53 protein-coding genes (1 of these 53 running past the window's edge) are annotated in these 57,671 nt (G+C 39.9%); 14 read left to right on the top strand and 39 right to left on the bottom strand.

Annotated features, from left to right (window positions below):
• Positions 1-66: 66 nt before the first annotated feature.
• From nrdI to malQ, 5 genes are all read right to left on the bottom strand, one after another.
• Positions 67-522, bottom strand: coding sequence for a class Ib ribonucleoside-diphosphate reductase assembly flavoprotein NrdI (gene nrdI, locus ADH92_RS00055; protein WP_049495685.1), 456 nt, complete (start codon positions 520-522; stop codon positions 67-69).
• Positions 523-583: 61 nt separating this feature from the next.
• On the bottom strand, positions 584-1,099 hold the full coding sequence (locus ADH92_RS00060; protein WP_049495688.1) for an ABC transporter permease: 516 nt from the start codon (positions 1,097-1,099) through the stop codon (positions 584-586).
• A 425-nt stretch (positions 1,100-1,524) separates the two neighbouring features.
• Positions 1,525-4,317: a GbpC/Spa domain-containing protein gene (locus tag ADH92_RS00065; protein ID WP_049495690.1), complete on the bottom strand. Its 2,793-nt coding sequence runs from the start codon at positions 4,315-4,317 to the stop codon at positions 1,525-1,527.
• A gap of 692 nt (positions 4,318-5,009) precedes the next feature.
• Complete coding sequence (glgP, locus tag ADH92_RS00070) at positions 5,010-7,268, bottom strand: glycogen/starch/alpha-glucan family phosphorylase (RefSeq protein WP_049495693.1); 2,259 nt, start codon at positions 7,266-7,268, stop codon at positions 5,010-5,012.
• A gap of 74 nt (positions 7,269-7,342) precedes the next feature.
• A complete protein-coding gene (gene malQ, locus ADH92_RS00075; RefSeq protein WP_049495695.1) occupies positions 7,343-8,872 on the bottom strand; it encodes a 4-alpha-glucanotransferase in 1,530 nt (509 codons plus the stop codon).
• Positions 8,873-9,321: 449 nt separating this feature from the next.
• On the opposite strand from malQ, the gene ADH92_RS00080 reads away from it, so the two are divergent.
• The 6 genes from ADH92_RS00080 (at position 9,322) to pulA (ending at position 16,872) form a co-directional block, all read left to right on the top strand.
• A complete protein-coding gene (locus ADH92_RS00080; protein WP_049495697.1) occupies positions 9,322-10,578 on the top strand; it encodes an extracellular solute-binding protein in 1,257 nt (418 codons plus the stop codon).
• A gap of 127 nt (positions 10,579-10,705) precedes the next feature.
• Positions 10,706-12,001, top strand: a complete 1,296-nt coding sequence (locus ADH92_RS00085; RefSeq protein WP_049495699.1) for a sugar ABC transporter permease — start codon at positions 10,706-10,708, stop codon at positions 11,999-12,001.
• 1 nt (position 12,002) lies between these two features.
• Entirely contained in the window at positions 12,003-12,845 is an 843-nt protein-coding gene (locus ADH92_RS00090; protein WP_021154117.1) for a sugar ABC transporter permease, read from the top strand.
• A gap of 144 nt (positions 12,846-12,989) precedes the next feature.
• A complete protein-coding gene (locus ADH92_RS00095) occupies positions 12,990-13,802 on the top strand; it encodes a DUF1189 family protein (RefSeq protein ID WP_021154118.1) in 813 nt (270 codons plus the stop codon).
• Positions 13,803-13,813: 11 nt separating this feature from the next.
• A complete protein-coding gene (locus tag ADH92_RS00100) occupies positions 13,814-14,797 on the top strand; it encodes a LacI family DNA-binding transcriptional regulator (RefSeq protein ID WP_013904333.1) in 984 nt (327 codons plus the stop codon).
• An 8-nt stretch (positions 14,798-14,805) separates the two neighbouring features.
• On the top strand, positions 14,806-16,872 hold the full coding sequence (gene pulA, locus ADH92_RS00105) for a type I pullulanase (protein WP_049495709.1): 2,067 nt from the start codon (positions 14,806-14,808) through the stop codon (positions 16,870-16,872).
• Positions 16,873-16,907: 35 nt separating this feature from the next.
• Here pulA and ADH92_RS00110 read toward each other — a convergent pair whose 3' ends face one another.
• The 11 genes from ADH92_RS00110 to ADH92_RS00160 all read right to left on the bottom strand — a co-directional run bounded on the left by ADH92_RS00110 (position 16,908) and on the right by ADH92_RS00160 (position 27,695).
• A complete protein-coding gene (locus ADH92_RS00110; RefSeq protein WP_003009152.1) occupies positions 16,908-17,849 on the bottom strand; it encodes a YitT family protein in 942 nt (313 codons plus the stop codon).
• Between the two features lie 75 nt (positions 17,850-17,924).
• On the bottom strand, positions 17,925-19,679 hold the full coding sequence (aspS, locus tag ADH92_RS00115; RefSeq protein ID WP_049495715.1) for an aspartate--tRNA ligase: 1,755 nt from the start codon (positions 19,677-19,679) through the stop codon (positions 17,925-17,927).
• Between the two features lie 97 nt (positions 19,680-19,776).
• The gene (locus ADH92_RS00120) at positions 19,777-20,001 is read right to left on the bottom strand and encodes a hypothetical protein (protein ID WP_021154124.1); all 225 of its coding nucleotides are present in this window, start codon (positions 19,999-20,001) and stop codon (positions 19,777-19,779) included.
• Positions 20,002-20,252: 251 nt separating this feature from the next.
• Positions 20,253-21,521, bottom strand: a complete 1,269-nt coding sequence (gene dltD, locus ADH92_RS00125; RefSeq protein ID WP_049495718.1) for a D-alanyl-lipoteichoic acid biosynthesis protein DltD — start codon at positions 21,519-21,521, stop codon at positions 20,253-20,255.
• Positions 21,514-21,753, bottom strand: coding sequence for a D-alanine--poly(phosphoribitol) ligase subunit DltC (gene dltC, locus ADH92_RS00130; protein ID WP_003002265.1), 240 nt, complete (start codon positions 21,751-21,753; stop codon positions 21,514-21,516). The genes dltD and dltC overlap by 8 nt, the downstream gene beginning before the upstream one ends.
• A 15-nt stretch (positions 21,754-21,768) precedes the next feature.
• Entirely contained in the window at positions 21,769-23,022 is a 1,254-nt protein-coding gene (dltB, locus tag ADH92_RS00135; protein WP_049492700.1) for a D-alanyl-lipoteichoic acid biosynthesis protein DltB, read from the bottom strand.
• Positions 23,019-24,569, bottom strand: coding sequence for a D-alanine--poly(phosphoribitol) ligase subunit DltA (gene dltA, locus ADH92_RS00140; RefSeq protein WP_049495721.1), 1,551 nt, complete (start codon positions 24,567-24,569; stop codon positions 23,019-23,021). The genes dltB and dltA overlap by 4 nt, the downstream gene beginning before the upstream one ends.
• An 18-nt stretch (positions 24,570-24,587) precedes the next feature.
• Positions 24,588-24,716: a teichoic acid D-Ala incorporation-associated protein DltX gene (locus ADH92_RS00145; protein ID WP_003002102.1), complete on the bottom strand. Its 129-nt coding sequence runs from the start codon at positions 24,714-24,716 to the stop codon at positions 24,588-24,590.
• Positions 24,717-24,887: 171 nt separating this feature from the next.
• Entirely contained in the window at positions 24,888-26,147 is a 1,260-nt protein-coding gene (locus tag ADH92_RS00150; protein WP_049495727.1) for a S41 family peptidase, read from the bottom strand.
• Positions 26,148-26,239: 92 nt separating this feature from the next.
• The gene (locus ADH92_RS00155; RefSeq protein WP_049495729.1) at positions 26,240-26,923 is read right to left on the bottom strand and encodes a DUF4956 domain-containing protein; all 684 of its coding nucleotides are present in this window, start codon (positions 26,921-26,923) and stop codon (positions 26,240-26,242) included.
• On the bottom strand, positions 26,916-27,695 hold the full coding sequence (locus ADH92_RS00160; protein WP_049495732.1) for a polyphosphate polymerase domain-containing protein: 780 nt from the start codon (positions 27,693-27,695) through the stop codon (positions 26,916-26,918). The genes ADH92_RS00155 and ADH92_RS00160 overlap by 8 nt, the downstream gene beginning before the upstream one ends.
• A 215-nt stretch (positions 27,696-27,910) precedes the next feature.
• Between ADH92_RS00160 and ADH92_RS00165 the strand changes: the two genes are divergently transcribed.
• Positions 27,911-29,158 (top strand): carbohydrate-binding domain-containing protein, encoded by a 1,248-nt coding sequence (locus ADH92_RS00165; RefSeq protein WP_049495735.1) that lies wholly within the window; start codon positions 27,911-27,913, stop codon positions 29,156-29,158.
• An 89-nt stretch (positions 29,159-29,247) separates the two neighbouring features.
• Complete coding sequence (locus tag ADH92_RS00170) at positions 29,248-29,931, top strand: DUF4947 domain-containing protein (protein WP_049495738.1); 684 nt, start codon at positions 29,248-29,250, stop codon at positions 29,929-29,931.
• An 86-nt stretch (positions 29,932-30,017) separates the two neighbouring features.
• On the opposite strand, the gene ADH92_RS00175 is transcribed toward ADH92_RS00170, so the two are convergent.
• Complete coding sequence (locus tag ADH92_RS00175) at positions 30,018-32,813, bottom strand: YhgE/Pip domain-containing protein (protein ID WP_049495740.1); 2,796 nt, start codon at positions 32,811-32,813, stop codon at positions 30,018-30,020.
• Between the two features lie 134 nt (positions 32,814-32,947).
• Here ADH92_RS00175 and ADH92_RS00180 point away from each other — a divergent pair, with 134 nt between their 5' ends.
• A complete protein-coding gene (locus tag ADH92_RS00180) occupies positions 32,948-33,481 on the top strand; it encodes a TetR/AcrR family transcriptional regulator (protein ID WP_003001962.1) in 534 nt (177 codons plus the stop codon).
• Between the two features lie 189 nt (positions 33,482-33,670).
• Here ADH92_RS00180 and rpsD read toward each other — a convergent pair whose 3' ends face one another.
• The 13 genes from rpsD to apf all read right to left on the bottom strand — a co-directional run bounded on the left by rpsD (position 33,671) and on the right by apf (position 46,349).
• A complete protein-coding gene (rpsD, locus tag ADH92_RS00185) occupies positions 33,671-34,282 on the bottom strand; it encodes a 30S ribosomal protein S4 (RefSeq protein WP_003002210.1) in 612 nt (203 codons plus the stop codon).
• Between the two features lie 205 nt (positions 34,283-34,487).
• A complete protein-coding gene (locus ADH92_RS00190; protein WP_049495744.1) occupies positions 34,488-35,219 on the bottom strand; it encodes an ABC transporter ATP-binding protein in 732 nt (243 codons plus the stop codon).
• A complete protein-coding gene (locus ADH92_RS00195) occupies positions 35,212-36,207 on the bottom strand; it encodes an ABC transporter substrate-binding protein (RefSeq protein ID WP_049495747.1) in 996 nt (331 codons plus the stop codon). The genes ADH92_RS00190 and ADH92_RS00195 overlap by 8 nt, the downstream gene beginning before the upstream one ends.
• A gap of 57 nt (positions 36,208-36,264) precedes the next feature.
• Positions 36,265-37,023, bottom strand: a complete 759-nt coding sequence (locus tag ADH92_RS00200) for an ABC transporter permease (RefSeq protein ID WP_049495750.1) — start codon at positions 37,021-37,023, stop codon at positions 36,265-36,267.
• A 210-nt stretch (positions 37,024-37,233) separates the two neighbouring features.
• Entirely contained in the window at positions 37,234-37,506 is a 273-nt protein-coding gene (locus ADH92_RS00205; RefSeq protein WP_003009183.1) for a Veg family protein, read from the bottom strand.
• Between the two features lies 1 nt (position 37,507).
• A complete protein-coding gene (gene dnaB / locus ADH92_RS00210) occupies positions 37,508-38,866 on the bottom strand; it encodes a replicative DNA helicase (RefSeq protein ID WP_014714093.1) in 1,359 nt (452 codons plus the stop codon).
• 25 nt (positions 38,867-38,891) lie between these two features.
• Positions 38,892-39,344 (bottom strand): 50S ribosomal protein L9, encoded by a 453-nt coding sequence (gene rplI, locus ADH92_RS00215; RefSeq protein WP_049495754.1) that lies wholly within the window; start codon positions 39,342-39,344, stop codon positions 38,892-38,894.
• Complete coding sequence (locus tag ADH92_RS00220) at positions 39,341-41,317, bottom strand: DHH family phosphoesterase (RefSeq protein WP_049495757.1); 1,977 nt, start codon at positions 41,315-41,317, stop codon at positions 39,341-39,343. Before ADH92_RS00220 ends, rplI begins: the two co-directional genes overlap by 4 nt.
• 198 nt (positions 41,318-41,515) lie before the next feature.
• Positions 41,516-43,426, bottom strand: a complete 1,911-nt coding sequence (mnmG, locus tag ADH92_RS00225; RefSeq protein WP_049495759.1) for a tRNA uridine-5-carboxymethylaminomethyl(34) synthesis enzyme MnmG — start codon at positions 43,424-43,426, stop codon at positions 41,516-41,518.
• An 8-nt stretch (positions 43,427-43,434) separates the two neighbouring features.
• Positions 43,435-43,890 (bottom strand): NUDIX hydrolase, encoded by a 456-nt coding sequence (locus ADH92_RS00230; RefSeq protein ID WP_049495763.1) that lies wholly within the window; start codon positions 43,888-43,890, stop codon positions 43,435-43,437.
• A gap of 146 nt (positions 43,891-44,036) precedes the next feature.
• Positions 44,037-44,459 (bottom strand): SseB family protein, encoded by a 423-nt coding sequence (locus ADH92_RS00235; protein WP_049471774.1) that lies wholly within the window; start codon positions 44,457-44,459, stop codon positions 44,037-44,039.
• A gap of 21 nt (positions 44,460-44,480) precedes the next feature.
• The gene (gene mnmA / locus ADH92_RS00240; RefSeq protein ID WP_049492732.1) at positions 44,481-45,602 is read right to left on the bottom strand and encodes a tRNA 2-thiouridine(34) synthase MnmA; all 1,122 of its coding nucleotides are present in this window, start codon (positions 45,600-45,602) and stop codon (positions 44,481-44,483) included.
• Positions 45,603-45,806: 204 nt separating this feature from the next.
• Positions 45,807-46,349: an aggregation-promoting factor gene (gene apf, locus ADH92_RS00245; protein WP_049495766.1), complete on the bottom strand. Its 543-nt coding sequence runs from the start codon at positions 46,347-46,349 to the stop codon at positions 45,807-45,809.
• Positions 46,350-46,577: 228 nt separating this feature from the next.
• Between apf and sdaAB the strand changes: the two genes are divergently transcribed.
• Genes sdaAB through ADH92_RS00260 form a run of 3 tightly spaced genes read left to right on the top strand, consistent with a single transcriptional unit; the run spans position 46,578 to position 48,762 of the window.
• Positions 46,578-47,249 (top strand): L-serine ammonia-lyase, iron-sulfur-dependent subunit beta, encoded by a 672-nt coding sequence (gene sdaAB / locus ADH92_RS00250; protein WP_023919982.1) that lies wholly within the window; start codon positions 46,578-46,580, stop codon positions 47,247-47,249.
• 9 nt (positions 47,250-47,258) lie between these two features.
• Positions 47,259-48,131 carry an L-serine ammonia-lyase, iron-sulfur-dependent, subunit alpha gene (sdaAA, locus tag ADH92_RS00255; protein WP_049495772.1) on the top strand — a complete coding sequence of 291 codons (873 nt, stop codon included), beginning with the start codon at positions 47,259-47,261 and terminating at the stop codon, positions 48,129-48,131.
• 1 nt (position 48,132) lies between these two features.
• Positions 48,133-48,762, top strand: a complete 630-nt coding sequence (locus tag ADH92_RS00260) for an HAD hydrolase-like protein (protein ID WP_049495773.1) — start codon at positions 48,133-48,135, stop codon at positions 48,760-48,762.
• Between the two features lie 24 nt (positions 48,763-48,786).
• Here the strand turns inward: ADH92_RS00260 and ADH92_RS00265 are convergent, their stop codons facing one another.
• The 8 genes from ADH92_RS00265 to yfmF all read right to left on the bottom strand — a co-directional run bounded on the left by ADH92_RS00265 (position 48,787) and on the right by yfmF (position 55,572).
• Entirely contained in the window at positions 48,787-49,437 is a 651-nt protein-coding gene (locus tag ADH92_RS00265) for a LysM peptidoglycan-binding domain-containing protein (protein ID WP_049495775.1), read from the bottom strand.
• A 157-nt stretch (positions 49,438-49,594) separates the two neighbouring features.
• Positions 49,595-50,392: an energy-coupling factor transporter transmembrane component T family protein gene (locus ADH92_RS00270; protein WP_049495779.1), complete on the bottom strand. Its 798-nt coding sequence runs from the start codon at positions 50,390-50,392 to the stop codon at positions 49,595-49,597.
• The gene (locus ADH92_RS00275) at positions 50,385-51,227 is read right to left on the bottom strand and encodes an energy-coupling factor transporter ATPase (RefSeq protein ID WP_049495781.1); all 843 of its coding nucleotides are present in this window, start codon (positions 51,225-51,227) and stop codon (positions 50,385-50,387) included. The genes ADH92_RS00270 and ADH92_RS00275 overlap by 8 nt, the downstream gene beginning before the upstream one ends.
• Positions 51,212-52,036, bottom strand: coding sequence for an energy-coupling factor ABC transporter ATP-binding protein (locus ADH92_RS00280; protein WP_003010767.1), 825 nt, complete (start codon positions 52,034-52,036; stop codon positions 51,212-51,214). The genes ADH92_RS00275 and ADH92_RS00280 overlap by 16 nt, the downstream gene beginning before the upstream one ends.
• The gene (pgsA, locus tag ADH92_RS00285) at positions 52,037-52,576 is read right to left on the bottom strand and encodes a CDP-diacylglycerol--glycerol-3-phosphate 3-phosphatidyltransferase (protein ID WP_003009208.1); all 540 of its coding nucleotides are present in this window, start codon (positions 52,574-52,576) and stop codon (positions 52,037-52,039) included.
• 31 nt (positions 52,577-52,607) lie between these two features.
• Positions 52,608-53,015, bottom strand: coding sequence for a helix-turn-helix domain-containing protein (locus tag ADH92_RS00290; protein ID WP_049495786.1), 408 nt, complete (start codon positions 53,013-53,015; stop codon positions 52,608-52,610).
• 26 nt (positions 53,016-53,041) lie between these two features.
• Positions 53,042-54,316, bottom strand: coding sequence for an EF-P 5-aminopentanol modification-associated protein YfmH (gene yfmH / locus ADH92_RS00295; RefSeq protein ID WP_049495790.1), 1,275 nt, complete (start codon positions 54,314-54,316; stop codon positions 53,042-53,044).
• Between the two features lie 8 nt (positions 54,317-54,324).
• Positions 54,325-55,572 carry an EF-P 5-aminopentanol modification-associated protein YfmF gene (yfmF, locus tag ADH92_RS00300; RefSeq protein ID WP_049475081.1) on the bottom strand — a complete coding sequence of 416 codons (1,248 nt, stop codon included), beginning with the start codon at positions 55,570-55,572 and terminating at the stop codon, positions 54,325-54,327.
• A 155-nt stretch (positions 55,573-55,727) separates the two neighbouring features.
• Here yfmF and yaaA point away from each other — a divergent pair, with 155 nt between their 5' ends.
• Together yaaA and recF are read left to right on the top strand one after the other, a co-directional pair.
• Positions 55,728-56,090, top strand: coding sequence for a S4 domain-containing protein YaaA (gene yaaA, locus ADH92_RS00305; protein WP_049475062.1), 363 nt, complete (start codon positions 55,728-55,730; stop codon positions 56,088-56,090).
• Positions 56,090-57,184, top strand: a complete 1,095-nt coding sequence (gene recF / locus ADH92_RS00310) for a DNA replication/repair protein RecF (RefSeq protein ID WP_049495794.1) — start codon at positions 56,090-56,092, stop codon at positions 57,182-57,184. The genes yaaA and recF overlap by 1 nt, the downstream gene beginning before the upstream one ends.
• Positions 57,185-57,229: 45 nt before the next feature.
• On the opposite strand, the gene guaB is transcribed toward recF, so the two are convergent.
• Positions 57,230-57,671 carry the 3' portion of an IMP dehydrogenase gene (gene guaB / locus ADH92_RS00315; protein WP_003009220.1) on the bottom strand. The gene runs 1,040 nt beyond the window's last position, so only the last 442 of its 1,482 coding nucleotides appear in the window; the start codon falls outside the window, past its right edge; its stop codon occupies positions 57,230-57,232.

Genomic DNA, 57,671 nt, shown 5'->3' on the forward strand with positions numbered 1-57,671 from the left:
GTGCGGAGGTGGGACGACGAAATCGAATTCTAACGAATTACCGATTTCTGTCCCACTCTCTTTATTTTAAAGATGATACAAATCTTCTACAATGGCGACTACTTTTTTAATATCTCCCAACATCCCCCGCATTTCAAAATCAGCTAACATAGGGAAACCAAAGCGTTGGCTGTATTGCTTAGCGGTTAAACAATATTGATTGTTAAAATTCCGATTGCCTGATCCAACCACTCCTAAGCACTTGCTGGCGTTGTCTCCATAAGCAATAAAATCCGCAACATCTGTCGTCAAAATTTCCACATCGCCATTGTCAACACCATTTCCACCCTCCAAATAGGTTGGCAAAAAAGTGATAAAAGGATTGGTCATTTCAAAGAAGGGCTGGCCCTCTTTGACCAGGTCTTTCACATGCACTTTCTCGATTTCAAGTCCGGGATGGGCTTCTAGCAAAAAGTCACTTAAACGGCGGACAAAACTCTCTGTGTTCCCACTCAGACTAATATAAACAAAGGATACTTTCATCTTTTTTCTCCAATCAAGAAGCTCTCTTATCCTCTAAGAGAGCTCCATTCACAATCATCTATTAAGCCGTAGCTTGAGCTTTTCTCAGATGCCAGGTTTTATATAAAATAATCCCAAAAAAGAGAAGGTTCAAAGCGGTCAAGAGTAACAAAGCAAGGAATGAAGATGCTAGATATCGTTGACGAAGCGCTGAGTTTGAAAAACTAGCTAATAGTGGACGTCCTGCAAGATAATTATAGCAAGAGAATACTTGGTTTAGCAAAATCTGCCCCAAATAAGTATAATGGGCTGTTAGCAGATCCTCCTTCATAAAGAGGAAATAGAAAGTTGCAAGCAAAGCGATAAGAATCAGGGAAACAAATAAAAAGGCAAGCGGAGACTGATTGGCTTGTACTGATTTGCCATAATATGCTAAGTAGTCCGCCTTATCTTGAGCTGTCGTTAAGCCAAGTTGTTTTGCAAAGTCATCTGTTAGTTCAAAACTCTTTGAAGCTCCAAAGGTTGAGACAGCTGAAGTCAGGGTTCCAACCGTTGAGAAAAATAACAGGATATACAGATAGATAGGTTTCTTTTTCATACAAACTCCTTTTCATTTCTTACACCCTATTATATCGCGATACAGATAGAAAGGCAAGCGCCTCAAAACCGTGGAAGCACTTGCCTGATCACTGATACGTTCAAATGAAATTCATTTGGAAAAGTAATGTGTGCAAAAGATGAAAAAGACATCGCAAATGTATCATTGGAAAGATTAGAGATATAACGGAGTCCTGTAAACTTTCATTCGAACACCACCAGTATATCTCATTTTCTTCTTGTGTCATCCATTTCTATTCTGCTTCATTTGGACACGATTTGGTCTAAAAAAGCCATTTCCCCTCCTTATCCAAAAACTATTCTGTCCTTTTTCACAACTATTTGGTCATCACTCCCATCAAAAAAGCCAGAAGGACTTGCCTTCTGACTTTCTTTATTTAGATGAATGAACGAAAGGGATAAGAATTAATCCTCTTTTTTCTTGCGAGCAAGACTCAATCCAAGTAATCCAGCCATCGCACCTGCAAGAACAGCTGCAGCTGAGCTTTCTGTACCTGTATTTGGAAGTGCAGGTTGTACAGGCTGTTCCGGAACTTCAGGAGTTGGTTCTTTTGGAACCTCTGGAGTCGGTGGAACGATTGGTGTTGGTGGGTTGTATGGTGTTGGTGGGGTTGGAGGGACTGGTGTCGGTGGAGTTGGAATGTCTGTTTCCGTTACCACTTTATTCTTATGCCATTTCACTTCAGCTTCCGGTTTCACCGGATTCGTATTTGGAACGACTTCAGGAGTCGGTGGGGTTGGCTCTGTTGGTGGAGTTGGAGCTTTTGGTTCCTTCACATCAACCGTAATCACAGTGTACTTAGGTGCTGTTGGCGGAGTTGGTGATTTAGGTTCTTCTGGTTTACTTGGCTCTGCAGGCACTTCCACAACTGTTGGGGTTGGTGGAGTTGGAGCCTTTGGTTCGGTTGGTTTTGTTGGCTCTTTCGGTTCTTCTCCTGGCTCTTTAGGAAGACTTACATTTGAGTTGATGGCAAACCAGTAAACCGTTGGTTGACCAGCCGCATTGGCACCATTAGCCGTAAAGACTAAGTGTCCATCTGACATCTTCAAGCCTGCTCCACCATAATAGAGGTATGGAGAAGATGGATTATCCCAACCTTCAAGAGTTGTTGAAGATTCACCGTTAAAGACAGATCCATGTTCAATATATTGGTTATCTTTAAAGGAAGTTACTTCTTTAGTAGCAGCATCATAAGAAACACTTGAGTTTGGAATTGGAATAAATTTATTATTTCCAACATTTACAGACTCTTGGTGTTCCACATTTTCAAATTTCTTCTTAGGTGTGAACGTAATTTGACCTGTAGTTGCATCTACTTTGTATGATCCGATAACATCATCCTTACCTTCAAAGGTAAATTCTTCTGTACCAATAGAATGAACACTTCCTGAACCCGAAGCATTTGCAGTTAACGCATCCGTTACTTCTTCCTTCTCAGGTGTCGTACCAGGAACCCATTTACCTGTGTCATCTTTAACATAACCATATTTCTGAGTCACAATTTTGAGAGGGTTGTCTGCTGAAATGGAAACAGTTGCAGTACCAAAGTCTGCTTTTCCTGTTTTAACCTTCACTTCATTGTTTTCAATGCTCATGGATGAACCATCTGCATATGGATCCCAAGTTCCACGAACAGTGTTGCCATCTTTATCTTTGGCTTCTACTGTAAGGGCACGAGGTTTATCTCCACTATCTACATAGGATGCACCTGTCCAGTGGTTGAGGGAGTTCAAAGCGACAATCGCATTGTGCTGTGTCAAATCAAACTTATTGCCATCACCATCATAGAATTCAACATCAACAGCAACTTTAACAGGTTTGTCTTTATCTGTTGAAGCACCCACTGTCATGGTTACCGTTGGATCTGCGTTGACTGCTGCAATTCCTTTGCCATCATTTGATGGAAGACTTAAAATCTCATAACGGTAAATCACACGTTTGATTGGATGCATATCCGTATTTTCACGCATGCTAGACTGATTCAAGTTATCATAAGTAACGACAAATTTATCGCCTTCCTTCACTTGAATGTACTCAGTTTCATTATTGGCCCAAGGACTAGTCGCTACAATATCTGAAGCTTCCAATTTATTGGAATCATATTGATGGACATTGCTTGTATTTAAACGAGCTTGAGCATCACGAGTAAGATAAGTGCTGATGCCGTCAATGGTGTGAGTTGCACCACCTTCACGTTGGAAGGTCAAATCTTGAACAGTTGAAACATTTTTAAGGTCAGCATACGCATTGTCTGTCATATATTTGTCGTATGCTTGTTTCGCGTCCGTATATTGTTTTTTGGCAATTTCGTATTCAGCTAATTTCTTTTGATAAGCAATATAATCATTTTCGTACTGTGCTTTTTCAACATTGTACTTTTTAAGATCAGCTTCGTATTGAGCCTTGGCAGCATCTTCTTCTGCTTTCTTCGCTACCAATTGATCATAAGCTTCTTTATCTTTATCGTATTGCGCTTTCTTAGTTTGGTATTCTTGTAAATCTTTATCGTATTGCGCTTTAGCTGTATTGTAAACAGCCATTTCTGCTTCATACTTAGCTTTTGCTTCTGCATTGGCCTTATCTGCTGCTGCTTTTTCTGCTAATTTGGCGTCATAAGCTGCCTTTTGCTGATTGTATGCTGCTAAGGCTGCTTTATAAGCTGCTTGTTGGGTATTGTAGTCCTCTACTTGTTTCTTGTAAGCCGCTTCTGCTTCTGCATTTCTCTTTTCAACCAATGTGATTTCTTGAGATTTTGCTTCATACTCAGCTTTGGCCTTTTTGTAGTTTTCAACGACTGTGTTGATTTCAGCTGTTTGAGCTTTATTATCTGCTTCTGCTGCTGCGATAGATGGTTGGACTTTTTCAGCTTCTTCTGTAACGGTCACACCTTCTGTAGCTGCATCAGCTTTTGCTTTTTCAAGTTCTGGTGATTCTACATAAGTAGTCGTAACTGTTTTATTTCCTTCTGTCACAGTTGTAGATGTCAACTTAGAACTTGTTGCAACAGCTGCATCGCTTGTTGCTGTATCCGTAGTAGTCGCTTCAGTTGCAGGCGCTGTTGCCTCATCTGCTTTCACTTCTGCTCCGTAGGTATTAACAGTAGCCAATCCAGCGATGGCTAATGAAACAACACCGACTGATAACTTACGAATTGAAAATTTTTCCTGCTTCGAAACATGTTCACGATAGCTTTTCATTTTCAAAACTCTCCTTTTTATGTTTAAAAAAATCTCACTGTAGAGGCAAAAATATGCTACTTTCAGTTGACTCTATTGTACCACAATCAACCATTATAAAATATGTGTTGATTTAATTTTTTATTTTATTTTACTTTAAATATATAACAACTTGAAACGCCAAACTTTCAAGTTCTTCTTCATCTTTTGGTTGAAAATATATGTAAACAGGCTTGAAAAAACCTTTATTTTCAAAGGTTTTTAAGCCGCTTCCTCTTTTTATAAATTTCACCAGAAGGCTTTTTAAGGGGAAGTATTTTTTTATACCAATAGATTAGATTTGACCTACAAAACAAAAAATTATGTAACATTCTCCCTTTTTAGGTCCGTAAAATTCAAAAAAACAATAAATTTTAAGGAATCAGCCATTGCTTGAAACCCCTTACCTAGACCTTAGTTAGAGCTATTTTTTGGGGGCGGTTATTCCCTTTTATTTCGAAAAACGAGCACATTGTTTTTTCTTTTTCGATGTCTCCTTCACTTTATTTCAGAAAGCAACATGAAAATCAAGGGCAAATTGAAAGAAAATCTCCTCCCACACTCATGCACCATCTGTAGCTACGCTCCTCCCAATCTCTAGTCCTTTCCAATTTCCTCCCCCAATTCTATAAAAAAGACCAGGGCTCTAAGAACCATGGTCTAATATCAGCTGATTAGTTTAAGTGCCAGATGTCTTCGTTGTACTGAGCGATCGTACGGTCAGACGAGAAGAATCCTGCTTTCGCAATGTTAACGATGACTTGATCCAACCATGCATCACGGTCTTCGTAGTCAGCCAACATGCGTTCTTTGGTTACAATGTAGTCTTCCAAATCAAGAAGAGTCATGAACCAGTCTTTGTTGATCAATTCATTGTGAAGGCGAGTCAAGCGTTCTTTGTTCCCAACTGCAAGAACGGCATCGCTGACGATGAAGTCTACCAATGGTTTGATGGCTTCACGTTCATAGAAGTCTGCTGATTTGTATGCTGATTTGGCATAAAGATCGATAACTGTTTCTGAATCTTCACCGAAGATGTAAATGTTGTCACGTCCAACCAATTCAGCGATTTCCACGTTGGCTCCATCCATCGTACCAAGTGTCAATGCACCATTCAACATGAATTTCATGTTACCAGTACCTGAAGCTTCTTTCGAAGCAAGAGAGATTTGCTCAGAAATATCGCTAGCTGGGATCAAGTAGCTTGCAGCAGTTACGTTGTAGTTTTCTACCATAACAACTTGCAAGTGTGGAGCTACTGCTGGATCGTTTGCAATCACTTCAGACAAGCAAAGGATCAAGTGGATGATATCTTGTGCAATGGTGTAAGCAGGAGCTGCTTTACCACCAAAGAGAACAGTGATTGGGCGAGCAGGGATATTTCCGGCTTTGATGTCCAAGTATTTGTGGATCACGTACAAAGCGTTCATTTGTTGACGTTTGTATTCGTGAAGACGTTTGATTTGGGTGTCAAAGATAGAATTTGGATTGATTTCCACACCTTGATGGTCTTTCAAGAAACGAGCCAATTTCCGTTTGTTGTGAGACTTGATGTTTTCCAATTTTGCTTTGACGGCATCTTTATCTTCATAAGAAAGAAGGTCTTCCAATTTAGATGCGTCATGGTGCCAGTCACGTCCGAGGATATCATCCAAGTAGTGTGACAAGGTTGGGGTGGCATGCATGAGCCAACGACGGAAGGTGATACCGTTTGTTTTGTTGTTGAATTTTTCAGGGTAAATATCGTAGAAGGCCTTCAACTCCGAATTCTTCAAGATTTCTGTATGGAGAGCTGCAACCCCGTTTACGCTAAATCCATAGTGGATATCCATGTGTGCCATGTGTACGCGATCATTCTCATCGATGATTTGAACAGCTGGATCTTTGTATTCAGCGCGAACACGGCGGTCCAATTCTTCAATGATTGGAACCAAGTGAGGAACCACTTCTTGCAAGAATTCAAGTGGCCATTTTTCAAGGGCTTCTGCAAGGATTGTGTGGTTAGTGTAAGCCGTCATGCTACGAACGATAGAGATGGCTTCATCCATTCCAATACCACGTTCTGTCAAAAGACGGATCAATTCAGGGATGACCATTGATGGGTGAGTATCGTTGATTTGGACAACAGCATAGTCAGCAAGGTCATGCAAGTTGCTTCCTTTTTCGATGGCTTCGTCGATGATCAATTGTGCACCGTTTGATACCATGAAGTATTGTTGGAAGATACGGAGCAATTCCCCTTGACGGTTACTATCATCTGGGTACAAGAAGAGGGTCAAGTTGCGAGCGATATCTGTCTTGTCAAAGTTAATACCATCTTCAATAATAGATGAATCAACTGAATCCAAGTCGAACAAACGCAAACGGTTCTTGGTATCAATCTTGTAACCAGGGACATCGATATCATAAAGGGTAGAAGTCAATGTGAAGTGTGCAAATGGCACTTGGTAGCTACGGCTTGAACGAACGAGCCAGCTTTGGTCAGTCAACCATGCATTTGGAATCGTTTCTTGTTGGTTGTTTTTAAATACTTGTTGGAACAAACCAAAGTGGTAGTTCAAACCAACCCCATCCCCTGTCAAACCAAGGCTTGAGATAGAGTCGATAAAGCAGGCTGCCAAGCGTCCCAAACCACCATTACCGAGTGATGGTTCCAATTCTACTTCTTCGACTTCGATCAAGTCTTTACCAGCGTCAGCCAATTCTTTTTTGACGTCATCGTAAAGACCCAAGTTGATCAAGTTATTAGACAAGAGTTTACCGATCAAGAACTCAGCTGAGATGTAGTATACTTTTTTCTTACCAGTATTTAATTTCTTTTGAGCACTTGCTTGCTTGGTGTAATTCAGCAAAGCAATGTACAATTCTTCATTTGAACATTCTGCAATTGTTTTTTGATGATGATCAATCACATATTTTTGTAATGATTCCATGTTTTAAAGTCTCCTTTGTTTCAACAATTTTAATAGGGGAAAGATTGCTGAAATCAGCAACCTTTCGAGAACGATTATTTTTCTGCTTTCTTAACTTCTTTTTTCAAGTCTTTGTTTTCACGACGATAGATCGTTGTGAAATCAAGCAATTCTTGCTCGACAGCTGGAGTCAATTGATCCGCTGTCATCCGCCATGACCAGTTACCACCAAGAGTTGATGGGAAGTTCATCCGAGCTGAGCCATCTAACTCAAGCAAGTCTTGCATCGTAGCAATCGCCATGAAGCTGACAGAAGCAAAGACTGTACGAAGCATCGCATGCGGTACAGATTCGTACTCTTTCCGGTTAGTATAACGAGCAAGGTACTCACGAGTTGGATCGTCGATTTCATTGCGGTACCATCCAAGAACTGTGTTGTTATCATGTGTTCCTGTATACATCACAGAATTGTTTGGTGCCAAGTGAGGGCTATCGATACTTTCATCGTCCGGATTGAAGGCAAATTGAAGAATCTTCATTCCTGGGAAGCCAGTGCTTTCACGAAGTTCGATGACTTCATCTGTCATAAAGCCAAGGTCCTCAGCGATGATGTTCAAATCACCGAGCTCTTCCTTCACAGCTGCAAAGAGTTTGTAGCCAGGACCTTTAACCCATTTACCTGGTGCTGCTGTATCTGATCCAGCAGGGATTTCCCAGTAAGACTCAAAACCACGGAAGTGGTCGATCCGCACGATGTCGTAGATCTTGAAGCTTTCACGCAAGCGTTCAATCCACCATTGGTAGCCATCTTTGTTCATTGCTTCCCAGTCATAGATTGGGTTCCCCCAAAGTTGACCAGTTGCTGAGAATTCATCTGGCGGGCATCCTGCGATGCAAGTCGCTTTCCCGTTTTTATCTGTTTTGAAGAGATGAGGGTTCGCCCACATGTCACTTGAATCTTCCGCTACATAGATTGGCATGTCTCCGACGATTTCAATGTGATGGTCATTGGCATAAGCTTTCAAGGCCAACCATTGTTGGAAGAAGAAGAATTGAGTCACACGATGGTAAGTCAATTGATCCGCCAATTCTTCACGGTATTGAGCCAAAGCTTTTGGTTCACGTGCACGAATAGCTGCATCTGGCCATTCTGTCCAGGCTTTTAAATCAAAGTGTTCTTTGATAGCCATGTATTCTGCAAATAGTTCCAACCAAGAAGCATTGGCTTCGCAAAAGGCTTGGAATTCTTTTTGATCACCTGATTTCAAGAAGTTCGCAACGGCTTTTTCAAGTAGCGGACGACGTTGTTCGAAAACCTTTGCATAATCCACTTGAGTAGGATCTTGACCAAAGTCCACTCCTTTAAGATCTGCTTCTGTCAACAAACCTCGTTCAATCAAAAGATCGAAATCAATAAAATGAGTGTTCCCAGCAAAAGCTGAGAAAGATTGGTATGGAGAATCTCCATAACTAGTTGTACCAAGCGGCAAGATTTGCCAGTAACGTTGCTTGGTCCGAACGAGGAAATCAACAAAATCATATGCTGATTGACCGAATGATCCGATCCCGTATTGTCCAGGAAGGGAAGAAATGTGCATCAAAACACCACTTTGACGTTTTTTCATGGGTTACCACCTTTTTTTATTTCTTTGAAGCCTGCGATTCGGTGCACGGTATGGGTATCGTTGCAGAGTCGTATCCAGCTCTCAAGCGGCTCTACTCTTTGTTAAAAATCGAACAGGCGCAACTCAGTTTACGCAATTTTTGCGAAAACGTTTGCGTACCATGTTATTATAAACTTTTTCCCTATTTTCTGCAAGGGATTTCTTAAAAACTTTTTTAACTTTTTTCAGAATGTCCTCACCCCCTTAGTGTATTCTTTCCTTTGGCTAATGTCAACAAATTTGATGCATTTTATAGAAGAAAGTTCGGAATTAAAATATTTTTAAAAAAATTGTTTAAAACTACTTGCAAACGTTTTCGCCTTGTGATATACTTAAGACGTTTTAGGAAAACGTTTGTCTAAAACGGTTTCTAATTATTATCTTTTTTTATTCTTTAGGAGGAATAAATCATGAAACGTACAATTTTACGTAGTGCTGCTGTACTTGGTACAGTTGGTTTTGCCGGCTTCTTACTTGCTGCTTGTAGCAATAACTCATCAGGTTCTTCTGAGGCAAGTAAAGAAATCAACGTCTATGTAGACAAAGGCTACAAATCTTATGTTGAAGAAGCTGCAAAAGCTTTTGAAAAAGAAAATGGCGTAAAAATTAACATCAAGACTGGTGATGCTCTTGGTGGATTGGATAACCTTTCTCTTGATAACCAATCTAAAAAAGCTCCAGACGTAATGATGGCTCCATACGACCGTGTAGGTGGTCTTGGTAGCGATGGTCAATTGGCTGAAGTGACATTAAACAAAGATAGCCATACAGATAAAACAACTGAAGCTCTTGTAACAAACGGTGGTAAAGTTTACGGTGCACCTGCTGTCATCGAAACATTGGTTCTCTACTATAACAAAGATCTTTTAAGCGAAGCTCCAAAAACATTTGGTGATCTTGAAAATCTTGCAAAAGATAGCAAGTACGACTTCGCTAGCGAACCTGGTAAAACAACTGCCTTCTTAGCTGACTGGACAAACTTCTACTACACTTACGGTTTACTTTCAGGTAACGGCGGTTATGTGTTTGGTAAAGACGGTACAGATCCTAAAGATATTGGATTGAACAACCAAGGTTCTATCGATGGTATCGAATATGCAAAAACTTGGTATGCTAAATGGCCAAAAGGTTTGCAAGATACAAAAGCTGCTGCTAACTTCATCCAAACACAATTCCAAGAAGGTAAAACAGCTGCTATCATCGATGGTCCTTGGAAAGCTGCTTCATTGAAAGAAGCTAAAGTAAACTACGGTGTCGCAACGATTCCAACTCTTCCAAACGGAAAACAATACTCTGCCTTTGGTGGTGGTAAAGCTTGGGTTATCCCTGCAGGTGCGAAAAACCTTGATGGCGCTCAAAAATTCATTGACTTCTTGACAAGTACTGACCAACAAAAAGCTTTGTTTGACAAGACCAATGAAGTTCCTGCCAACACAGAAGCTCGTAAATATGCGGTTAGCAAAAACGATGAATTGACAACTGCCGTTGTTGATCAATTCAAGAATGCTCAACCAATGCCAAATATCTCAGAAATGAGTGCTGTTTGGGATCCAGCTGCTACTATGCTTTTCGATGCTGTAAGTGGTAAAAAATCTGCAAAAGCATCTGCTGACGATGCAGTGAAATTGATTAAAGAAACCATCGAACAAAAATTCGGTAGCAAATAAGACAGTTTTTAGGTGTGAGTAAGAGGTTGGAGACAAAGTCCCAACCTCTTATGTTCAATTTTCAAGCACAACTTACTGTCTGACTTGTCTTCTTGCTCTCTAGCAAGGACATTATAAGGAGATTTGAATGACTACAGAACAAAACCCTAAAAAGGCTATGTGGCTCTCTTTGATCCCGGGTCTTGGGCAAATTTATAACAAACAAAAAACCAAAGGCTATATTTTTCTTGCCGTAACCATTCTCTTTCTCGCCTATTTCCTAGGAATTGGAGCTGGAGAATTAGCGAAATTGGTTACACTTGGAACCGTCCGTGGACAAGATAATTCTCTCTTTATCTTGATTCGTGGCGCCTTCCACTTGATCATTACCATTGTTTACTTCCTATTTTATGCCTTAAATATTAAGGATGCTGGAACCGTTGCAAAACGTATCAACAATGGCATTGCTGTTCCAAAAACTGGAAAAGAAATGGTTCAAGCCATCTATGAAAATGGCTTCCCATATTTATTGATCATTCCTTCATACATTGCTATGACATTTGCGATTATCTTCCCAGTTTTAGTAACTTTGATGATCGCCTTTACCAACTACGACTTCAAACATACCGCTCCAACAACCTTGCTTGATTGGATCGGGTTCCAAAACTTCACTAATATGTGGACCTTGAGCACCTTCCGCTCAGCCTTTACATCTGTTCTTGGCTGGACCTTGATTTGGGCACTCGCAGCTTCTACTCTTCAAATCGTACTCGGTATCTTGACCGCTATTGTTGCAAACCAACCATTCGTAAAAGGAAAACGAATCTTTGGGGTTATCTTCTTGCTCCCATGGGCTGTTCCAGCCTTCATCACTATCTTAACTTTCTCAAATATGTTTAACGATAGTGTCGGTGCCATCAATGCACAAGTTATCCCATTGTTTGCGAAGATCTTCCCATTCTTAGATGGCATTTTGATTCCTTGGAAAACAGATCCTACTTGGACAAAAATTGCTTTGATTATGATGCAAGGTTGGCTCGGCTTCCCTTACATTTACGTCTTGACTTTAGGGATTCTTCAATCTATTCCAAACGATCTTTACGAAGCTGCTTATATTGATGGTGCCAACGGTTGGCAAAAATTCCGCAGCATCACTTTCCCAATGATTATGGCTGTTGCAGCTCCAACTTTGATCAGTCAATATACTTTCAACTTTAATAACTTCTCCATCATTTACTTGTTTAACGATGGGGGACCTGGTTCTGTCGGAGGAAACGCCGGATCTACAGATATCTTGATCTCATGGATCTACAAGTTGACAACCAATTCTTCTCCTCAATATTCAATGGCCGCAGCGGTAACCTTGATTATCTCTGTGATTGTGATCTCAATCTCTATGATTGCCTTCAAGAAACTACATGCATTTGATATGGAGGATGTATAAAATGAAAAATTCAGTTCAATTTAAACGCCGCCTCAATCATTTCTTGACTTACCTGTACATGGTGGTTCTTTCAATCGTTATCATTTATCCATTGTTGATTACGGTTCTATCAGCCTTCAAATCAGGGAATGTCAGTGCCTTTACACTTGATTTTAGTGGCAATCTTAGTTTTGATAACTTCTCAAAACTTTTCTCTGAAACTCATTATGGCACTTGGTATATGAACACCTTGGTTATCGCCATTATCACCATGATTGTACAAACAAGTATCGTTACCTTCGCAGGTTACGCATACAGCCGTTACAATTTCTTGGCGCGTAAACAAAGTTTGGTCTTCTTCTTGATTATTCAAATGGTCCCAACCATGGCAGCCCTCACAGCCTTCTTCGTTATGGCTTTGATGCTGAATGCCTTGAACCAACCTTGGTTCTTGATCTTCCTTTATGTTGGTGGTGGTATTCCAATGAATGCCTGGTTGATGAAGGGATACTTCGATACTGTTCCAATTTCTCTCGATGAATCTGCGAAATTGGATGGAGCTGGACACTTCCGTCGCTTCTGGCAAATCGTCCTTCCTCTTGTTCGTCCAATGATTGCCGTTCAAGCACTTTGGGCTTTCATGGGGCCTTTCGGAGACTATATCTTGTCTAAATTCTTGCTTCGTGACGAAGTGAACTATACGGTAGCCGTTGGTCTTCAAACCTTTATCAGTGACCAAAAAAATCAAAAAATCGCCTTCTTTGCAGCCGGTGCTATTTTGATCGCGGTTCCAATCTGTATCTTATTCTTCTTCCTACAAAAGAACTTTGTTTCAGGCTTGACAGCTGGTGGAGATAAAGGATAAAATAGAATCTTATTTCAAGCACATTTTATTTTTAAGTTGAGGGTAGTATGGTGGATGCTTTACTACCCTTCGTTAAGAATAAAATCAATGCAAAGAGATTTCTCTTTGCATTTCTGATACTCTTATATTTAGAAAGGTCATCTTATGCCCTATCCTTTTAATTATTTCGCAAGTATCTTCAATTTCCGCTCTTCTTTTGCAAACCGCAAAAAACTGAGCTGGTTCCAAATGATTTTTACTTCTTTCTTTCTAATCTCTATCACACTATTACCTGTGGCTCTGCAAAATGCTCAACTCAAAACCTATCCTTTGACAACCTTTGTCAGCGATGTGTTTGATCCTTTATCAACAGACGTTATGAAAGATATCCAAGAACACGTCGTGATCAAAGACCAAGAGCTCACCTATACAGGGACTAACCCTGTACACAAGACTTCAAAAGGACAGGTTATCTTAGGCCAAGAGGCAAAGGCTAGTGAAGGCAAGGAGTTAACACTCCATTTTGATCGCAAACAATTGATTATCTCAAAAGAGAATAAAGAACTCGCTACAGTCTCATACCAGGCTATTAATCAAGAGAGCCTTCGGGATAAAAAAAGCTTCACTCAAGCTATCTCTAGCGATTGGTTTCGCGACAATCGACTCCCTGTCAGTCTCTTTCTCGTGATTTTCTCTGGCTTCTTATCGACAGTCAATTATTTGATTCTCATCGTAGGGGCATCTTTCTTCCTCTACTTGACACGAAAATCTCGACTCTTTTCACTACAAACTTTCAAGGAATGTTTCAATTGTATTCTGAATTGCTTGGGACTCCCTATTTTACTGAGTGTCTTCATCAGTTTACTATTCCATCAAGTATTTACTACGACGATCATGATCCAAAATGTCTTATTTGTACTCTATCTTGCTATGGTATTTTATAAGACCCACTTCCGTGATCCAGACTATCACCGCTAGGAGGTTTTCTCATGCGTGTTACCATCAAAGATGTGGCGAAACTCGCTGGCGTCGCGCCTTCAACTGTCACGCGCGTCATCCAAAACAAATCCACGATTAGTGATGAAACAAAAAAACGTGTCCGTGAGGCCATGGTCGAATTGGACTACCATCCCAATCTTAATGCTCGCAGCCTTGTCAGCCAATCTAGTCAAGTCATTGCTTTGGTCCTACCAATCGACAGTGACGTCTTCTACCAGAATCCTTTCTTCCCAACTGTTTTAAGAGGGATTACCCAGATCGCGTCAGACAATGATTATGCCATCCAAATCTGTACGGGGCAAAATGAAGAACGGCGGCTCGACAACCTCAAACAACTCATCTACGGAAATCGTGTAGATGGTTTGATTTTCCTTTATTCCAACCCGAATGATCCCCTCGTTGAATTTGCGATCAAAGACAAGTTCCCCTTCCTCATTCTCGGAAAGGCAGCTTCACCTTTTGTATCGCTAGTGGATAATGATAATATCAAGGCTGCATTTGATGCGACGGATTATTTCATTCAACAAAACTACCGAAAAATTGCTTTTATCGGGGGAAACAAAGAACTGTTCGTATCTCAAGACCGCTACGAAGGTTATAAAGAAGCCCTCCAAAAAGCAGGGATTCCTCTCGATGAAAAACTGGTTCATTTCTCATTTGGTTTTATGTTGGAAGACAATTCTTATCAAATGATGGAGAGCCTTCCCCTAGCAGAGTTAGATGCCATCATGACAACCGATATTCTCGTTGCTGAAGGGGTGCGCCAATACCTATTAGAACATCAGCTGACAATCCCGATTATTTCCTTTGATTCGATTAAGCCACGACTCGATATTGAAGCCTATATTGACATCAATGCAGTGGAACTCGGACGTGAGTCTGTTCGGACAATTCTACAAATTATCAAGGATCACAAAGAAGGAAAAACCGTTTGCTACCGTCAATTGATTGACCATACCATTACGAAACTCTAGGAGTCTTTATGTCTACATTTACTGCTTATTTAGATGACCAAGACCTCATTCGTATCCAAAAGGGAGAGGAGCATATCCTTCCTTTTTATTTGAAAACGAACCAAGGTCATCTTGCCTTAATCCCTGTCAAAACGTCAAGTGCAGCGACTGACACAGGAGACTATTTCTTAAGCCCTATTCCACTTGAACTCGGAGAAGAGTACACCATCTACGATGCTACTGGAAATTCTTCTATACTCCACTATCGAAACATCGTTCGCAAACCCATTTTCGATCAAACCTTCACCTATACTGGAGAAGATTTAGGAAGTTTTTACACACCAAATCAGACGCAATTTAAATTCTGGGCACCGATTTCGCAAGATGTGAGTCTCCATATCGAAGATCAGATCTATCCGATGACACGTACAGAAAACGGTGTCTGGAAACTCTTGCTCAAAGGGGATTGGGAAGGAGCTGCCTACCACTATGAATTTCGTGTCAATGGCCTAGAACGTCGGATTCACGATCCCTATGCTCTATCCTCTTTGGCCAACTCTGGAGACAGCTTGGTCATCGACCGGAAGAAGATTACACGTCCTATCACACGTGATGCTCGTCAATTAGACCCGACAGAAGCAATCATCTACGAGATGAGCGTTCGGGACTTCTCTGTCCAAAAAGAGGCCGGCTTTAAACACCCTGGTAAGTTTAAAGGGTTGACAGAATCGCCTCAACTCAATGGTCAGATCCTTGGATTTGATTACCTTCAAAAACTTGGCATTACCCATGTACAGTTACTTCCTGTCTATGATTTCGGTAGTGTTGATGAAGAGAATCAATGGAAAGCCTACAACTGGGGTTATGATCCTGTCCAATACAATGTTCCAGAAGGTAGTTATGCCAGTGACCCCAACGATCCTTATGCACGGATTTGGGAACTCCAAGATGCTATTGCAACCTATCACCAATCTAATCTTAGTGTTATCATGGATGTGGTCTACAATCACGTCTACCAGGCCGATGAGTATGCATTTGAACAAATCGTTCCTGGTTATTTCTACCGCTATAATGCAGAGGGAGAGCGGACCAATGGAACCTTCTGTGGAAATGACGTAGCAAGTGAACGCTCCATGGTGAGACACTATATCAAGCAATCCCTCAAACAATGGGTTTCCCTCTACGGCTTTGATGGTTTCCGCTTTGACTTGATGGGAATTCTAGACATTCAAACCATGACAGAGATTGCAGAAGAACTCCGTGAAATCTATCCTAACATCTATCTCTATGGGGAAGGGTGGAAGATGGATACCGGCCTCTCTGAAGATCAGCTCGCTCACCAATATAATTCGAAACGATTACCAGCCTTTGGCTTTTTCAGTGATAACTTCCGGGATACGATCAAGAGAACACTTGTAGCCGGTCACCGTCGTGAGAGTCAACATTCTGCGAATGATTTTGCGAACATTCTAACGGCGAATGTCGGGAAGCTAGGGCCTGCTCATTTCACCCAACCTCAACAAGCCATTCAGTACGTCGAATGTCACGACAATGCAACTGTTTTTGATTATTTCCAACTTGAAAAGGAAGAGATTCGTCTAGAAGATCGAAAAGCTCTCTCACGATTAGCTCTTCATTTAGTGTTACTAGCTCAAGGAGTGCCGTTTATCCATGCTGGTCAAGAATTTTATCGCACAAAAGGGCTCGAAGACAACACCTATAACTTGCCAGATAGTCTCAACCAATTGGACTGGACATCCCTTTCAAAATTCCAAGAAGAAATTGCTTTTCTTGAAGAATTGATTGCTTATCGGAAATCGCAACCTCTCCTTCGTTTGAAAAAAGGACAAGAGATTCGAGATTACTGTGATGTCAAATGGTTGTCTGATTATCATTTTATCTACACGATTGAAAAAAATCGTGAAAAAATAACGATTCTCGTTAATATCGGTGATCAGGACATGACCTATCAACATTCGAGCGATAGTCAACTGCTATTTGCCTATCCTCATGCAAATCTCCAAACGCCTATTCCTAAAGGAAAGGAACTTTCTATTTCCGCCCATAGTTGGCTCCTTCTCCGAGAAACTGAATAAACAAAATAAGGTCACCACAATGTGGGACCTTATTTTTATTCTTCTGTTTCCACAAAGCGTCCAATGATATGAACGTTTTCTGAAATGGTGATAAAAGCCTGAGGATCAGCTTTTTTCATAATATATTTGAATTCATTAAACTCTGCACGCGTAATAACTGTCAGCAGAACCGCTTTTTCTTGATGGTTATAGGTTCCTTCTGCATTGTGGATAATGGTCGCTCCACGATGCAATTTTTTATGAATCTTTTCAATAATAGCATCCGGCTGGCTCGTTACAATCATGGCCTGCATCCGTTTTTGCTTGGTAAAGACAGCATCCGTTACTCGACTCGATACGAAGATGGTAATCATAGAGTAAAGAGCATACTTCCAACCAAAGGTCAGACCAGCAATTAACATGATGGTCCCATTGACCAAAAAGGAGATACTGCCGACATTCTTTCCTGTCCGTTTTCGAATCGTCAAACTAACAATATCCGTTCCTCCACTGGAAATGTTGTTCCGAAGAGCAAAACCAATCCCTGTTCCCATGACAACCCCACCAAATAGGGCATTCATGATCGGATCGTTGGTCAACGTAATCACTGGCACGAACTGAATAAAGAGGGAACTCATCGAAACAGTAATAAAGGTAAAGATGGTAAATTTATGGCCAATTTGATACCAAGCCACAATCATCAAAGGGATATTGATGGCATAAAAGGTCAAGGAAACGGGAATCGTAAAGCCAATAAAGCGTTGGCTCAGAACAGATAAAATCTGAGCTAGACCTGTTGCACCGCTGGAGTATACATGTCCTGGTTGAAAGAAGAAGTTGACGGCAATCGCTGATAGAAAACCATACAGCAAGGAAGCTGACACTTTTTCATCGTATTTCTCACGGGAGATGCTCTTCAGCACGCGCAATAATTTAATGTTATAAGCTAGTCGCCGCACATGATAGCGAAATAGCTTATGAAAGCGAATTTTTTTCATTTTCAATCCATCGATTAGAAGAAAAGGAAAATCTTAGAGCAACTGATTCCTAGACTCTCCCTTTTCTCTCTTGTCCTATTCTTGCTCTGCTACTTCTACTTGAAGATTTAACTCATCCAATTGCTTTTCAGAAACGACAGAAGGAGCTTGTGTCATTGGATCTGTCGCCTTGTTATTCTTAGGAAAGGCAATGACTTCCCGAATATTATCTTCACCTGCAAGAAGCATCACGAAGCGGTCCAAACCAATTGCCAATCCTCCATGTGGTGGGAAACCATAATCCATTGCTTCCAACAAGAAACCAAATTGTTCATTGGCAGCTTCTTTTGTAAATCCAAGTGCCTTAAACATCCGTTCTTGTAAATCTTTATGATTAATCCGTAGGCTTCCTCCACCTAATTCATAGCCATTTAAGACGATATCATAAGCAATTGCTCGAACTTTTGAAAGATCTCCTTCCAATTCATGCTCTGTTTCAGCTTGTGGGAGTGTAAATGGATGGTGAGCAGACATATAACGGCCTTCTTCCTCAGACCATTCAAACATTGGCCAATCCACTACCCAAAGGAAGTTGTATTGATTGTTGTCAATCAAGTCAAGCTCTTTCGCAAGACGAACACGCAAAGCACCCAGCGTTGCATTGGCTACTTCAAGAGTATCTGCTACAAAGAGAACTAGATCTTTGTCTTCTAACTGTAAAGCAGCTGTCAAGTCACTTGTCAAGTCTGTCAAGAACTTCGCAACAGGACCGTTCAAAGTACCCTCAGCATATTTCACCCAAGCAAGACCTTTTGCACCGTATTGCTTCGCAACTTCTGTCAATTTATCGATGTCTTTACGAGAGTAATGATCCGCTGCACCTTTGACAACAATCGCCTTAACTGCTGGAGCTTCTGAGAAGACTTTGAAGTCTACACCCTTGACAAGCTCTGTCAAGTCTTGGAGCAACATTTCAAAACGTGTATCTGGTTTATCTGAACCATACAAGGCCATAGCGTCATCATAATTCATCCGTGGGAATGGGAGTGTTACTTCAATTCCCTTGGTTTCTTTCATGACACGTGAAATCAAGCCTTCTGTGATATCCTGGATTTCTTGATCACTCAAGAAAGAAGTTTCCAAGTCGACTTGTGTAAACTCAGGTTGACGGTCTCCCCGTAAATCCTCATCACGGAAACACTTCACGATTTGATAATAGCGATCAAATCCAGCATTCATCAACAATTGTTTTGTAATCTGAGGACTTTGTGGAAGGGCATAGAAATGCCCCTTATTAACACGGGAAGGAACCAAATAGTCACGCGCTCCTTCTGGAGTTGACTTAGAAAGAAACGGTGTTTCCACATCAATAAATTCTAATTCATCCAAGTAATTGCGGATTGAATGGGTTACTTTTGCACGAAGTTTGAGGTTTTCCAACATCTCAGGACGACGAAGGTCTAAGTAGCGGTAACGAAGACGAGTATCATCATTGGCTTCAATACCGTCCTTGATTTCAAATGGTGTTGTTTTTGCGGTATTGAGAACCGTAATAGTTTCTACCTTGAGTTCTACTGCTCCTGTAGGCAAGTTTGGATTAGCTTGTTCACGAGCTTCTACAAGACCTGTCACTTCTACAACATATTCACTACGGATGCTTTCGGCTGTAGCCATCACTTCTGCACTAACTGTTTCTGGATTGATCACCAATTGCATGATTCCTTCGCGGTCGCGTAGATCGATAAAGATCAAACCACCCAAGTCACGACGACGGCTAACCCATCCTTTCAAGGTAATACGAGTTCCAATGTGTTCTTCACGAACACGTCCAGCATACATTGAACGTTTCATTTCTAATTAATCTCCAAACTAATATTCTTCCTTCTATTTTACCATAAAGACCAGCAGAAAGTGGCCTTTAGCTCAACTTTTTCAGTCACCAACTTCTTTAGTTATCGTGGCTCTCTTCTTTCTTTTTGGGATCATCGTAGAGAGTGGGTGCTAGCACCTTCATTAAAGTCGCCGTCCCAAATCGCAAGACAGCTGCTGCTAGTCCAAAAATAGGGGATAGGTAGCGGAAAAAGAAATCTCCCCTAAGCACATAGGTCATGCCACCCACAATAAAAAAGATCACAATTCCCTGAACGATTGCGTAAAACCAAATTTTTTTCACACTATTCTCCTTTTCACAAACCAGCTGACTTATCCACTGTTTTTTATCACTTATCCACAAAAATGTGGATAACTTTCACCTTTTGCCCCCTCAAAAGAGGAAGCGTCGTCAGCATCAGGACTTGCTTTCATCCATTTACAAGCAAGTTTCCCACAGCCTGTGGATAACTCTCTTGCTTATTTGTGACTTTCTCGTCACTTTCCTCACAAATCAAGGAGCCAGGATTTGATCCTGCCCCCTTTGATCAAGCATTATTTAAATTCGTCTGGTGTCCCTTTATATTGGGCCCAGTCTTTGCTGAAGAAGCGATCATTTAGATGGTAAGTTGGTGCTTTTTCAGCCTTTGTGACAAAGGGATTGACCGCTTTATCAAAGGCTAGCCAACCATTCCATCCCATATGAATCGTATCTTCCATAAAGTAGGGCTGATCACCATCTTTAGAAAAGTCTGCAATATTGGTGAATCCTTGACTTTCCAATTGGTAACGAATCTTTTGAACAGCCTGTTCATACTTTTCTTGGCTCAAGCCTGTGTATTTCATCCATTTGGCATTAACTGGAGGAATGACAAAGATAACATTGGTCCGAGATTTAGCAAACTGGTCTAGAACCAATTGCAAGTCATTGTACTCAGGAGATTGAACATAGGATTCGTTTTTTTGGAAACCTTTTAGTTTCTTCAACTTCATTTTTAAACGAGTATTGTAAAAATGATTGCTGATTCCAAGGTCGTTGTTATTGGTTTTGACTTTTGCTTCAGCCGTTGCAATTTCTTCCAATTTCTCATATGAGAATTGATCTGGTAAATCTTGTAGACGTTTTTTGACCTTCTTATCGTAATTCCCGTTTGTACGCGTTGCAAGATTACTAAACAAAGCATCTTCGCGTTGGACAAGGTGGGAAACAAACTGGTTCAAAGACTGATCAAATCTGGAAATTTTCTTTCCTTGAGAAATTTTCGTTACAACACTTTGAAAGGCGACATTTGGATACTGTTGTAACAGACGCTTTGCAGCATACTGGGATGCAGCATCCTGTTTATGATTGGCAATAAAGCTATTCAACTGATCGCTATTAAAGAATTGTTGAAAGGCAGAGGAATCGTATCCCTTTTTGGTGAACCATTGCGGAGAAACTACATAAACAGCTGTATTGTCCTTGAGTTCTGGCAAAATCTGTTGCATCCCAAAATACTGGTTCAAAGAAGCCGCACCACGTTCTCCTAAAAAGTAGGGTCTGTAATTGCGGTCATATTTTTCAGCCAAAACTGCTGGATGCACCACATCAAAACGCAACCATTCACTGGAGCCGAAATAAGGGACAAAGCGATGCTGTGGATCAGAAAGTGCTTCTTGTTTCTTTGTACGACTCTTGAATCCTTCTGCATTCAGACTAACCGCAGCTTTTTTCTCTTCAGTATAGTTGTGCTTATGATTGATTGGATAAAAGAATAATAAAGCTGTTACCATGAGGAGCGCGCAAAATACGGGCCCTAAAATCAGCCATAAACGCTTAAGCATTCTGAAGCTCCGTTACACCTTCTACGATCTTGTTAGCAGTATTCCAATCATCGCGTCCAAATTCAGATACAGGAACACGAATGCCAAAGCGATTTTCCAGTTCCACAATCAATTCGACTGTCCCCATACTATCAAGGACACCCGCATCAAAGAGATCCTCATCCATCATGTCTGAGACATCTTCCATAAACAATTCGTCAATAATTTCAATTACTTGTGATTTTACATCCATTTTTCTATTCTCCTTTTATTTCAATTTTGGAAACCATTGTTGATCCAAGAATCCTGAGAAAATCAGGAAGGACAGCATCACTGTGTTAAAGGTGATAAAGATCCCTAAAGCTTTGGTCCAACGATTGTCCGGTATAGGATCCAATCCTTTTGCTTTTCTTTCTTTATTGATGGTCTTTTTCTTGCGAATCCAAGCATCATTGATAACCAGTCCAAGCCCATGGAAGAGCCCATAAGCGATGTAGTACCAGGTCACCCCGTGCCAGAAGCCCATAACCAACATATTGATAATATAGGCAACATTTGAGGTGGTAATCCGGCTCTTGAATACTTTATTGCGCATCAATACCATCACGAGACGCATAAAGACAAAATCACGGAACCAGAAAGATAAACTCATATGCCAACGATTCCAGAATTCCTTTAAGTCACGTGATTTAAAGGGACGATCAAAGTTAATTGGACTTTTAATTCCCATCAGATTTGAAGCTGCTAAAGCAAACATCGAATAGCCCGCAAAGTCAAAGAAGAGGTCAAAGCCATAAACATACATGACTCCCAGCGTTCCGATATTGAAGAATCCACCTTGAGACAAGGCATAGGTCTGCACATGGCCTAACAATAAGTGGCCAAAAATATGAGCTAGGATAAATTTATAAAGGAAGCCATACATGATATACTTAACAGCTTGCTCCAACATATCCAATAATTCTTCACGCTCAGGAATAGCGTTATAATCCTCATTAAAACGCTTGAAACGATCAATCGGCCCACTTGAGAAGGTCGGCATAAAGAGCATAAAGCGTAAGAATTCCCAGAGTGTGAATTCTTTCAAGACACCATCTCGCATTTCGATGATCATTCCGACAGCCCGGAAGGTTAAATACGAAATCCCTAAAAATCCAAACAAGGATTGGTGCCCATTCTTGATTGCTGGCTCTACCTTCACAAAGATCAGAGGCAAGACAGACAAGAAGGAATGAAGATAGAAAATCCACTTATTGTCCGCTTTCTGACGATAAATCTTGTAGGAATACACAATCAAAATTTGCCAGACTACGTAAAAGAGCAGGGCATAAATTTGCTTGAGATTCGAACCTGTCAGCATCAAAATGATAAAGATCAGACTCACCAGTCCTTCATAGACCGGAAATCTCTTTTTGAAAAAGAGGCCCACAAAAATCGGCAAAAAAGCTAGAATGAGGTAGATAAAATAGATCGGTGTTCCATAGTGTTCTAAATGAGGGAGCTGTTTCAAAAACTCGATCATCGGTTGTTAACCTCGCTAATCAACCCTTTGATGTCGATTTTCCCGTTTGGTGTTAATGGCAGGCTGTCACGATAGAGGAATTTTGAAGGCATCATATAAGACATAATGATGTTTTCTAAATCTTCCTTAATGGCTTTCGTGATATCAATTTCGCGCTCAAATTGTTCTTTGACACCCTCTTTTAAGATGACATAGGCCAAGAGATTTTGGACCTTGTGATCTTTATTATAACGCGGTACCGCGACTGCTGAGTCAATATACTTCGATTTGTTCAAGTTTTGAGAGACATCCTCTAGCTCGATACGGTAACCGTTAAACTTGATTTGGAAGTCCATCCGTCCACCATAGAGAAGAAGACCTTCATCTGTCATGGTTCCGACATCTCCTGTATGGTAGGCTGGAAGACCTTCAAATTCGAAGAAGGCTTCTGCTGTTTTCTCTGGATTATTCATATAACCTTTTGAAACGGCTGGGCCAGACACGATGATTTCCCCTTGCTCACCATTTGGCAATTTGTTGCCTGCCTCATCAATGATGAAGGTTGGAGAATCTTCTTTGGTATAACCAATTGGCAGACGTTTCAAAGTCGCTAACATCTCATCTGTTACGGCTACAGCCGAAAGAGCTACAGTTGCTTCTGTTGGGCCGTAGGCATTGATGATGCGTGCATTTGGGAAACGATCGCGCAATTTCTGAGCAGTCTTGACTGTCAACTCTTCCCCATCAAAGTAGAAATGGGTGATCCCTGGCATTTTTTCAGCATTGAAATCTTCAGACAACATGGCCATATCTGCAAAAGATGGTGTTGAAGTCCAGATAGCAATCGGAAGAGAAAAGATGGTCGCAAAGAGTTGTTTGAAGTCTTGAGTAATGGCTGATGGAAGAGCAAAAAGCGTTCCTCCAAGAGCTAAGGTCGGTGCCCAGTACATGACAGACAAGTCAAAGGAATAGGGCGGTTGCGCCAACATTTGCGGACGCTCTGGCGTTGCAAATTCCTTGTCCGTAATCATCCAGTTGGTAAAGCTGAGCAAGTTATCGTGCGAAATTTGCACCCCTTTTGGTTTCCCAGTTGTCCCTGAGGTAAAGATGATGTAGTAGTTATCATCCCCTTTGACCGGATGTTGCAAGTCATAGGCATGCTGAGCCGCATAAGCTTCACGCACTTGCTCCAAGGACATGATTGGAGCAGCTGGGTTTTCCAATGGAAATTCATTGATAGCAATAATCAAGCTTGGCTCTGCTACTTCAACAATGGCAGACACGCGCTCCAAGGCAGAGTGGCTATCAATTGGGATATAGGCATGGCCAGATTTGGTCAAGGCCACAAAGGTTGCTAACATTTCATATTCTTGTCCACCAAAGACCACTACAGGTGACTTTTCGGGAAGTCCCATTTGGTCAATATGAGCAGCCAAGCTATCTGAATCAGCCTTCAATTGGCCATAGGTATGCTCCTCACCAAGGACATTGTAGACAGGATAGTCTGGTTGTAGTTGCGCATAACGTTCAATTGTCTCGATCATATCAGTAATTGGTTGGTTTGACACGGCTAGGAGTCTCCTTTTCTAAAATTCGTTGTAGATAAAGCCACCCTGACCTTGACCAAGGTAACTAAAGAAATAAAGTAGGGCTAGGAAAATGGCGAAATACAAGACCGTCTGCCCGATAAATTTATAAAGTGTTTTATGTTTCATAAGTTTCACTCTTCATTTTGATTGTTACTCACTATTTTACCATTTTTTATACCAAGTAAGCAATTTTAAACATAGTGAGAATGTCGTAGAAAACGTTATCATTTCAGACATTTATCCCTTCTAACCAAAGGATTTTTTTCTTTAATCAGTTTTTCTGATTGAAATCCTGTTTTATTTAACATTCCCCTGACGAATCAACTCCAGACACTTGTCCAGATCCACATCTCTCTCGAAATGGCTAGGTGTCCAAGGAATCTCTATATCGGGTAGAACACCCTGATCCGTCATCCCTTTCCCTTTATCCACGCTTAAACAGCGAGAGGTGGGAAACATTAAACAAAAATTGCCATAATCAACTGTACAACAATTAGAGTAGTCTAGAATCCCAAGAGTTGGTCGACCCACCACCGTTACCTTCTTAAACTGCTTCATCATCTGAACAAAGTTATCCCCAGATGAAGCACAATAAATATCTGATAAGATAAAGATCTGTTCAGGATAGAGACTTCCTCTGACCTCTGGGAAAAATTCCTCGCCTTCTCCCTTATATGCTACATAACCTTTTCCCCGATGGCGAAGCAAATCCTCTTTCATATCTTCAAGCAGTTTAGCTGTTTCAGGACTAATTTCTTCCTGTTGCATCCAGTCCTCAAAGTCTTTCAAGCGCAGATCAACATTACGCTCCGTGTAGAGAATTTCCATGCCATCATCATCCCAATCAATGCCTTCATAGCCCTGATCCTTCTCTAAACCTAGATGTAATAGAGGGAAATATAAAGAATCTGTCCCTCCGCCGTTCTGTCGGATATCAATGATAAGAAACTTGACTTCCGTCATCATAGGTAAACACTCTTGATATACCCGACTAATAGCTCTCTCATCCATAAAGTTATCCAGACGAAGATAAAGAATCTCATCGTCTAATCGTTTCCAAAAGATATGATCCTGGATCGGTTCTCGACTGGGTACTACTTTAATGGTCTTTTCTATCCCTTCTCGAAGCAGGGTGACACTCGTTGACTGAGAGACCAAATCTGCCCATTCTCGGTAGTGTCTTTCAGGGGTCTTGCTGATAAAATAGTCTTTATGAAGAGAAGCTACCTGATCCAAGTCACTTCCATCCAAACCTAGGATCTGATCTCCTACTTGAAGACCCGTATCTTCATTAGCTTCCTCAACATACAGTTTCTGTCCATTTATTCTCAAAAGAAACCCTTTTTGACTGGCCTTTTTATCTCGAAAGGAAACATGCCCGATCACCCCAAAACTAGCTAGGTAAGTCTTAACTTGATAGAGAAAGGCATCATCTGTCATATCATCTGTAATGTTTTCTCGAAAAGGCTCTGGATCGCATCCTTTTCGATCCTTGATGGTAGATGAATCATGGGTCATAATAGAGACGACATCTTCAAAAATAGCAGTCTTTTTCATAAGGGATTCCTTCAATTTTTTAGAAACAGTATACCACTTTTTCTTAAAAAGTTCTTAAAACCCTAAAAAACTATCCTAAAGTAGGATAGCCGTTATAGATTCTTTCTTTTCTTCGCTTTCTTTGTCAGAGCGACATCACAATTTTCAATCTCGCTAATCAATAGATTGGCAAGGCCAAAATCATCGATGTTTGATTTCATATTTACCTCATAGTTCAAGGTCAGTTGTTCTCCAGCTTGGGCCGTTGTGACAGAAATAAAGTCAATTTCTGAACAACTTTGGTCCAACAACTGGCTGATTTGTTCTGCAACAGAATCTTGTTTTGAGACAGTTATGGTCAAATGACGGCGCCGTTGATGGTCTGCCTTACTCTGTTTGTTCTCTAATACCAGCCACACTCCTAGTAAAGAAAGGGTTGATAAAATGGCCAATAAAAGATAGCCCGAACCTGCCGCCAATCCTATAATCATGGCAAGAAAAATCGCAATCAACTCTCTCGAACCACTCGTAGCTGACCGGAAACGGATCAAACTAAAGGTCCCTGCCACTGCAATCGAGGTTCCCAAACTTCCATTGACCAAAAAGATCACTAAGGTCATCATACAAGGAAGCAAGGTCAAACTAATGACAAACTCTCGAGTGTAAAGTGTCCGGTATTTATAGGTCCAAGATAGGGCCAGCCCTAGAAAGAGGCTGACCAAAAGGGCCAGCAGCAAGCGCAAGGGATCCACCGTTGCTGTAGCATTATTAAAAATAGAATCAAATAGATTAGACATAGGCAGCACCTACCGTTTCTTGAACTGGTCTTGGGGCATAATCCAAGCCTTGTGATTTATGATAAGCACAGCTATATTTTGAAAATTTCTGTTTGACCAGTCCGTACTTATCTAGAATATCCTTTAGCCATTTAGGTTCTTGGCCAGGAGCCTTAATTTCCATGATCACGAAGTCATCCTCTAGTAGAGGTTCTCCTTTCTTCCCATCAAAAAGGCTAACAGCCTGGTCTCGAAAGACTAAGTTTTGATCGATTGTCACGCGAATCTTCTGATAAGGATAACCCTGAATGGATTTCTTTTCTTTGAGAGACAAACGATCATAATAAATGAACATCCGTGGTTCCAATCGATGACCATAACGTTTGCGCAATCTCTGAATCTCTTGCACTAAGTCTGGATCTTGTATCTGATGATCTACTTTCCCATCTGTCATCAAGTTGATAATGGCTTGCGAAGTGGCGACTAGACGGAATTTATGGCCAATTCCTTCTTCATCTTTTGACTTCACCTCTAGAAATACTGGACTGTCTGCTTGAGGTTTTTCTATATAAGTCCGCATCCGAATTTTTTCACGGCGGTGTTGTTTGGCAAGAGCATCTTGAATGACATCAAAATTTTCCGTATCAAAATAAATGTTTGAAATGGTTGAGGTTGGGTAATCATCTTCTAAGACGTATTCTTTTAAGTCTTTGATCAAGTCCTTCACGTCATCTTTTGTGACGATATATTTTGTTTCGATTCGTTTGAAACTTGTCTCAATTGTTTTTTTCATGTTTCTTCTCCTTTAAGGGGGGATCTATTGTTTCTAAACTTCAGTAAGTATGAATACGACTTACGTGCTTTCTAGTTTAATGGGACTTTCTTAACTGGTCATTAAGCCAAACTTAAAGAAAACTAAAGTTAAGGTTCCTTTCAGAAAAACTTTAGGAAACTTTCAGCTAGCAACTTTAGACTAGGAGCATATCAATTGAACGAGAGGAAAAGCTCATGAAATCAAACAAATGGAAATTTTTATTAACGGGGGCCGCAACCCTCACCTTACTGACAGCTTGCACCCAGGCGTCATCACAATCAGCTACAAAAAGCAATACTGCACAAACAACCGCTACTTCTACTTCAAAAAATAAAACAAACAGTTCCAACTATTTTACAGATAAGGACAAGGACAGCTCTTATGATGAAAGCAAAGCCTCTACTGTAAAACTATCTGGTTCGTCTGCAAATGTATCAGGTGACGGCGTAGCCGTTTCTGGATCAACTGTGACCATCTCAAAGGCCGGAACCTATGTCATCTCTGGTGAATCCGATGGGGTTCAAATCAAGGTCGAAGCAGGTGACTCAGATGATGTTCATATCGTCTTGAAAGGCGTTACCATGACCAACACCAACGCGCCAATTTCTGCTACGAAAGCAGGGCATGTCTACCTCACTTTAGCAGATGGCACGACCAATACCTTGTCTGATTCAAGTTCAAACAATGATGAAGATGCCGATGCGGTGATCTTCTCTAAAGGCGACCTCACCATCAATGGTTCAGGTACACTCAACATTGACGCCAAGAAGAACAACGGTATCAAAGCCAATGACACTCTCCACATCACAGGTGGAACCTATAAGATCACGGCTGTAGGAGATGCCTTCAACGTCAATGACGAACTCAATATCACTGGTACGACCATGACCATCGATGCAGATGAAGATGCAGTCAAGGTAGATAATGATGAAGATACTTCGGTCGGAACCATGTATCTTTCAGATAACAAAATGACCATCACTGCAGGAGACGACGGAATCCATGCTTCTGGTGATCTGATCATCGATAGCGGAACCTACAAGGTAACAGAGTCTGTCGAAGGTCTCGAAGGAAAATCGATCACCATCAACGGTGGAGATATCACCATCTACGCAACTGATGACGGGGTCAATGCAGCCAATGCTAATGCCAACCAAGATGAAATTTTCTTCACCATGAATGGTGGAACACTCAACGTTGAAGTTGGCCAAGGCGATACCGATCCAATTGATTCGAATGGAAATATCACCGTTACCGGAGGAACCATTAAATTAACGGGTCAATCTGGATTCGACTTTGATGGTACTGCTACCTACACTGGCGGAGACATCTATATCAACGGTGAAAAACAAACGGAAATTGTCAACTCCATGCCTGGAGGCGGTGGTGCTCCCGGAGGTGGCGGACCTCAAGGCGGTGGACCTGGAGGCGGGCATCCATAATAACAAACAAAGGCAGGATTTCTTCCTGACCTTTTTTTGTTACCCTTTTTATGATAGAATAGAAAATCAATCAGCTTATCGAAAGGAACATGATGAAAAAACAAACACTCCCTCTTTTGTTCACACTCTTGCTGTCTCTTCTTTTTCTATCAGCCTGTGTGCCGGACCTTAAGATCAACTTTAAAAAAGTACCCACTGCTACCAGCTCAAAAAAGAAAACCTTTAAAAAAAGTAGCTCGAGTCGTTCTAGCCTCCCGAGTCGCTCAACCAGTTCAAATAGCTCAAGCAACTCCTCTAGCTCTCCCTCAACTACTACGGAAACCTCTTCTGACATCGTCACGACCGAAGGACTCCCTAAAAATGCTCAAGAAGCTCCAAAAGATAAGATTTATGCGACAGGGAACCTAAAAGTAGCCTACTCTAGAAATGACGATAAAATTTTTGCACAGACGCCGGATTATGAAGGATATACCACCGCTCTTGTCCAAACAATTCTTGGAAGTCCTGAAAAACAAATAACAGACCCTGCTTATATTGCCGAATCTTTTGAAAATACCGAATTAGAAAATATTAAAGGGCTCTACCACGAGGGAAAAATCACAGGGGAACAAGCTCACGCCTTTTTGATGGGAGCTGTCGATCTCAAACAAGCTTCTAAATTCGGAGTAAACTACACCATTTACACCTATAAAAACAACACTATCCAACTGGTCTTTGAAAACGACCAACTTCTCTATATTACTCCAAATCCTGATGTCGTCTTCTTTAAATAATTTACATTCTCGCTTAGACAAGCGAGAATTTTTGTTTCACATGAAACAAAAAACTCCCAACACATTCTGTTGGGAGTTCCCGAAGATTAGTCCTCTTCATATTGTTTTGGATTATAGAACCACATTCCTAGCCCTGCAAAAAGAGCAATAGTCATCAAAAGGAAGGCCACTTGATTTCCAATTTCTCCTGTCATCGAAATCGTTTGACGAAGACCAGAAACGGTATAGCTCATTGGCAAGAATGGATGAATGGCTTGGAAAAAGCCATTTGTCAAAGCAAGAGGATAGGTTCCTGCACTAGAAGCCAATTGCAAGAGCAAGAGGATCAAGGAAAGGAAAGCACCGATCTTTCTTTGCCATGTTGTCAAAGCAGTCACGATAGACATGAAGGCCACACTACCAATCACACAAAGGAAGAGAGTAGCCATCTCATGATTAGCTGATAAACCAATCAAGTGAACGGCACCATAGACCAAGACTCCTGCAATCACCGCAATCGTTCCGTTGACCTCAAAGCGAGATTTAAACCATGCCCAGCGACTTTCAGGATGACGACCGGATGGCAATTTTGCAAAGATCATATTGGTTGACAAGGCACAAACAAAGAGTGCTACAGAGATCATATAAGGAGCCATTCCGACACCATTCACCGGGACATTGTCACGGTCTGTTTTAGACAAAGTGACAGGATCTGCTAAGGTTTTTGCGTTTTCTTTTTCAGTTGTAGCAGCATTCAATTGTCCCTTAGCATCGTTTAATCCTTGACTCAAGGTTTGGTTTCCTGTTGCTAATTCACCTAAACCATTTGTCAATGTTTGGCCACCTGCTGCTAATTTGCCAGACCCATCTGAGATTTGATTTGCACCGTCGGCTAGTTTATCAGCTCCGGTCACCAGTTGACCTGATTTTTCTGTCAACTGATTGACACCAGTGACAAGTTTATTGACACCACCTGCCAACTCTGGAGTCTTGCTGTTCAATTGTCCTACACCGTCAGCTAATTTTCCAGCACCAGCAACCAATTCACCCGACTTACCTGTTAATTGGGTCGCTCCTGAAGCCAGTTGATTCATGCCTGATGTCAAGGCAGGCATCTTTCCATTTAACTCACCTAGACCAGAAGCTAATTGATTGCTTCCTGCAAGTAATTCTGATGATTTACTATCTAGTTGGCCAACACCTGCTGCTAACTGACTAGCCCCATTTGTTAAAGTACTGCTATTCGTCTGAAGTTGGGTTGCTCCATTAGCGATTTTATCGACACCAGCTGTATAAACGCTGATCCCTTGACTGATGGTTTGACTAGCTGGCAACAATTGTCCACTAACTGCGGATTGGATCTTAGACAAGCCACTTGACAAGTCTGTCAAGGTAGAAGAAGCTGTCGGTAAAACTTGATTGGCTGCCGTTTGCAGTTGTGTCAAGCTATTTCCTGTATTCAAACTACCTTGGATCGTTTGAATCGTAGTCAAGATTCCTTGAGCCGCCGTTTCACTCGAGCTTGGGCTCGATGAGATTGCCGCATTGATTTCCGCTTGTTGGTCAGCTGTCATTGCTTGATAGGCTGCTGTCCCTTGCACACTTGCAAGGGCATTTGCACGATCCGCTTGGGCTGAAGCAAGGATTGATTGAGCTGAATTCGCAATACTCGTCAATCCAGACGAAAGTTGACTGGTATCTACTGTAGCATTTTGAATCGCTGCATTTAATTGGTTTAAACCTGCTGCCAATTGATTAATCTGAGCGGATTGACTTGTAGAAGCTTGTAGCTGGCTTGATAATGTTTGAATACCTGATTCTAATTGTGAAACCCCATTTCGAAGGGTAGCAGATTGACTACTTAATTGACCCGCTCCCTCTGATAAAGTAGCGACTCCATTTGTATAGGTTGCTAAACCATTTGAAAAGTTAGACAGGCCTGAATTCAATTGACGCACACCATTGATATAATTCCCAAGACCATCATTGAGGGTACCCATACCGCTGGTTAACTGACCAACTCCTGAGGCCAACTGAGGGGTTTGACTCGCCATTTGATTGAGACCATTTCCTAATCGATCCACTCCGGTAGCGTAAGCCATCAAGCCTGTATTAAAAGTACCAAACCCATTATTTAATTGATTGACGCCAGATACCAAGTTTGGAAGTTGACCAGCCATTTGATTGAGACCATTTCCTAATTGACCAACACCATCTGTATAAGCCGCAAGACCCGTACGAAGAGTGGTTGCACCATCTGAAAATGCTAAGCTTGAACGAGCCAATGTATTCAAATTAGTAGACAGTGTTTGACCACCATCTTCCAATTTACTTGCACCATCTGCTAATTTAGCACTTCCATCTGCCGCTGTCCCCATACCAGTTTTAAGCGACCCCATTTTAGAAAATAAAGCTGTTGTATATGTATTGGTCACTTTTTCAGCCACTGACTGCTTCATTTTTGTCATCGCAGTATCGCTCATTTTTCCTGCAATAAAACTATGACCACTGGACGTTTGGTAATCAATGGTCATCTGTTCCGGATGATTGGTTAAGATGGAGCTAGCTTTTTTTGAAAGATCCTCAGGCAGGGTTACAATCATATAATAATCGCCATTTTTGAGACCATCTTTCGCAGCTTTCTCATCTACAAAATGAAAATCAAGTGAGTCATTGTCCTTCAAATTGGACACCATGTCTTTTCCGATTTCCATTTTTTGTCCATTATATGTAGCAGATTGATCCTTATTGACAACCGCTACAGGAAGATCCGAAACTTGGCCATATGGATCCCACATGGAAGATAGAAAAATAATATTATAAAGAGCTGGAATCAAAGCAACTCCAATCATGACAATGATAAATGTTGGCTTTTTAAGAATAGCCTTCCATTCTTTCATCATATTTTTTGTCTCCTTTTTATACACATTGTCTAAATTTCTGATATAATAGATTATACAGTTTCTAGAAATTTTCACAAGTAGAAAATCTTATTTTTTAGACACTGTGTACAATTTTGTGCAAAAAGGATTAACAGATGACTGAGAGCAATAAACGATTAAAAACAAAACGAAATATCGAGGAGGCGATGGTTCGACTACTCGAAAAGGAATCATTCGACCAAATCACAACGGTTGAGTTAGCACAAGAATCCGGCATTAGTCGCTCTAGCTTTTATACCCACTATCGAGACAAGTACGATATGATCGAGCGCTACCAACAAGCACTCTTTCACAAGCTTGAATATATCTTTGATAAACACCAAGATGACAAGCGCCAAGCGATTACAGAAGTGTTCGAATTTCTAACCAAGGAGCCACTCTTTGCGGTTCTTCTGACAGAGAATGGAACCAAGGAGATCCAAACCTTCTTACGACATAAATTACAGATTCTTCTGGTTGATAGTTTGCAAGAGCGCTATAGTCATAAATCATTAACAGATATTGAAAGAGTCTACAGTTCTGTCTATCTGACCAATGCTTTCTTCGGAGTCTGTCAGATGTGGGTTTCGCGCGGAAAAAAAGAAAGCCCTCAACAAATGGCTGAATTTTTAATGAAAATGTTACGGTAACAGTCTCTCCTGATCGATCTAGATCAGGAGTTTTTTTATTAGCAGGTTTAGGTTTTAAGAAAACAAAAAACTTTCTCATTTAATGAAACAGCTTTAGAAAATTTGTAACTGAACAAACCCAGAAATCAACCCTTTAAGACAAAACAAAAAGCCCACTGTTGTAGGCTTTTTGCAAGTTTTTTCTTGAAATTAAAGCATTTTGTTGTAGAATTCAACGACAAGTGCTTCGTTGATTTCTGGGTTGATTTCATCGCGTTCTGGAAGGCGAGTCAATGAACCTTCAAGTTTGTCAGCATCGAATGATACAAATGCTGGACGTCCAACTGTAGCTTCAACAGCTTCAAGGATAGCTGGAACTTTAGCTGATTTTTCGCGAACTGAGATCACTTGACCTGGAGTTACACGGTATGAAGGGATATCAACGCGTTTTCCGTCAACAAGGATGTGACCGTGGTTAACGAATTGACGAGCTTGACGACGAGTAGTCGCAAGTCCAAGACGGTAAACAACGTTATCCAAACGACGTTCTAAAAGAAGCATGAAGTTGAAACCGACAGTTCCTTCTTTAACTTTAGTAGCTTGTACGAACAAGTTACGGAATTGTTTTTCACCAAGTCCGTAAGAGAAACGAAGTTTTTGTTTTTCAGCTAATTGCAAACCGTATTCTGACAATTTTGAACGGTTGTTTGGTCCGTGTTGACCTGGTACGTAGTTACGACGTGCCAATTCTTTACCTGTACCTGTAAGTGACAAGCCAAGACGGCGAGATTGTTTCCAAGATGGTCCTGTATAACGTGACATTTAAAATGTCCTCCTATAAAAATAATTTTTGTAGGAAATAACGTTTTAGACAAACCTGATTCGTTCAGAAAGCCTTCGCCCAAACAGCAAAGGTTACTTTTCTAGCTGACTTCCTGTTGACGAGCTTCATTTTGTCCTGCTGTCATTTCGCACAAATTCTATTCTATCACGGAATAGAAACTTTGTAAAGTCCTTCAAAACAATTTCAATGAAATTCAGACAATAATTCTATGATTCGTTTTTTATATTGCAATTTTTGCCAGTCTCTATCCGTTGCTGGATCCCATTTTAAAGGAAGATCTGCAATAATTTCACCGGGATTATGATTTAAGATATAGATCCGGTCACTCAATGTCAAAGCTTCTTCGATACTATGAGTGATCACTAGAGTGGTGAGACCAAGACGTTCCTTACTGTCTAGATACCAGTGATAAAGATCCTGCCTTGTCAATTCATCTAAGGCACTAAAAGCTTCATCTAATAGGAAGACAGAATGACCCAGAAGATAGGTTCTCAATAGCGCCACCCGTTGCCGCATCCCCCCACTCAGGGCATTGGGATAAAGGTTGGCAATACTTCCCAATTTAAATTCATCTAACAATTTTAGAGCTGTAGATGTTGCCTCTTCCTTAGGAATCTTTTTTAATTGAAGGGGAAGAATAATATTTCCCAATACTGTCTTATGTTCTAACAAAAGATCCTTTTGTAGCATATAGCTGACTTTTCCAAAGGAGATCGGGGCATCATCTACTTCTATAGCGCCCTTTTGTAAGGGAAAGATCCCAGCAATTAAATTAAACAAGGTTGATTTCCCTACCCCACTTGGACCTAGAATAGAGACGATTTCTCCTTTTTGCACTTCTAGTGATACATTGTTTAAAACTGCTTTATCTCCAAAAGAGAAACTTACATCTTTTACGGTTAAAATATCAGTCACCTACCAATTCATTTGTAAAACCTTTGTCTTCTAAGTCATTTGAAACCAATCCTTGCTCTTTTGCCCAAGCATAAAAAGCATTCCAACGCTTGGAGTCAAACTGCCCCCATTTATCCTTGTCTGAAGCATATTGACTGGAAAGATATTTTTGAGAAGCTAGTACAAAATCACGCTGGTTAGCTAAGGCAGGGGCCTGTTTGATCAAGATATCCGCAGCTTCTTCTGGATGCTCTATAGCATATTGGTAGCCTTTTTTCACCGCTTGAATGAATTTTTTTGCTTCCTCTTTATGAGACTTCAAATAGTCATTGTTAGCAATAATAACAGGCGAATAGTAGTCAAATGCAGGAACAAAATCTTTCATATAGAAGAAATTGGTCTTCATTCCCTTTTGCTCAGCCAAAATTCCATCCCAACCGTGATAAATCCAAGCAGCATCAAAGACCTTATTTTCAATCGGAGTAATGGAATTTGAATCACTATTTGGAACCAATTTTACTTGATTAAAATCAGCTCCTTCTTTTTTCATCATCGATTTGATCATTTCCAACTCAATCGGATCATTCCAGGTACCATACTTCTTACCCACCAAATCTTTTGGACTTGTGATCGCTGCATCTTTTCTTGAAATAATCCCTGACGTATTGTGTTCGACGATAGCTGCAACAGCGGTAATACCCGCACCTTTATCTAATTTCTTAGCCATAGAATCTTGGAAATAAATACCAAATGGAGCTTTCCCATTGATAATCAAATCAGAACTACTGTCTTCCGGAGGAAGTTTTATATCTACATCCAGTCCTGCTTCTTTAAAGTACCCTTTTTCCTTTGCTACATAGAGACCCGTGTGATTAGTATTCGGGGTCCAATCTAGAATAAAATCAATCTTTTTCAAACCACTTGACGATTGCTTGACAGAATTTTGACAAGCACTCAAGAAAACAAATCCCAATATTATTGAGAAAAATAAACCTATTGACTTTTTCATTAGCTATACCTCTTTTACATTTTTGTCAATTTAATTTTTACACCATTTACAAGTTTGTCAATCCTTTTTCCATTTTAGAATGGTTCGTTCTAATTGGTCAACGAGAAACATACCGAGTAAACTAATAGCAGAAATCAATACAATGATCGCAAACATCGTATCATACTGAAATAACTTCTTCGATTGGATCATATAGACCCCCAATCCATCAAAACCTCCTAACCATTCTGAAACGACCGTACTGATAAAAGCATAGGAAACACTCACACGTAAACCTGCGAAAAAATAAGGAAGCGCTGCAGGAATTTTATAATGGACTAAAGTCTGAAAGCGATTGGCTTGCATAATCTGAAACAATCTCAGAATGTCTTGATCGCAATGCCGAAAACCATCTAACAGACTGACTACGATGGGAAATACCACCGTAATAATGATCAAAACCAGTTTTGGAAGCATACCATAACCAAACCAAAGAACCAGGATAGGGGCCAAGGCAATCGTCGGAATGGTTTGAATAACAACCATAAAAGGATAGACCAGATCATTCACCCATTGAAAACTATCCATGAGAATCGCAAAGCCAGCAGCAAGAAGAACGCCTATAACAAGTCCGATCAAGGCCACTTGAAGGGTAGACAAACTGTGATGAATCAGGAGAGATCGATCTCGTACAAAGGCATTCCCAATTTCAAGTGGCGTTGGTAATACAAATTTGGGGAGGATATTTAAAAATCCTGCTAACTGCCATAAGACAAGAAGACTGCTAAAACCTGCAAATCCTATCAATTGTTTTGAATATCTTTTTACAAGAGACATCGGAACCTCCTTTCTCACAAATAAAAAACGCCTCCAAAATAGGAGACGGATTGCACAAGGTCACTCATAACGAAAAATACATTTCATTTGTTTCCTACGCTGGCATTACCCAGATCAGGTGCGGTCGAAGCTTACACTTCCTCTCAGACTGTACACAGACTCCCATATGTATTTATTATAATAACTGATTTAGACGATAAAATCAAGAAATTAATCCAAATAACGAATTAAATTCTTCTCTGTTAAAATATCTGAATAGGTGTAAGACTCCACGTATGTATTAGCTGGTTCACCTGGCAAGCTATTGTCGTTCGTATACTCGATAATAAATAAAGAAGGATAGACCTCAATCAAGCGTCCAAATTTATTTTTTTGACGTTTCCGTCCATTTTCAAGCGTCATTTCAACCACTTGTCCTTCATGGGCCTTGATTTCTTCTTTAATTTTTTTCATTTTTGCAACATCTGTAAATGCATCACTCATCTTATTGATCCTCTCTCTTTGAAATACTTGAGAATTTATTGTATTCCTTTTGGAATATTAATTCGACTGTCCCACGCGCACCTGAACGGTTTTTCTCGATAATCACTTCAACCGTATTATTAGGCATTCCATCTTCTTCCTCTTCACCAGCTCGATCATAATAATCATCACGGTACAAGAAAGCAACAATATCCGCATCCTGTTCAATCGATCCAGATTCACGAATATCAGAAAGAACAGGACGTTTGTCTTGGCGCTGTTCCACACCACGTGATAGCTGACTCAAAGCAATAACGGGAACTTTTAGTTCCTTAGCCAAAATCTTTAACTGACGAGAAATTTCTGAAACTTCCTGTTGACGGTTTTCTCTTCCAGTCCCTGTAATCAGCTGCAGGTAGTCAATCAGAATAAGACCGAGATTCCCTGTTTCCTGCGCTAATTTTCTTGCTCTCGAACGAATCTCAGTGATCCGAATTCCCGGAGTATCATCGATGTAAATACTCGCATTGGCCAAATTTCCTTGAGCAATGGCATATTTCCGCCACTCTTCATCCGTCAATTGACCTGTACGAATCGAATGGGATTCAATCAAACCTTCAGCTGCTAACATCCGGTCAACCAAACTTTCAGCACCCATTTCTAATGAGAAAATAGCCACTGTCTTATCCAACTTTGTCCCGATATTTTGAGCAATATTTAGAGCAAAGGCTGTTTTCCCTACTGCAGGACGAGCCGCTAAAATAATCAACTCTTCCTCATGTAGCCCCGTCGTCATATGGTCCAAATCGCGATAGCCTGTCGCAATACCCGTAATATCAGAGGTTTGAAGCGAGCGGGCTTCCAAGCTACCAAAATTTATATTCAAGATGTCTCGAATATTTTTAAATCCACTACGATTTGCGTTTTCACTAACATCAATCAGAGCTTTTTCAGCACCCGCAATGATTTCATCTGAAGGACTTGCACCATCATAAGCTTGATTAATACTTTCCGTTAATCGAGAGATCAATCGACGTAAGACAGCTTTTTCGGCAACAATCTTCGCGTAATACTCTGCGTTAGCTGAAGTTGGTACCGAATTAATGACTTCTACCAAATAGGAGAGACCGCCAATATTTTGGAGATCCCCCTGACTATCTAAAATATTTCGAACAGTCGTCGCATCAATCGCATCCCCGCGGTCAGCTAGATCGATCATGGCTTTAAAAATCAAACGGTGCGAGTACTTAAAGAAATCGCCAGGCTCGATATATTCACGAACAAAGACCAATTTCCCCTCATCAATAAAGATGGCTCCCAACACTGATTGCTCCGCTTGGATATCCTGAGGTTGTGTTCGTAATTCCTCTATCTCAGCCATAAAAAAACCTTTCTATCGATCGTGTTTACCCTTCGTTTACACGAATATTAATCAAACCTGTAACATCTTGATAAATTTTTACAGGGACGTCAATCAATCCTGTTGAACGAATTGGAGAGGAAACTTGGATATGACGTTTATCAATTTTAATGCCAAATTGTTTCTCAAGCTCTTCTGCAATCTTTTTATTGGTAATAGAGCCGAAAGTACGGCCATCTGGCCCAATTTTTTCAGTGAATTGAACAACAGTTGCTTCTTCTTCTAATTTCGCTTTAATCTTTTGCGCTTCTGCTAACAATTCAGCATGCGCTTTTTCTTCTGACTTTTGCTTTCCACGAAGTTCACCGATTGCTTGGGCATTGGCTTCTTTCGCAAGATTTTTCTTGATCAAAAAGTTTTGTGCATAACCAGTAGGCACTTCTTTAATTTCGCCTTTTTTACCTTTACCTTTTACATCCGCTAAGAAAATAACTTTCATTCTACATTCTCCTTTTCAATAGTTACTTCGTTTTCAATAGTCTCAATCAGTTGTTGACGAATACTCATCAAATCTTGACCCTCAATTTGAGAGGCTGCCGAATTGAAATGACCTCCTCCGCCAAGCTGTTCCATGATACGCTGTACATTAACTTTACTTCGACTTCGTGCAGAAATCGAGACAGTTCCACTTTGATTACAAGCAATGACAAAGGTTGCTTCCACCTCAGACATGGCTAGCATACTATCAGCAGCTTTACTAATGGTTACTGAATCATAGGCTTTAGTCGTATTGGCACAAGCTACGATGATATGTGGCAAAATCTTTTCACCAGTCAAGATCAGTTCGTTCACTTCACGATACTCATCAAACTGAATCGCAGAGATCTCCTGGATGGCTACACTATCACTACCTCTTGAGCGAAGGTAACTCGCCACATCAAAGGTCCTACTTGTAACACGTGCGGAGAAGTTCTTAGTATCCAGCATGATCCCAGCCATCAAGACACTAGCTTGAATCTTCGTCAACCGATTTTTCTTCGACTTCTGGAACTGAATCAGCTCACTAACCAATTCGCTCGCGCTACTTGCTCCACTTTCAATATAGGTGATCAGAACATTTTCAGGGAAATCATCATCCCGACGGTGATGGTCAATGACAATAATCTGTTGAAATTCCTGATAAAACTCTTTTGAAAGAGTCAAGGCTGTCTTAGAATGGTCAACCATAATTAACAAAGAGCGATCCGTCACCATTTGCATGGCTTCCTCTAGGGGAAGGATTTTCGTCACCTGCTCTTCTTCTAGTTTCGCAATTGCTCTTGAAATATCACTAGCCATTGCATGTGGGTCATAGACCACATAAGAGGAAGCCAAAATATTGCTAGAGAAAAACTGCATTCCCACAGACGCTCCTAAAGCGTCCATATCCAAGTTTCTATGCCCAACAATGAAAACTTGATCAACGGATTTAATCTTATCCGAAATAGCTGTCATCATAGCGCGTGTGCGAGTCCGAGTCCGCTTCACAGCCGAAGCTGTTCCACCACCAAAGAAAATAGGGTTTTTCTGTTCATCATTTTCTTTGACAACCGCTTGATCCCCACCACGAACTTCCGCAAGGTTTAGGTTCAAGAGAGCCACTTTACCAATCTCATCATGCTCCCCGTCACCATACGAGAATCCCATACTTAAGGTAATAGGTAGCTCACGATTTTTAGCTTCTTCACGGAATTGATCGATGACAGAAAATTTTGATTCCATCAACTGTTCTAAGACCGTGTAGTCTGTAAACAAATAGAAACGATCCATCCCCACACGTCTGTAAAACATATGGTAACGAGCTGTAAACTCTTCTACAAAGTTGGCAATAAAACTATTGATATTGCTAATATCAGAGTCTGAAATGACATCTTCTAGATCATCATAGTTATCAACAGAAATAATACCGATAACGGGACGAGTTGTCACCAATCCTACAGTTGCTTCATACTCACTTGAAACATCAAAAAAGTAAACAACACTAGACGTCTGATCAAAGTAAACAGAATATTTCTTATCGACTACAGTGACATAATGACCTTTATCCTCAAACAGAGTATTGAGTAACTTTTTCAATGATTCAACATCAAAGTCCCCATCATCTGTTGAAAAAATCAATTCAGCATAAGGGTTGAACCACTCTACTTCATTAGACTCTTCATTAATTTTGATAACTCCAACAGGCATTTTATCAAGGAGGGATGCTAATCCGCTTTCTGCCTGATGGTTCACATATTGTATTTGTTCTAATTCATCTAACTCTGAAATTTGTAACTGGTATTCAAATAAAGCAATCAATCCAGCTAAGACTAAAAAAATTGCAATGAGAGTTACATAGCCTTTGCCAAAGATTCTTAAAAAAATTGCTAAAATTGCAAATGAAATAAAACCAATTAACACATAATGGATGAACGATAAACGAAATTTTTTCATCATAAACCTCTTCTCGGCATTATACCATAAATAGAGGTAAAAAGCGAGGTTTCTCTCTATATTACGGAGAAGATCGACCTGTAAAAAGCTCTTCCTCCGCTTCACTAGTTTGTAAACAATGTTTACAGCTGTGTAAATATTAACAACAGATTTCAATCCATAAAATTGAGGCTGAAACATCATCTCAGCCCCATTTTATTAGTGGTTTGCTTTGTTTTTGGAGATACTCCGAGATTTACCTTCCAAGTAAACCATTAAAATAGAGATATCCGCTGGATTGACACCTGAGATACGACTTGCTTGACCAATCGTTTCTGGATTAATTAATTTAAATTTTTGACGCGCTTCGGTTGCGATGGAGTCAATATCATCCCAGTCAATATTCGCAGGAATTCGTTTTTCTTCCATACGCTTCATTTTTTCGACTTGGTCCATTGCTTTTGAAATATAGCCTTCGTATTTAATTTCAGTTTCAATCAATTCAATGATTTTATCATCCAGTTCTTCAGCTGCAGGACCGATAAATTCTACCACATCTTGGTAAGAGACTTCTGGTCTTCGCAAGAATTCTTTAGCAGTGACAGCATCTGTCAATGGTTTAAAGCCCATTGCAGCAACCTTTTCATTGGTTTCCTTTACAGGCTTTAACTTAATGCTATCTAAACGCTTCATCTCGTTTTCAAACTGATACTTCTTGGTTTCGAAACGTTGCCAACGTTCATCATCTACCAATCCAATTGCTCGTCCCATTTCTGTCAAGCGCATATCGGCATTATCATGACGCAAAATCAGACGGTATTCTGCACGGCTTGTTAACAAACGATACGGTTCGATCGTTCCCTTTGTTACCAAGTCATCGATCATGACCCCAATATAACCATCACTGCGTTTCAAAATGAGTTCCGGTTTTCCTTGAATTTTTAGAGCCGCATTGATCCCTGCAATAATCCCTTGACCAGCGGCCTCCTCATAGCCAGACGTTCCATTGGTTTGGCCAGCTGTAAAGAGACCTGAAATTTTCTTGGTTTCTAAAGTTGCGCGCAATTGATGAGGCAAAACCATATCATACTCAATCGCATAACCCGTTCGCATCATTTCTGCCTTCTCAAGTCCCTTAATAGAATGGACGATATCCCGCTGAACATCCTCTGGTAAACTCGTTGACAGCCCTTGAACATAGACTTCTTCTGTATTTCGTCCCTCAGGTTCTAAGAATAGTTGATGACGCTCTTTGTCAGCAAAACGGACAATTTTATCCTCAATGGACGGACAATAGCGAGGGCCCACTCCCTTTACAACCCCTGTAAACATAGGTGCCCGGTGTAAATTATTCTGGATAATTTCATGGCTATGCCCATTCGTATAAGTCAACCAACAAGGAACCTGATCCTTTACATAATCTTCATCACGCGATGTATAAGAAAAATGATTTGGAGCTTCATCTCCAGGTTGAATTTCCGTTTCGTCATAATTAATTGACGATGCCTTTACACGAGGTGGTGTTCCTGTTTTGAAACGTCCAATTTCTAATCCTAATTGTTTGAGATTATCGGCCAAATTGATAGAAGCTAGACTATGATTAGGTCCTGACGAATACTTGAGATCTCCAATGATAATTTCTCCGCGTAAAGCTGTCCCAGTAGTGACAATAACAGCCTTTGCCCCATACTCTTGGTGAGTCGCAGTCCTTACACCAACAACCTTACCATTCTCCACCAAAATCTCATCAATCATAGTTTGGCGAAGAGTTAAATTTTCTTGGTTTTCAACCGTTTTCCGCATTTCTTTTGAGTAAAGTTCTTTGTCTGCTTGAGCCCGAAGTGCACGAACAGCAGGACCTTTACCAGTATTGAGCATTTTCATTTGGATGTAGGTCTTGTCGATATTCTTCGCCATTTCTCCACCGAGGGCATCGACTTCACGCACGACAATTCCTTTAGCAGAACCACCAATAGAGGGATTACAAGGCATAAAAGCCAGCATTTCAATGTTAATAGTCGCAAGTAAGACCTTACAACCCATACGGCTAGCAGCTAGAGAGGCTTCTACTCCCGCATGCCCCGCACCGATTACAATGATATCGTATTCTTCAATAAAATTATAAGTCATTTTTTCTCCTATTTCTCAAGATGGATGTGAAGTAATTTTCCGTCCCATTCTGGTAGGGCTGATTTTAAAAAGGCTGGTTTCAGGTCAACAGTGTGTAAATCTTCTAAAGCAATCCAACGGCAAGGTAATTGCTTTGTATCTTCCTGCATGACCAAAGGTGCATCTTCCAGCAAGTCCACCAAATAATGAAATTCAATATTATGGTAGTGGATTCCAGCTTGTTCAAAGTGATTTTCAACCACGAAAGCTAACGGACCTGCTGTAGATGTGACACCAAGTTCCTCTTTGACTTCACGAACTACAGCATCTCCTGTAGTTTCATTGACTTGAATAGCACCTCCGATTGTATAACAGCCGTCCTCATCTTCTATGACGAACAAGCGATTATCTTTTACAATCAAAGCAGTCGCTCTCACACCAAAAACAGTAGAACCTATTTTCGTCCGAAAATCCTGTTGCCTCATTTTACTTCCTTTCGAAATCACACAAAAATAGTCAAAACTCTGAGAAGTGCAGGACAAAAAAGCCTGCAACATCCATGAGCTTTGACCATCATTTCTATTGCTTTTATTATTGTAGCAAATTGAGAAAATTTGTCAATTTAAATATACTAAGACTGACGGATTGCTTCAAAAACTCCTTTGTCAATCTCAACTGGATCAGAGAATGCATCTAGAACAATCCCTCTCACTGGAAACTTTCCTATCCTTTCTGCAGTAAATAAACAGTCCGTAAAAGGTATTTGCAGCCAAGAAAAACGATCGTAATAATCTTTAGGAATATCCTGTTCCGTCAAGAAACAAGGATAAAAGTAGTCGTCTCCCTTTCGTAGAATATCCGGTTTTAGACGAACACCTTCTTGTTCATCACTCCCATCCATTAAAGAAGCATTAAAGGGAACCCAAACTTTAGATTGCTTCAATTCCTTGAACAAAGCTTCAATTGACTCCGTCGTTTTTTCCCTCAAATACTGTTTCTTATAATCAGAGATAGTCTTTGTATTCTCTATTTTTTTCTTAAAGAACTGAAACACTTTCGTTCCTCCTAGAAAATTCTAAATATACTGACAAACTTTTCCATCCCGATAAGCATTGTCAATCAAGCCACCGCCTAGACACTCTTCACCGTCGTAAAAAACAACAGCTTGTCCTGGTGTAATGGCTCGTTGAGGTTCTGCGAAAATCACTTCTGCCTTGTCACCTTTAACGTGTACAGTCACCTTGGAGTCAGGCTGACGATAGCGGAACTTAGCTGTACACTCTAATGTAAACTCTTCTGGCATATTTCGTGTAAAGTGAACTTGACTAGCCTGTAAACTTGTTGACATCAATGCTTCATGGTAGAAGCCTTGACCGACATAAAGAATATTTTGACTGAGGTCTTTCCCAACTACAAACCATGGCGCATTGTCTCCACCTTGTTGGCCACCAATTCCAAGCCCACCCCGTTGACCGATTGTGTAATACATCAAACCTGCATGTTCACCCATATCTCGTCCATCGATGGTCATCATTCGACCTGGTTGGGCAGGAAGATAGTTCCCTAGAAATTCTTTGAAATTCTTTTCTCCGATAAAGCAAATCCCAGTTGAGTCTTTCTTTTTAGCTGTTGCTAATCCAGCTTCTTCAGCTAGACGACGAACCTCTGGCTTTTCCAAATGTCCCAATGGGAACATGGTTTTTTGAAGTTGTTCTTGTGACAGCTGGCTTAAGAAATAAGTTTGGTCCTTCCCGTTGTCAACGCCGCGTAACATATGAACAATGCCATCTTCATCACGCGCCACACGCGCATAGTGCCCTGTCGCTACATAATTTGCACCGAGTGTCATAGCATAATCTAAAAAGGCCTTAAATTTGATTTCCTTATTACACATGACATCCGGATTTGGTGTTCGACCAGCTCGGTATTCGGCAAGGAAATATTCAAAGACACGATCCCAGTATTCTTTCTCAAAGTTGACAGAATAGTAAGGAATGCCAATTTGGTCTGCAACCGCTGCTACATCTTTGTAATCTTCTGTAGCTGTACAGACGCCATTTTCGTCTGTGTCGTCCCAGTTTTTCATGAAGATGCCGATGACATCGTAACCCTGTTGCTTTAATAATAAAGCTGTTACAGATGAATCCACACCACCACTCATACCAACAACAACACGTGTTTTCGAGTTATCACTCATAGATTTCTCCCATCTTTTCGTTTCTCACGATTGAAGGTCGTGGTTTGCTTCAACGATTGAAGGTCGTTTTGAGCAGTTACCATTTTAACACGCTTTATATTAGAAAACAAGCATCTTACTATTCTTTTTGTTGATCAGGATCGATGGGTTTACAAGTCTGTAAATTTAAAAAGAGTCCTATTCAAGAACTCTTTTTAAACGAATTTAATACCAGCCATTTGCCAACCAGAAATTTTTAGCTGCTGACCATGATCCATAACGGTTGACAACATATTGATTGGCTACTTTTTCTTGGTTTGCAGGTGATAAATCACCATTCAAATAAGTGATAGTTAATTGGTAACGGCCATAATATTGGCCATTTTGTGCTGTATAGCTACCACTTGACTCTTTCTGAGCAATCCATTCCTTAGCAGCCGCGTCTTCCGCACTCAAGCCATCTGAAGCAGAGACAGTAGTTGTTGCTTGTGTAGTATCAGTTTTACTAGCAGGAGCTTGCTCCGTAGTTTTCTGCGTTGTATTTGCATCTTCAATCTCAAGAACTTGACCAACTGAGATGAGATTCACGTTACTAATCTTATTTTTCTTAGCAATCGCATCAACCGTTGTGTTCCTCTCTTTAGCAACAGCAGATAAAGTATCACCTGATTTTACAGTATAAGAATCTGCATTCGCTACAATTGGAAGGAAAAGTCCTGCAAGTAAACTAAGTCCAATAATTTGTTTCATCATTTGTTTTTTATTCATTATTATGTACTCCTTTATTGGTATACCTCTATACTACACAAGAAATATTTCATATTTATTGAAATAATGTGTCAAATATTTCAGTCAGATGTTAGAAATACTAAAAATCCAGGATAATATAAATGCTTTAAGCCCCCTTTAAGATTTCTCAGATATTTCGGGAAAAATAGAAGAAATCATCAGCCATATCTGATATAATGAAGTAAAGTGATCACAAAGGAGCAGAGCATGAACTCTTTAAAATTCCAATCAGTTTTTGATATTATTGGACCTGTGATGATCGGCCCATCCAGTAGTCACACTGCAGGTGCTGTTCGAATTGGTAAAATTGTTTCTTCTATCTTTGGAGAGGAGCCAAAAGAAGTTGAGTTCCAATTATTTAATTCCTTCGCCAAAACCTATCGTGGTCATGGAACAGATTTAGCCTTAGTAGCGGGCATCTTAGGAATGGACACAGATGATCCTAGAATCCCAGATAGTCTAAAAATTGCACATGAACGAGGCATTAGGATTGTTTGGTCTATTCAAAAAGAAAGCAATGCTCCTCACCCAAACACAACGACTATTACTGTTAAAAATGATCATAAAACGATTTCTGTCACTGGAATCTCAATTGGTGGTGGGAACATACAGGTTACTGAGTTAAATGGCTTTGCTATCTCGCTAAATATGAATACTCCAACCATTATCATTGTTCACCAGGACGTCCCTGGAATGATCGCCCATGTGACAGAAGCTCTTTCTCGCTATGATATTAACATTGCACAAATGAATGTAACACGGGAAAAAGCTGGAGAAAAAGCGATTATGATTATAGAAGTTGACTCAAGGAGTTGTGAAGCAGCTATCGACGATATCCGTAAAATTCCTCATCTTCATAATGTCAACTTTTTCAAATAAGGAGTTCATATGTTTTATTCAATTGTAGACCTCGTAGAACAAGCAAGCGCGCAATACGAAGGAAACGTCGCAGAGTTAATGATTGCGACTGAATTTGAACTAACTGGTCGTGAACGAGAAGAAGTCCTACGATTAATGACCCGTAATTTAGAAGTGATGATTGATTCTGTAAGGTTAGGGTTAAATGAAAACCACTCTCGTAGTGGGTTAACCGGTGGGGATGCCGCAAAATTAGATCGCTATATCAAATCAGGAAAAACGTTATCTGACTTGACCGTCCTAACCGCAGCGAAGAATGCTATTGCTGTCAACGAACACAATGCTAAGATGGGACTGGTCTGCGCAACACCCACTGCAGGATCTGCTGGCTGCCTTCCCGCAGTTCTCACTGCAGCAACTCAAAAATTAGGGTTAAACCGTCAGCAACAACTAGATTTTCTACTGACAGCTGGAGCTTTTGGTTTAGTCATCGCCAATAATGCTTCTATTTCAGGTGCAGAAGGTGGTTGTCAAGCAGAAGTTGGTTCTGCTTCAGCTATGAGTGCGGCTGCATTGACACTTGCTGCTGGAGGAACTCCTTATCAAGCGAGTCAAGCAGTCTGTTTTGTCATCAAAAACATGCTTGGGCTCATTTGTGATCCAGTAGCAGGACTCGTGGAAGTTCCATGTGTCAAACGAAACGCAATGGGAGCCAGCTATGCCTTCATTGCTGCTGATATGGCCTTAGCAGGTATTGAATCAAAAATACCTGTTGATGAAGTTATTGACGCCATGTACCAAGTTGGTTCTAGTCTTCCGACTGCCTTTAGAGAAACAGCTGAAGGAGGATTGGCAGCAACACCAACCGGACGTAGATTACAAAAAGAGATATTTGGAGAATAACATGCAAGCCTTATTTTTTGATTTAGATGGAACATTAGTTGACAGTTCCAAGGGAATTACAGAGAGCTTTCAACATACATTCGATACTTTGAAGGTTCCTCAACCCGATCTCAAAACCATCCGTAGTTTTATGGGACCACCTTTGATTTCTAGTTTTGAAGCTACCCTTCCTGAAACTTTGGTAGATCAAGCCGTAACTATCTATCGCCAGTATTATCATGAAAAAGGTCAATACAAATCAACTCTGTTTCCTCAGATAGTAGAAGCTTTGAAAGCATTACAAGACGAAAACATTCCTCTTTATGTAACTACTTCAAAACATGAACCGGTTGCTTTACAGATGTGTCAAGATTTAGGTATCGCTAAATACTTTAAAGGAATTTATGGATCAAATTCAGATCGTATCAACAAAGCCGATGTCATTCGATACGCCTTGTCAAGCAATGACCTTCCAAAAGAGGAGACAGTGATTATTGGGGACACAAAATTTGACCTCATTGGAGGTCAAGCAGTTGGTATAAAAACCATGGCAGTCACTTGGGGATTTGGAGATCTTGAAGAGCTACTTCTTTACTCACCAGATTTTATTTGTCACTCTCCACTTGATATTCTTGAGACATTAAAAAAATAGGTTTACAAATTGTAAACCTATTTTTTAATAACCCCAAGCTGATAAACCTTGTGAGCTATATGCATTGTATGCAGACTGGATTTGATCATCAACTGTTGCAGTTGAACCCCAACCTGGCATTGTTTGGAACAAACCACTGGCACCAGAAGCATTTGCTGCATTTACTTGACCATTTGATTCACGGGCAATAATTGCTTCCCAAGTAGAAGCAGGTACGCCAGTCATTTCAGCCATACGAGCAGCTGCATAAGATCCTTGTTCTCCAGCAGTATTCCCATTTGGTAGAACAATTCCACCATTTGTTGATTGTGCAGAAGTCACTGCAGCATTTGCTGCATAAGTTGTTTGTTTTTGAGCAGTTTGTGCTGTTGCAGTTGCTGTAGGTGCACTTTCAGCAGGTTTTGCTTGCTCTTGTGGAGCAACTTTATCAATCATAGATTTTGAACGCTCACCTAACTCAATAATTTGTCCTGCATAGATCAAATCTTCATTGGTCAGATTGTTAGATGCAATAATATTTTCTACTGAAGTGTTATTTTCTAGTGCAATTTTTGATAGAGTATCTCCAGACTTCACTTCGTAAGTTTCAGCATTCACTGTAGCAATACCAGAAATGAAAAGTGATGCTGCTGAAAGTAGGGAAGTGACTGTCCATTGGAACTTTTTACTGTTCATGAATTCTATTCTCCTTTCGAACATAATTCTATCATACACACAAAATGTTACAGTTTATTGTAGAATATATTACAAATGTTACAAGAATATGTGAATTTAATGTAAAAAGCGCTTTGTATAGCGCTTTTTCCTTATTTTTGAACCAATACAACTAGCTCTATCCATTTTTTAGATAAAAAACTATCAACATGAGGCACAGAATAACGAGCAATGCTAGGGTATCTTTTACTCTCCACTGCAGAGTCCGATAGCGTGTTCGTCCCTCACCGCCTTTGTACCCTCTCGCTTCCATCGCAATTGCTAATGCATCTGCGCGTTTAAAACTAGAAGCAAATAGAGGAATGAGGATCGGAATAAAGGAACGGATCCTTTTTAATAGATTTCCCTCACCAAAATCAACACCACGTGCCCTTTGCGCATTCATGATTCGATTCGTATCATCTACTAAGGTTGGAACAAAGCGCAAACTCATAGATAGCATTAACCCAATCTCATGAGCCGGAACCTTAATAATTTTTAGTGGTGTAAGGAGCTTTTCAACAGCATCTGCTAAACTCAATGGTGTCGTCGTCACGGTTAAAATCGTCGAATAAAAAATGATTAAAATAAATCTACAAAATATGATGGCGGCTTGCATCAATCCTTGGTCGGTTAATTTAAAAAACCACCATTGATATAAAATAGTTCCTTGAGAGGTCGCAAATAATTGAAAAATAGTTGTAAAGGCAATGATAAAAATCATTGATTTTAAGCCTTTAATATAAAAACTAACCGAAATCCTCGTTAGATACATTAAAACAAAAATAAAAGCAAAGAGAAGAACATTTGTCTGGATATTATTTGCCCAAAACAGAAGAAATATGAATAAAAACATTGAGAGCAACTTCCCACGAGGATCTAGTTGGTGGATAATGGAGTTTCCAGGAATATATCTTCCCAAAATCATATTATTCATGAAGTAACAGCTCCTTTAGTTCCTCAATTTTGATTGGTAGTCTGTCCAGGGAAAGTCCTCTTCGTTTCAATTGAAGAGCAAAATTCGTAATTTGTGGGACTCCTAATTGAAGTTTTTGTAAATACTCAACCTGTTGAAATACTTCCCTGGGGGATCCGTTTAGGACAAGTTTTCCCGCTTCTAAAGCAAATACGGTATCAGCAAAATTTGCTACATCATCCATCGTATGAGTTACCAGGACTAGGGTCATCCCATTTTTATGTAATGTCTCAAACAGTGCCATCAATTCCTTTCTTCCAGCAGGATCTAGCCCTGCTGTCGGCTCGTCCAATACTAAAATCTCTGGTTCGATAGCTAAAATACCCGCGATCGCAACTCGCCTCATTTGTCCACCAGATAGTTCAAATGGACTTTTATCATAGATAGACTCTTCTAAACCAACGATCGCTAATTTTTCTTTGGCTATTTCCTCCGCTTTGTCCTTAGGTACCCCAAAATTCTGTGGTCCAAAGGCTACATCAGCTAGAACGGTTTCCGCAAATAGCTGACTTTCTGGAAATTGAAAAACCAAACCGACTTTTTTTCTCAGGTACTTCATTTCTTTTGGCTCAGAATGATTATCTAAAACAAAATCTTCAAATTGAATCGTTCCTGTAGTCGGACGCAGTAAACCATTTAGTAATTGCAACAAAGTAGACTTGCCACTACCAGTATGCCCGATGATGGCTGTATAAGATCCATTTTTTATTTCCAAACTAATATCAGAAAGCGCCTGCCCTTCAAAAGGACTTCCCTCTTGATAAGTATAATAGACATTCTTTAAAGAGATTCCCATAGTTGGTCTAATAACTCACTTTCTGTTAGATAATCCTGTTTTAGCGGAAAATGTGAGCTGAGAGATTCTTGAACCTGCTTACTAAAAGGCTTATCTAATCCAATCTCATTCAGATCATTTCTTGAAAACAATTCCCGCGGTGTCATAGAAGACTCTAGTTTTCCTTTTTGAAAGACGAGTGTTCGATCACTTAAGGCAATTTCGGTTAAATCATGGGTAATAGAAATAATTGTTAATTGAAACTTTTTCTGAAGTTCTCTCATTACCGCCATTAGATCCTCTCTACCTTCTGGATCTAACATACTAGTTGCTTCATCAAGGATAATAATAGTTGGTCTCAAGGCGATAATACCTGCTATGGCCACCCGTTGCTTTTGACCACCTGACAAACGAGATGGTTCGCGATCTTTAAACTCCAGCATACCGACTTGCTCAATAGCCTTCTCCACACGTTGAAGCATTTCTTCCCGTGGAATTCCTTGATTTTCTAAACCAAAGGCAACATCATCTTCTACTGTCGCACCAACAAATTGGTTGTCAGGATTCTGAAATACAATCCCAATTTTACTACGGATTTCCCATATGGTTTCACGAGTCAGTTGTTTTCCATCAACGTAAATCTCACCAGACTCAGCTTCCAAAAGGCCATCAATCAGGCGTACAACTGTAGATTTCCCACTACCATTGTGTCCAACAATCGAAAGCCACTCTCCTTGTTTCACGTGAAACGAAACCGTGTCAATTTGATACTCTTCTACTGTTTTATCGTATCGAAAGGATACATTTTTTAGCTCAATCATCTGTTTCATTTATTTAAATGTGTCTTTAAAGAGATAGCTACTTCCCTTAAAGTAGTCGTAACCAGAATAAATTGTGAAAATCAATGCAATATAAAGCAACACTTGCCCCGGAAGTGTCCAATGGCAAAGCAAAAAGATAATGGCAAACATTTGGCTAAAGGTTTTAATTTTTCCTGGCATGGCTGCAGCAAGAACTGTACCACCTGTCTCAACAAGTAGAAGACGCAAACCAGTAACAGCTAACTCACGACAAATGATAACGGCTGCAATCCAAGCAGGAACCATTTTTAATTCAATCATCATGATAAAGGCTGACATGACCAATAATTTATCTGCCATTGGATCGGCAAATTTACCAAAATTACTAACTACATTCCATTTTCGTGCAAGAAAGCCATCTAAATAATCTGTAATACTAGCAATTGCAAAAATAACTGCCGCTACAATATGTCCTAAGTAAGAGTGACTTAAACTTAAAATGGCAATAAAAATAGGAATCATCACAACCCGAATTAATGTCAATGCATTAGGAATATTTTCTTTTTTCATACTTCCTCCAAAAAACAAACTATCCTTACATCTATTTTACAGATGCTGTAAACTCATAAAAATATACGATATAAATCACAAAGCCAAGAATGGCAAAACTAACTAGTAGATAATACAGGATTGGTAACCAGCTCGCTTTCTGTCTTAATTTTCTTGAATGAAGCTCTTCGTCATCTACAAGTATCTCTTCATCAAATAACAATTCTTTCCCTTCACGAAAAGCTGTCAATAGGATGGACTCATCTAATCCCAAAGCCCATGCTAACTTTTTAAGATAGATCTGAGCGTAAAAGGGACTCGGTAATAGATCAAACTCATCATTTTCCAACGCTTCTATATAAGGAATTTCAATGGCTGTCTTACTTGACACATCTTGTAAACTCAAGTGTAAATTTACTCTTGACAGTCTTAACACTTGACCAATTGTTCTCTTCTTCATGTTTTCCCTTCTTGATACATTGTTTACTACTTTTGAAAAATCATATAATCAACCATCTCAGTCTGGTCGATGAACTGACGCCCTAATTTGATGATATCTTGTAAACTAATACCTTGTAAAATCTTTGGAAGATCATAAGAAGTGCTACCGTCTGAAAAATATTCAAACTGAGTGGCACTATACTCAAGCGAATTTAAACCTTGTAAGAAATCACCAAACATTTCGCTTTTAATCGTATCCAAATGTTCTTGATTCACATCTGGATCCTTCTCAAATTGTTTGATGGCTGACCTAAATTGATGAGATAAGGACACCGGTTCTTGAGTATCCATTGTCAAAATAACGAAATGAAATAATTCCTCAACCTCGACTTCAAGTGTCAATGAGTTGTCAATTTTCCCAGCTTCATATAAACTTTGAAACCGTTGCGAAGTCCAACCAAACATCATCGAAAATAGTAATTTCAACATCAATTTATAACGAAATTTTTCCTCTTCCTTAATGATATCATTTCCTCGAATTCCAATTGCCAACTTCGGAGTAGCAACTTCCATTCTACAAGATTGATTCAATCTTACTTCATTTTTTTCTACAGGAAAACGTTCTAACTCCACAGAAGGACGAGGAGAAGTCAGATCATATTTCTTTACTACTTGCAATACTTCATCAACATCAAAGTTTCCGATCACTAATAAATGCATTTGAGAGGGATGATAGAATAGATCAAAGTTTTCACGGAGATTATCTATTGTAATGTCAGAGATAGACTCCCTAGTCCCAGCAATATCATCTGCTAACGGCGTTCCAGGATATAAATTTTCTAAAGCACCAAAAAATAATCGATAGTCTGGACTATCTTGGTACATTCCAATTTCTTGTTGAATGATTTCTCTTTCCTTAGATATAGATTTTTCTGTAAAGGAAGCCTTTGAAACCATCTCTAATAACAATTGAATATTCTCAGGGACTTTTGAAGTTGTTGAGAAAAGATAACTTGTCTTTGTAAAGCTTGTAAAGGCATTACTTTCCGATCCTAAATGAACGAATTTTTTTAAATAATCTTGACCATTTTCATCTTCAAATACTTTGTGTTCTAGGAAATGAGCAATTCCTGCAGGATATTGCCGTTCATCACCATTCACCAGAATTCGTGTATCCACTGAGCCAAACTTAGTTGTGATGATTCCATAGGTTTCATAATAATCTTCTTTGGGAATTAAATGAATAGTCAACCCATTTGACAAGCGTGTAAAGTAAACTTGCTCACCAACTGATTCATAATATTTTTCTTTAATTTTCAATCTTTACACTACTTTCCTTCCATAAAATAAACAGACTGTAAATTAATTGTTTTTGCTACTTCAATAATTTCTTCTCTACTAACCTTATCGATGGACTCTAACCACTCTTCTAAAGAAAGGACTTTCTTTCCTAGGATCGTTTTCAGATATTCCCTTTCAATCAAGGTATTTTGCCGATCCTGTGCTAATAAGGTCGTATTCACCAACATTTCTTTTGTCAATTGAAGCTCTGACTCTGTAAACTTGCCTCGTTTTAAATCATTCAACTGTCGCATAATCAAGGTCATTACTTTCGTGCGAGATTCCTTATCAATGCCTGCAAAAACTCTCATAAAGCCTGTAAAAATATCAAAATGGCTAGAGATGGTATAAGCAAGGCCATCTTTCTCACGAATTACTTGAAAAAGTCTTGAATGCGAGAAAGCTCCCAGCATCCCATTTAATACAACTAGGGGGATATGGAGAGATTCTCCATACTGGGTAGAAAAATGGTAACCTAATTCTAAAATAGATTGTTGGTTTTGTTTTTGCTCTAACTTTTCTCTTACAACATTTGTAAAAGGTTGTTGATAGGTGACAGACAAATTGTTATCACGTGGCTTGAATTCAAACTGGTTCACTCGATCCACAATAGCGACCTCATTAAAATCGCCTATGAAAAAGAAGTCAATGTTATCTAATTGGAGCATCTGATGAAACTGTTCAAGAGAACTTTGAGCTGTCTCTTGTCTCACTAAATCAACTTTCCCCAATCTTGACATCCCGATTGTTTCGTCTTCAAAAAAAAGTTGATTCAATTGCCCATGTGCATAATAATAAGGCTCTTCAATTTCTGACTCCAAATCGGAAATCGTATTTTTCTTTTCAACGTCAAATGTATCACTGTCAAAGTGATCTTCTACTACCAAAGGTGAAAAGAAGATAGCTTCTATAATGTCCAAAACCTCATCAGTAAGAACATTTTTCTTGCTCAAAAAGTCATCGCGCACAAAGGAAATATTCAAATCAACATAATGAACACGACCCCTCTTAGAGACTGAGGTGGACAATTCTACCCCGTATAGACTCGCTAATTTTTCACGGAATAATTGTGAAGTTGGATATTTTTGATTTGCAGTTTCCATCATACAGGCTACTAAAACACGCGCAGCCACGGTATTTTCATCTAATGGCGATGAAAAACGGACTTTAATTTTATTGGTTTTAAATTTTTTTGATTGAAGAAAGTGAAGATTCACGCCCTTTACTAATTCCATTTTCATCCTCGTTCTACTCAATAGTAACTTTCATTATAACACGAAATCACACTAAAATCCTAATTCAAACTGTGAAAAAGCTCCTCAAATCACTCAACATTCTCTACCCTAGAAAAACTAAAAATATGGTATAATAACACGCAAAGAGGTGAACTATGAATTACAAATTATTTGATGACTTTATTACATTACAAGCAATCTTAAAAGAACTCGGTATTATACAGAGTGGTGGTGCAATCAAAGCCTTTCTTCAAGAAAAAGAAGTCTTTGTTAATGGTGAATTAGAACAACGGAGAGGCCGTAAACTTCGTGTCAATGATCAAATTGACATTCCTGAACTGAGCGTTACTATCACCATTCTTGAACCTTCTCAAGAAGAAATAGAAGAGCATCTTAAAGACAAGGAAGAAAAGGAACGTGTTGCTAAACTTGTCAAGCAACTCAATCAACAACAAAAGAAACAACCGAAAAAGTCTAACAAAAAAGAAAAAGCGATTCGCTTTCCTGGTATCTCGTAATGTGGTTAAAACACTTATCCATTCAACATTTTCGTAATTATCAAGAACTAGAAGTCGAGTTTCATCCTGGATTAAATATTTTCCTAGGTCAAAATGCTCAGGGAAAGACCAATATTCTCGAATCAATTTATTTTCTAGCTTTAACCAGAAGTCATCGAACACGAAATGATAGAGATCTCATCTATTTTGAATCCACCGATTTTAAAGTGTCTGGTCAATTACAAAGAGAAACTGGTCCCCTTCCATTAGAAATTTCCTTGACACCAAAAGGTCGGATAACTAAGGTAAATCATTTGAAACAAGCCAAATTATCGAACTATATTGGCCATATGAATGTTGTCCTTTTCGCACCCGAAGATTTGCAACTGATCAAAGGATCACCTGCAGGACGTCGAAAGTTTATTGACATTGAATTAGGTCAGATGAAACCTCTCTATTTATCCGACTTATCTCAATACAACCATGTACTGAAACAAAGAAATAGTTATCTAAAAAATTCAGAAAAAATTGATGCTACATTTTTGGAGGTCTTAGATTCACAACTAGCTAGTTTTGGAAGTCGCGTCATCCATCATCGGCTTGAGTTTATTAAAAAATTAGAAGCTAAAGCAAAAGAAAAACACACTCGACTTTCTGACAACAAAGAAGACCTATCTATTCAATATCAGTCAACTGTTTTTTCTGAAGAAGGAAATGATATAGAAGAGCAGTTTCTCTCTATGTTGGAAAAAAACCGTCAGAAGGATATTTTTAGGAAAACAACAAGTATTGGGCCTCACAGGGATGATTTGGCATTTTTTATCAATAATATGAATGCTACCTTTGGTAGTCAAGGCCAGCATCGAAGTGTTGTTCTCTCTCTAAAATTAGCAGAAATTGAATTAATGGAAGAAATCACAAGAGAAAAGCCTATTTTATTACTTGACGATGTCATGAGCGAACTTGACAATTATCGTCAACTTCAACTACTTGAAACCATCTCTAATAATATTCAAACATTTATTACAACGACCACTCTCGATCATTTAAAAGAACTACCTGAAGAGTTGAAAATTTTCACTGTTCAAGCCGGTCATATCAAAACAGCATCTTGACAATACTGTCAAGATGCTGTTATTTTTGTTTACAAATGTGTAAATTTATTGTGCCGAGTAGTTAGGAGCCTCGTTTGTAATTTGCACATCATGAGGATGGCTTTCTTTCAATCCGGCACCGCTCATTTCGACAAATTGTGCATGATCATGTAAATCTTGAATGGTTGCTGCACCAACATAACCCATACCTGAACGAATACCACCGATCATTTGGAAGACCATATCTGCTACAGAACCTTTATAAGCAACGCGTCCTTCAATTCCTTCAGGGACCAATTTATTGGCTTCATTGACAGATCCTTGGAAGTAACGGTCGCTAGAACCTTTCTTCATTGCTGCAATAGATCCCATACCACGGTATGTTTTAAATTTACGACCTTGGAAGATTTCTGTTTCACCTGGTGCTTCATCTGTACCTGCAAGCATTGAGCCAAGCATAACCGCGTTTCCACCAGCTGCTAGTGCTTTGACAATATCTCCTGAATAC

The organism is Streptococcus parasanguinis, from assembly GCF_001073155.1.
Taxonomy (GTDB): Bacteria; Bacillota; Bacilli; order Lactobacillales; family Streptococcaceae; genus Streptococcus; species Streptococcus parasanguinis_D.

What these genes read in the sequence shown, in the direction of transcription:
- ADH92_RS00220 (WP_049495757.1), bottom strand. Translation starts at nt 41,317, where the DNA reads ATGAAAAAATTTCGTTTATCGTTCATCCATTATGTGTTAATTGGTTTT.
- ADH92_RS00280 (WP_003010767.1), bottom strand. Translation starts at nt 52,036, where the DNA reads ATGAAACAGATGATTGAGCTAAAAAATGTATCCTTTCGATACGATAAA.
- ADH92_RS00170 (WP_049495738.1), top strand. Translation starts at nt 29,248, where the DNA reads ATGATGAAAAAACAAACACTCCCTCTTTTGTTCACACTCTTGCTGTCT.
- ADH92_RS00275 (WP_049495781.1), bottom strand. Translation starts at nt 51,227, where the DNA reads ATGGGAATCTCTTTAAAGAATGTCTATTATACTTATCAAGAGGGAAGT.
- aspS (WP_049495715.1), bottom strand. Translation starts at nt 19,679, where the DNA reads ATGAAACGTTCAATGTATGCTGGACGTGTTCGTGAAGAACACATTGGA.
- ADH92_RS00145 (WP_003002102.1), bottom strand. Translation starts at nt 24,716, where the DNA reads ATGAAACATAAAACACTTTATAAATTTATCGGGCAGACGGTCTTGTAT.
- yfmF (WP_049475081.1), bottom strand. Translation starts at nt 55,572, where the DNA reads ATGGAATTAGTAAAGGGCGTGAATCTTCACTTTCTTCAATCAAAAAAA.
- mnmA (WP_049492732.1), bottom strand. Translation starts at nt 45,602, where the DNA reads ATGAGTGATAACTCGAAAACACGTGTTGTTGTTGGTATGAGTGGTGGT.
- ADH92_RS00180 (WP_003001962.1), top strand. Translation starts at nt 32,948, where the DNA reads ATGACTGAGAGCAATAAACGATTAAAAACAAAACGAAATATCGAGGAG.
- ADH92_RS00160 (WP_049495732.1), bottom strand. Translation starts at nt 27,695, where the DNA reads ATGAAAAAAACAATTGAGACAAGTTTCAAACGAATCGAAACAAAATAT.
- malQ (WP_049495695.1), bottom strand. Translation starts at nt 8,872, where the DNA reads ATGAAAAAACGTCAAAGTGGTGTTTTGATGCACATTTCTTCCCTTCCT.
- ADH92_RS00100 (WP_013904333.1), top strand. Translation starts at nt 13,814, where the DNA reads ATGCGTGTTACCATCAAAGATGTGGCGAAACTCGCTGGCGTCGCGCCT.
- ADH92_RS00150 (WP_049495727.1), bottom strand. Translation starts at nt 26,147, where the DNA reads ATGAAAAAGACTGCTATTTTTGAAGATGTCGTCTCTATTATGACCCAT.
- mnmG (WP_049495759.1), bottom strand. Translation starts at nt 43,426, where the DNA reads ATGACTTATAATTTTATTGAAGAATACGATATCATTGTAATCGGTGCG.
- dltB (WP_049492700.1), bottom strand. Translation starts at nt 23,022, where the DNA reads ATGATCGAGTTTTTGAAACAGCTCCCTCATTTAGAACACTATGGAACA.
- recF (WP_049495794.1), top strand. Translation starts at nt 56,090, where the DNA reads ATGTGGTTAAAACACTTATCCATTCAACATTTTCGTAATTATCAAGAA.
- ADH92_RS00165 (WP_049495735.1), top strand. Translation starts at nt 27,911, where the DNA reads ATGAAATCAAACAAATGGAAATTTTTATTAACGGGGGCCGCAACCCTC.
- nrdI (WP_049495685.1), bottom strand. Translation starts at nt 522, where the DNA reads ATGAAAGTATCCTTTGTTTATATTAGTCTGAGTGGGAACACAGAGAGT.
- ADH92_RS00060 (WP_049495688.1), bottom strand. Translation starts at nt 1,099, where the DNA reads ATGAAAAAGAAACCTATCTATCTGTATATCCTGTTATTTTTCTCAACG.
- dnaB (WP_014714093.1), bottom strand. Translation starts at nt 38,866, where the DNA reads ATGGCTGAGATAGAGGAATTACGAACACAACCTCAGGATATCCAAGCG.
- rplI (WP_049495754.1), bottom strand. Translation starts at nt 39,344, where the DNA reads ATGAAAGTTATTTTCTTAGCGGATGTAAAAGGTAAAGGTAAAAAAGGC.
- ADH92_RS00155 (WP_049495729.1), bottom strand. Translation starts at nt 26,923, where the DNA reads ATGTCTAATCTATTTGATTCTATTTTTAATAATGCTACAGCAACGGTG.
- pulA (WP_049495709.1), top strand. Translation starts at nt 14,806, where the DNA reads ATGTCTACATTTACTGCTTATTTAGATGACCAAGACCTCATTCGTATC.
- ADH92_RS00065 (WP_049495690.1), bottom strand. Translation starts at nt 4,317, where the DNA reads ATGAAAAGCTATCGTGAACATGTTTCGAAGCAGGAAAAATTTTCAATT.
- dltD (WP_049495718.1), bottom strand. Translation starts at nt 21,521, where the DNA reads ATGCTTAAGCGTTTATGGCTGATTTTAGGGCCCGTATTTTGCGCGCTC.
- ADH92_RS00110 (WP_003009152.1), bottom strand. Translation starts at nt 17,849, where the DNA reads ATGAAAAAAATTCGCTTTCATAAGCTATTTCGCTATCATGTGCGGCGA.
- ADH92_RS00090 (WP_021154117.1), top strand. Translation starts at nt 12,003, where the DNA reads ATGAAAAATTCAGTTCAATTTAAACGCCGCCTCAATCATTTCTTGACT.
- ADH92_RS00095 (WP_021154118.1), top strand. Translation starts at nt 12,990, where the DNA reads ATGCCCTATCCTTTTAATTATTTCGCAAGTATCTTCAATTTCCGCTCT.
- pgsA (WP_003009208.1), bottom strand. Translation starts at nt 52,576, where the DNA reads ATGAAAAAAGAAAATATTCCTAATGCATTGACATTAATTCGGGTTGTG.
- rpsD (WP_003002210.1), bottom strand. Translation starts at nt 34,282, where the DNA reads ATGTCACGTTATACAGGACCATCTTGGAAACAATCTCGCCGTCTTGGC.
- ADH92_RS00175 (WP_049495740.1), bottom strand. Translation starts at nt 32,813, where the DNA reads ATGATGAAAGAATGGAAGGCTATTCTTAAAAAGCCAACATTTATCATT.
- sdaAA (WP_049495772.1), top strand. Translation starts at nt 47,259, where the DNA reads ATGTTTTATTCAATTGTAGACCTCGTAGAACAAGCAAGCGCGCAATAC.
- apf (WP_049495766.1), bottom strand. Translation starts at nt 46,349, where the DNA reads ATGAATAAAAAACAAATGATGAAACAAATTATTGGACTTAGTTTACTT.
- sdaAB (WP_023919982.1), top strand. Translation starts at nt 46,578, where the DNA reads ATGAACTCTTTAAAATTCCAATCAGTTTTTGATATTATTGGACCTGTG.
- ADH92_RS00230 (WP_049495763.1), bottom strand. Translation starts at nt 43,890, where the DNA reads ATGAGGCAACAGGATTTTCGGACGAAAATAGGTTCTACTGTTTTTGGT.
- ADH92_RS00080 (WP_049495697.1), top strand. Translation starts at nt 9,322, where the DNA reads ATGAAACGTACAATTTTACGTAGTGCTGCTGTACTTGGTACAGTTGGT.
- ADH92_RS00195 (WP_049495747.1), bottom strand. Translation starts at nt 36,207, where the DNA reads ATGAAAAAGTCAATAGGTTTATTTTTCTCAATAATATTGGGATTTGTT.
- ADH92_RS00290 (WP_049495786.1), bottom strand. Translation starts at nt 53,015, where the DNA reads ATGAAGAAGAGAACAATTGGTCAAGTGTTAAGACTGTCAAGAGTAAAT.
- yaaA (WP_049475062.1), top strand. Translation starts at nt 55,728, where the DNA reads ATGAATTACAAATTATTTGATGACTTTATTACATTACAAGCAATCTTA.
- ADH92_RS00260 (WP_049495773.1), top strand. Translation starts at nt 48,133, where the DNA reads ATGCAAGCCTTATTTTTTGATTTAGATGGAACATTAGTTGACAGTTCC.
- ADH92_RS00200 (WP_049495750.1), bottom strand. Translation starts at nt 37,023, where the DNA reads ATGTCTCTTGTAAAAAGATATTCAAAACAATTGATAGGATTTGCAGGT.
- glgP (WP_049495693.1), bottom strand. Translation starts at nt 7,268, where the DNA reads ATGGAATCATTACAAAAATATGTGATTGATCATCATCAAAAAACAATT.
- ADH92_RS00085 (WP_049495699.1), top strand. Translation starts at nt 10,706, where the DNA reads ATGACTACAGAACAAAACCCTAAAAAGGCTATGTGGCTCTCTTTGATC.
- ADH92_RS00270 (WP_049495779.1), bottom strand. Translation starts at nt 50,392, where the DNA reads ATGAATAATATGATTTTGGGAAGATATATTCCTGGAAACTCCATTATC.
- ADH92_RS00265 (WP_049495775.1), bottom strand. Translation starts at nt 49,437, where the DNA reads ATGAACAGTAAAAAGTTCCAATGGACAGTCACTTCCCTACTTTCAGCA.
- dltC (WP_003002265.1), bottom strand. Translation starts at nt 21,753, where the DNA reads ATGGATGTAAAATCACAAGTAATTGAAATTATTGACGAATTGTTTATG.
- ADH92_RS00205 (WP_003009183.1), bottom strand. Translation starts at nt 37,506, where the DNA reads ATGAGTGATGCATTTACAGATGTTGCAAAAATGAAAAAAATTAAAGAA.